Genomic DNA, 57,332 nt, shown 5'->3' with positions numbered 1-57,332 from the left:
CTTTTCGAGGAAGGGCAGAATGAAGTTGGATGAACCGGCGGTCGTGGCATCGGGAATCGCCAGGTGGGCCGTCAGGACATTCTCGGTCGCGAATCCCGGCTTTTCCGATTGCAGGATGAGCATGCCGCGAACCATGAGGCCGGCACCGGTCAGCAACATCATGGACAGCGCGACCTCCGAGACCACCAGCGCACGCCGAAGCCTGCTGTGGCCCGCACTGCTGCCACGCGCGCCCGCGCTGGTGATGCCCCCCTGCAGGCTCTTCCCGGTGGTCGTGAGAGCCGGCGCGAGCCCGAAGAGCACCGCACAGACGACCGCGACGCCCAGCAGGTAGAGGAACACCCACCCGTCCATCTGGAGGTCACTGGGCCGGGGGAGCATCCCCGACACGAGCGGCGCGAGGGTGCGGAGCGCCAGCCACGACATGCCGGCGCCGGCAACGGCACCGCCGAGCGCGAAGAGGAGGCTCTCGGTCAGCAGGTAGCGAATGAGGCGGGCCCGACTCGCGCCAAGGGCCAGGCGCACCGCCATCTCGTGGCGACGGGAGCCGGCGCGGGCCAACAGCAGGTTGGCGACGTTGGCGCAGGCGATGAGCAGGACGAGGGCGACCGCGCCCAGCAAGACCAGCAGCGTCGCGCGCACGTTGCCGACCGTATCCTCCTGCACCGACCGCAGTCGTGCACTGCGGCTCGGATCGACTTCAGGGTGCTCCCCACGAATCCGGGCGGCGACGGACTTCAGGTCAGCATCGGCGGCTTCCAGCGTGACCCCCGGCTTCAGCCGCCCGATGACTTGAAGGAAGTGGCTGTCTCGAGCTTCGGCCCGCTCCGGAGCAAGCACCAGGGGCGTCCAGAGCTGGGTGGAGGTGCTGGCCGATGCCGGGATGATTCCGATGACGGTGCGCTGTTGCCCATCGATTCGGAGCGACGCTCCGACCACGGCGGGGTCGCCACCGAACCGGCTGCGCCAGAATCGCTCGCTGAGCAACACCACGCCGGAGGCGCCGGCCAGCTCGTCCCCGGGCGCAAAATCGCGCCCGATGATCGGCGGCAGGCCCAGCGTCGCGAAGTAGTTGGCGGTCACCCGGTTCGCCACCAGTCGCTCGGTGGACTCGGTGCCCTGCAGGACGACACTGGCCCGGGACGAGGCAGCAAGCGACTGGAGTGTGCGGTTCTGCTCTACCCAGTCGCGATAATTGGGATACGAGACGCCGCCGTACCCGTCCCCGCCGTCGTAGTAGAACGTTTCGTAGGCATTGACCAGGCGATCGGGCTCGGGAAAGGGCAGCGGGCGGAGCAGGACGGAGTTGACGACGCTGAAGATGGCGCCGTTGGCGCCGATGCCGAGTCCGAGACAGAGCACCACCATGAGCGAGAAGCCGGGAGAACGTTGCAGCGCCCGCATCGCGTGCCGCAGGTCGCCCATCCAGTCAGTGAGACTCTGTCGCATGTCGAGGCCTTCGGTGGGAGTCACAAGGCGCGCCGCGTGGGCGTGGGGGCCCACGTGGGAAAGAACCGTGCCGACGAAGACCACGACCTGCAGCGCGCGAAAGCATTGCAGCAAAAGGGCATAGGCCCCCTCACCACGTCGTCAGAGGACCCCAAGTGTCCGATATTGGGAATTGACGTCCCGCTCGCGGGCACGGACGATCGATTGAACGCCGACATGTGGCTATAGACCGGCGGGTACGGGCAATGGTTGCATATGAACCACCCTTCACCTGCATGTCACGAGGGGTTCAGCGCCCCGGCCATAGCATAGGGGCAACGGTGCGGCTTCCCTGATGGCTGCACCATCGACCACCAGGAGGCCTGAGTGTCCACGCTGCTCCAGATCATTGCCACCCCCCATCAGAACGGAAATTCACAGACCCGGCACCTCGCGGACGCGTTTCTCCAGGGCTGGGAAACCGTGAACCCGACGGGCGTGGTCGAAACCATCGACCTCACCCAGATCGAACTCCCGCCCCTCGACGCACCGATGATATCGGTCCTCTTTGACCGTCCCTCATCGTTCTCAGGAGAACTCCTGGCCCAGCGCCGCCGCGCCCTTGACCGCCTGGTGACCCAGTTCATCGCGGCCGACGCGTACCTCTTCGTCACCCCGATGTGGAACTTTGGCCTCCCCTACCAGCTCAAGCACTACTTCGACCTCATCATCCGGCCCGGCTGGACGTTCTCCCTCGGCGAATCAGGTGCCACGGGCCTCCTCGGCGGGCGGCCGGCATATGCCGTCATTACCCGAGGGTTCGACTACAGCCCTGAGTCGGGGAAGGCGCAGTACAACCATCTCGAGCCCCACCTCCGCACCCTGCTCGGATTCATGGGGATCGAGGATCTATCGGTGGTAGCGGCGGAAGGGATGATGCTGCCGGGCGCAGACACCCGGATGGAAGCGAGCACGAAGGCCGCGACCGCGATGGGCTTGGGGCTGGTGACCGCCTGAAGGCAGCGGGGCAGCGGGGCAACGGAGCCGAAGGTGCGAGGCGCCTTCTCTACTCGTTCTGCATCACGAACGTCTCCCGCGCGATGAACTGGTGGAATTCAGACATGAACTTCGCGAGGAATTGTTCCGTCGACTCCCGTGTGACCTGACCGTCCTCCGTGATGAGGCCCGGGGTCATCTGGATGTACGCCTCGGGAGAGTTCATCTGCGGTGAGTTGAGGTGCGCGAGCACTCCGCGCAGGTGCTGCTGCGCAATGGCGGTGCCGATGGCCCCCGACGACGCGCCGATGGTCGCCGAAGGTTTGCGTGCAAAGGAGTTCTTGCCCCTCGGCCGGCTCGCCCAGTCGATGGCATTCTTCAGGCAGCCGGGGACCGACCGGTTGTATTCCGGGGTCACCAGCAGGACGGCGTCCGCCCTGTCGATGGATGCCTTCAGGGCGGTGCCCGCCGGGGGATAGTCCGCGTCGTAGTCGTAGCTGTAGAGCGGCAGGTCCCGAATGGGGATCTCAAACATCTCGAGCGCCGGTGGAGCGAGGCGTACCAGCGCCCTGGCGAGCACGCGGTTGATCGACTTGCCCGCCAGGCTGCCGATGATGTATCCCACCTTGAACGTCCGTACTTCCACGCTACTTGCCCGCCGACTTCAGGACGAATGAAATCTTCGCGTTCACCCGATAGTGGGTGATCTTGTCGCCCTCAATTTCGGCGCTGAAATTGTCGATCCAGATCGACTTCAGCCCGGTGACGGTCTTGGCCGCTTCGCGCACCGCGGTCTTGGCCGCATCGTCAAAGGACTTGTCGGACTGGGCAATCACTTCAATCACCTTTACGATGTCGCTCATGGTGCCTCCTGGAAGGGTACGTCGGGGGAAAGGCTACCCTCGGAACCTAACAGGAAGGACCGGGGGGGAAGCGGACGGTCCCCCTCTCCGCTTGCCGGGGAGGGGGTCAGGAGGTGCGGAGTCTCAGCGGCAGCCGCCGCAACCGCTGCCCCGTGAGTGCGAACACCGCATTGGCCACCGCCGGCGCGATCGGCGGCACGCCTGGCTCCCCGACACCGCCCGGCGGCTCCGTACTCGGCACGATGCGCACGTCCACCACCGGTGCCGCCGGCATCCGCACCATCTCGTAGTCGTAGAAATTGTTCTGCTGCACCCGCCCCTTGTCGATGGTGATCTCGCCGTGCAGCGCCGCGGTCAGACCGAACACGATTCCACCCTGCATCTGGGCCTTGATCAACCCGGGATTGACCGGCGTGCCACAATCCACCGCGCAGGTCACCCGATGCACCTGAATGACCCCGGCGGGCGTGATAGACACTTCCGCCACCTCCGCCACGATGCTCCCGAACGAACGGACGATGGCCACGCCGCGCGCGCGCCCCTCGGGCACGGGGGTCCCCCACCCCGCCTCCGTGGCCGCCAGCTCGAGCACCGCCCGCATCCGCGGCTCGTCCTTCAGCAGCGCCCGCCGGTAGGAGACCGGGTCCTGCCCCGCCGCCGCCGCGAGTTCGTCGATGAAGCTCTCGGTCACGAACGAGTTCTGCGAGTGCCCCACCGAGCGCCAGAAGCCGACCGGCACCGGGACCGTCAATTCCCGCCAGTCCACCAGCAGGTTCGGCACCGCATAGGGGAGGTCGGCCGACCCTTCGACCGCCGACGGATCGACGCCGTGCTCGAGGGCCCCGGCGAGGCTCATGGCAAAGTCCGGCATCCACCCCGGCAGCCAGTGTCGGATGATCGACTGGCAGGCGATCCGCTGACGCCAGGCCAGCGGCATCCCGTCTTCCCCGAGCACCGCCGAGAGGGCGTGCGCGGTCATCGGGCGGTAGTAGTCGTGCTGGGTGTCGTCCTCCCGACTCCAGATGACCTGGACCGGCCGGTCGAGCTCCTTCGCGACCCGCACCGCTTCGGTCACATAGTCCACTTCGAGCCGACGCCCGAATCCGCCGCCAAGAAAGGTCGTGTGGATGGTGACGTCGTCGGCAGACACCCCGGCGGCATCCGCCGCCACGCCACGTGCGCCGCCGTGGTTGAGGAACCCCGGACCCATCTGGAACTGGGTCGGCGCCCAGACCTCCACCGCACCGTCGTGCACCCACGCGGTGCAGTTCTGCGGCTCCATTGTCGCATGCGCCAGGTAGGGCGCGTCATAGGACGCCTCGATCGTCGGCGTGCTCGCGGCGAGGACGCCAACGGCGTCACCCACCTTGCGGGCCTCGCGTGCCTTGTCGGAGGCCAGCAGCGCCTGCAGCTGCTCCGCCAGGCCGGCAGACGAGAGCGCCGCGCCCGCCCCCTCGACCCAGGTGATATCGAGCGCCCGCCGCCCCTTCACCGCCTGCCAGTAGTGCTCGGCCACCACGGCAACCCGGTCCTCCAGCCGCACCACCTTGACCACACCGGGGACGGCCAATGCCTTCGCCTCCCCTGCCACGCTCCCCACCTGACCGCCAAAGACCGGACACCGCTCGACGCTCGCGTAGGCCATGCCGGGCAGCCGTACGTCAATGCCGAAGGTCGCCACCCCGCGCACCTTGCCGGCATTGTCGAGCCGGTCCCGCGAGGTACCGATAATCCGGAAGTCCATGGGGTCCTTGAGCGGCACGCCTTTCGGCACCGACAACGCGCTCGCGTCCGCGACCAGCGCGCCGTATGCCAGTTCCTCTCCCGTGACATCGTTGCGGACCCACCCCTCGGCGGTGCTGCACGACGCGGCCGGGACACCCCACCGCCCCGCCGCGGCCGCCACCAGCATCGCGCGCGCCGTGGCGCCTGCTTCCCGCATCGGGAGCCATCCCGTCCGGATGCTGGTGCTTCCACCGGTCACCTGCGCCTGCAGGGCCGGGTTGTAGTACGCCTTGGCTGCGGGGCCCTGCACAAACCCGACGCGACTCCAGTCGCAGTCGAGTTCTTCCGCGAGGATCATCGCCAGCCCGGTCGTGGGGCCCTGACCCATTTCCGAGCGGCCGATCACCACCGTCACCGAACCGTCGGGGGAGAGGCGGAGAAAGGCGTCAGGCGCGAACACCCCGTCGGGTACCGGAGGTGCGCCGTTGCCGCAGCCCTGGAAATACACGGCGAGGGTCAGTCCGGTCCCGGCGACCGCGGCCGCCTTCACGAAGTCGCGCCGGGAAACACCGCCCCGGGCGCTCACGCGACGTCTCCCGCGGCCCGGTGGATGGCCCGCCGGATCCGTTCGTAGGTGCCGCAGCGACAGATGTTGCCCGCCATCGCGGTGTCAATCTCGGTATCGGAGGGGTGTGGCGTGGCGGTCAGGAGCGCCGCGGCAGACATGATCTGCCCGACCTGGCAATAGCCGCACTGCGGGACCTGCTCCCGCATCCACGCCACCTGCACCGGGTGGCTCCCGTCGTCGGAGAGTCCCTCGATGGTCGTGATTTTCCTCGCGCCGACGTCACGGACGATCCACTGGCAGGACCGGGTGGCCTCGCCGTCGAGGTGCACGGTGCAGGCGCCGCACTGCCCCACCCCGCACCCGAACTTCGTGCCGGTCAGGTTGAGATGGTCCCGCAACACCCAGAGGAGGGGCGTGTCGGGATCGACGTCCACGTCGGTGGAGGTGCCGTTGATGAGGAGGGTGTATTGCACAGTGCCGACCCGGGATGGAGTGCCTGAACTAATGGCACTCCCCCGGGCGGCGTCAAGCGGGTGGGGCTACTTCTGAACCTGCAGGCTGTAGGCGCCGGTACGCTGCGCGTAGGTGCCCCGGGCGGCCACCTGCAGCAACTGGGTGGTGATCGACGACGCCTTGCCCACGTCCGCGACGTAGAGCGTCAGGAGGTTGCTTCCCGAGCCCAGGTCGCCGGTGACGATGGCGCGGATGACGTTGGGACCCGGCGCGCTCTGGAAGAGCGTCAGCCCGGCCGGTGCCACGACGGAGTCCACCACGCCGGTCACCTGGAACATCACGGCGCCGTCGTCGGTGTTGGGGCTGGTGAGGACCACCCGCAGGGGACCGGCCACCGGACCGGTCGGCGTGTTGTCGCTGCTGCCGCCGCAACCGGCGGTGGCGACGAGAACGGCCAGGAGGGCGGTTCCCCGGATCAGGGTCGAGTTCATGGGGTCACTCCCTTCGGCGTCTGCGCCGTGGTCGGGCCTGCCGCGGCAAGCAACTTGGCCAGCAGTGCGGGCGAGACGCCCTGGCCGGAAATGGTGACCCAGTGGAGGAAATCGCCGAGGTCGTAGACGCCGTTGTTGTTCCCGTCCTGGTCGAGGAGGGTGCGCTGCGCGACGGAGAGCGTCGGGGAACCAAGGAGGTCGTTGGCCGCCGCTTCCGTCGTGAAGACCGCCGTGTAGCTGAACTGTGCCTTCAGCGACCAGTTGCGGTCCATCGTGACGCTCAGCACCGAATCGGTGGTGGTCGTGTCGCCGGTCCAGCCCACGAACCGGTGATTCGGCGTGGGAACGGCGGTCAGCGTGACGACCGTGCCCGGGGCGACGCCCACTCCGTTGGCCAGGCTGCCGGGCTCGGTGGAGAGAATGTTCCCGGTGCCGGTGCCGAACTTGGTCACCTGCAGGAGCTTCTCATAGCGGAACCGGAAGAGCACGGCCTGCCCGCCACCGATGCGGATCGAGTCGATCCGCCCCGCCACCACCTTGCCGGCGTTGGTCCGGAGCCCCGGAAAGGTCGTCCCGTCGATGGCGGTCTTGCTGGTCGATCCGGGGTAGGCATCGCCGCGGTCGCCGCGGTTGACCCCGTTGAGGAGGTCGTTCAGCCCGTCGGCCTGCAGGAGCGCCACCCCCTGGATGGCTCCGGTGTTGATCGTGTTGTTAAACGCGCCGGCGTCGATCCGGCTCTGGTCGATGTGCCAGACGTAGAGTCCCGGCGACTTGGCCCGGGAGTAAGCCGGATTCATCTGCGCCGAATCGCTCTCGACGGCCGCCCGGTTTTCCAGGATGAAGTACTCGCCCACGGTCTGGGTCGGCAGGATACGGACGGTGTCCGAGGTGGCGACCGGATCCAGGGTGATGGTGCCGGAGGTGGACAGGGTGTCCGCCTTGACCCAGCCGAGCTCAAGCAGTGACCACCCCTCCATGCGCGAGGGGCTGTAGGCACGGGCATAGTTGCCGGAGCCCATCAGGCCGAATTCGCCGATGCCCTGGGTGCCGCCCTGCGTGTCGTAGAGGTCGGGCAGGCCGAAGGCATGGCCAGTCTCGTGCGCCACGGTGCCGATCGGCATGATCTCCCCGGGCGTGCAGGCGCCGTTGCCACCCTGGCCGCTCTGCATGGTGTAATCGGAGACCTTGATGAAACCGCCGCTCGCGCTGGGCGTCTTGGTCACGTAGGGCGACCCGCCGTTCCACCCTTCGATCACAAAGCGGTGCGCCCAGATGTGTACCGTGCCGCAGGCGCCGTCGATTTCCGGCTGCAGGAATGTGACGAAGTCCACGTATCCGTCGTCGTCGCCCGAGTTGGGGATGCCGTCGGGACCGTCGTTGTCGTAGTCGCTCCAGACGGTGAGCGAATCGGCGCCGCTGGACACCTTGGCAAGCGCGCCAAGCAGCATGGTGCCGAACCGGACGCCGCCGTCGGAACAGGGATTGTTCACCCCGACGCCGTTGCAGTTGTTCTCGTAGTACGCGGCGCTGGAGTCAGCTCGCGTCCATGGGAATACCCGCCCCGACATCGTGATGTTGCCGTTGGAGAGTTGCTCGTAGTAGGTCTTGACGCTATAGGGACGGCCGACCGGTGCCGGCGAGAAGAACAGGTCCTGGTACTCCGTCGTCGCAAAGAGCGTGGTGGTATCGGTATTGGAGAACCGGATCGGGACCACCGGAACCTTGAAGCTGCCGGTGACCACCGTGGCCGACCGGCCAGGCATCGCGGAGTTCAGGAGCGCCATGTTCCCAGCGGCGATCAGCTGCTGGCGCGCGGCCCGGATGCTGGCCGTCTGCTTGCGCCAGGCGCCGCCGGCGCGGAAATCGAGCCCACGGACCTCAAACTGCCCGGGACGGGCCCGGGGATACTGGGCCTCGGCCGGCGGGGCAGCCAGCAGCAACAGGCCGAGGGCTCCGAACATTGCCGGGGCCAGGTTGAAAGACTTCAAAGGAATTACTCCGGAATCAGGTCCGTTGGGGGGTGGCCGGCAAATGTAGCCGAGAGGGCTCCAGCATTCAATCGGGCCGGGTGCCTTGTCGCCATGTCACGCGAGGGGACGAACGAAGGGAGCCCGGGAGCACAGGATGGACGTGGGGGAGGGGTCCGCCCCCCTTGCGCTTGTGCCCTGCCCCCCAATTTTGTAGTTTAAACCGTTCTGTTACATAGCGATGGGGGGCATCCCTCCGGACCATTCAGCCCGCCCGAGGTTTCGTGGCCACTCAGACCCTTCCGCACGTTGCGCTGTTCGACAAGTGCCGTGATTTCACCAAGGTCGACGAGATCAAGGCGGCCGGGCTCTATCCGTACTTCAAGCCCATTTCGGAGTCGGAAGACACCGTGGTGGTCATCGAAGGCGAAAAGCGGATCATGCTCGGGTCGAACAACTATCTCGGCCTGACGCACCACCCGAAAGTGCTCGAGGCCGCCTCCCGGGCCCTGCACCGCTACGGGTCCGGGTGCACCGGCAGCCGCTTCCTGAACGGCACCCTCGACCTGCATCAGCAACTCGAGGCCGCCCTCGCCGAGTTTGTCGGCAAGGAGGACTGTCTCGTCTTCTCGACCGGCTATAACGCGAACCTCGGCCTGATTTCCGCCCTCGTCGGCAAGGACGACGTCGTCTACCTCGACAAGCTCGACCACGCCTCCATTGTCGACGGCGCCAAGATGTCCTACGGGACCACCAGCCGCTTCAACCACGGCAATCTGGCCCAGCTCGACCGCAAGATGGCCCCCGACGCCGCCGCCGGCCGCGGGATGATGATCATCGTCGACGGCGTCTACTCCATGGAAGGCGATATCGCCGACGTGGCCGGACTGTCCGCGCTGGCGCGGAAGCACGGCGCCGCGCTCGCCATCGACGACGCCCACTCCCTCGGTGTCCTCGGCCCCAACGGCAACGGCACCGCCGCCCACTTCGGCATGTCCGACGAAGTCGACATCATCGCCGGCACCTTCTCCAAGTCGCTGGCCTCCATCGGCGGGTTCGTCGCCGCCAAGAGCAACGTCATCGAGTACCTGCGCCACCACTGCCGGCCGCTCATCTTCACCGCCTCGCTCCCGCCCGCCAACACCGCCGGGGTGCTCGCCGCCCTCCAGGTGATGCAGCAGGAGCCGGAGCGGCGCGAAGCGCTCTGGGCCAACACCCGGCGCCTGCAGGACGGCTTCCGCCACCTCGGCTTCGACATCGGGCCGACGGAGACCCCGATCGTGCCGGTGCTCATCGGCCCGCTCGACACGACGTTTCTCTTCTGGCGGAAGCTCTTCGACGCCGGCGTCTTCACCAATCCGGTGGCCCCGCCGGCCGTTCCGCCGGCCCAGTGCCGGCTACGGACCAGCCTCATGGCCACCCATACCTTTGATCAGATCGACTTCGCGCTCGAGGCCTTCGCGAAGATCGGTCGCGAGCTCGGCGTCATCTGAACGGAGCCCTCCAGGTCACGCCCGTCCGCACCGGCGCCGACCTCAACGCCTTTGTTGCCCTGCCCTACCGGCTGCACGCGGCGGACCCAAACTGGGTTCCGCCGCTCCGCATGGATGTCCGCACCCTCCTCGACCGCACCAAGAACCCCTATTTTGAACACGGTGAAGCGGAATACTTCCTCGCCAGGCGGGCAGGGGCCGTGGTCGGACGCATCACCGCCCAGAGCAACACGCTCCACAACGAGATCCACCTCGACAAGGTCGGCTTCTTCGGCTTCTTCGAGTGCGAGAACGACCAGGCCATCGCCGACGCCCTCTTCGACGCCGCCGCCGCCTGGCTCCGGGCCCGCGGGTTCGACACGATGCGGGGGCCCGCCTCCTTCTCCGTCAACGAAGAGTGCGGCCTCAAGGTGGACGGCTTCGACACGCCGCCCACCATCATGATGCCGCACAATCCGCCCTATTACGTGCAACTGGTGGAGCACGCCGGGTTCGAGAAGGCCAAGGACCTGCTGATCTACCAGGGCGGCGACCTCACCTTCCGCGCCTACAAGCCGGTGCACGAGCGGCTGACCCGGGCGGTGAGCATCATGCAGAGCCGGATGGGCGTCACGCTGCGACCCATCAACATGAAGCGGTTCCATGAAGAGATCGAGCTGATCAAGGTGCTCTACAACCGGTCCTGGGAAAAGAACTGGGGCTTTGTCCCGATGACCGACCACGAAATCGATCACCTGGCCAAGCAGTTCAAGCCGGTCATCGTGCCCGATCTCATCACCTTTGCGGAGAAGGACGGGGTGCCCGTCGGATTTTCGCTGGCCATCCCCGACTTCAACGTCATCTTCCGCAGCAACCGGCAGGGTCGCCTCACGCCGATGGTCGTCCTCCGGCTGCTCTGGGCGCTCAAGACGGAAAAACTCCGGCGCTGCCGGATTCCGCTCCTCGGCGTCGTGCCGGAGTTCCGCGGGCGCGGGCTCGACTCGGTGCTCTATCACGCCGTCTGGACCAAGGCGGCGGAGCACGGCATCTACTGGGGCGAAGGCGGCTGGATTCTCGAAGACAATCCCGCCATGAACCTGGGGCTCTCCAAGATGGGTTTCACGGTGTACCAGACGCTCCGGATGTACGACCGACCGCTGTGAAGGCGCTCGTCACCGGCGGCACCGGCTTCGTCGGCAGTCATCTCATCGACTCACTCCTGAAACGCGGCGACGAGGTCACCGCGCTGGTCCGCACCCCGGCCAAGGCCGCCGGGCTGGCCGACCGCGGCGTCCGGCTCGTTCGTGGCGACCTCAACGCCCTCGACGCCCTGCGCGAGGCCGCCGCGGGAGTGGATGTCATCTATCACGTGGCGGGGGTCGTGGCGGCACGCAACGACGCCGAGTTCCTTCAAGCCAACCGCGACGGCACCGCCAACCTCCTCGCCGCCGCCCGGGAGTCCGGCTCCCCTCGCTTCGTCCTCGTCTCCAGCATGGCCGCCGCGGGCCCCGCCGCCCGCGGAGTCCCGCTCGTCGGCGGCGAACCGCCCCGGCCGGTCACCGCCTACGGCCGCAGCAAGCTGGCCGGTGAGGCGGTCGTGCGGTCCGGCCCCCTGCCCTGGGTCATCCTCCGGCCACCGATGGTGTATGGGCCGCGCGATGTCGAGGTGCTCAAGCTGTTCAAGATGGCCAAGTGGGGAATCGCGCCGGTGTTCGGGAAGGGCGACCAGGAACTGTCCGCCATTTTCGGCCCCGACCTCGCCGAGGCGCTGATCGCGGCGGGCACCAGCGCCAACACCATTGGCAAGACCTACCTGCCCTGCCATCCCGAGGTATTTACCTCCGGGGCCTTTGCACGACAGATCGGCACGGCCGTGGGTCGGGATGTCCTGGTGCTTTCGGTGCCCGAAGTGATCGGTCGTGGGCTGCTGGCCGCCATCGGCGGCGCCGCCAAGCTGACCGGCACGGCGAGCGTCCTCTCCTCCGAGAAGGCGGATGAGTTCTTCGAGGCGGCATGGACTGGAAGCCCGGCCGAGTTGATGGCCGACACCGGATGGCAGCCCGGCACCGATATCGCCAAGGGGCTCGCGGAGACCATGGCGTGGTATCGCACGGAGAAATGGATCTGATGCGCACACTGGACAAGGTGATTCTCGGGTACGTCGCGATCGTCTCCGCCCTGGCCCTGGCCCGGGCACCGGAGAGCCCCGGCTGCTGGTGGCTGCTGGGGGCCCACGCCCTGGTCGTGGTGCTGATCCTGCTGGTGACCCGCCCCGGGCTTGGACCGGTGGGCCGGGTGGTCCGGGAGGTCTACCCCGTCATCCTCCTGATTCTCTTCTACAGCGAAATCGACATCCTGAACGCCGGCGGCATCACCATCCACGACGCCACGGTGCAGGGGTGGGAGCTGGCCATCTTCGGCGAGCAGGTGAGCCAGACCCTCTGGCGGGACCACTTTCCGAGCACCATCGCCTCGACCATCCTGCACGCCTCCTATTGGAGCTACTATCTCCTTCTGCTCCTGCCCGTCGCCTATTTCGCGCTGCGACGGGACTGGTTCTCGCTTCGACGCTCGATGTACGTGGTCATCCTGACGCTGCTCGCCTGCTACCTCGTCTTCCTGACCTGGCCGGTGGTCGGTCCGTACTACGAGTTCCCGCGGCCCGACGCCTGGTTCCTGGACAACGGGCCGGCCCGATTGGTGTACGCGATGCTCGCCTCGGGGAGTTCCTACGGCGCGGCGTTCCCGTCGTCACATGTGGCTGCCACCATCGCGGCGACTTCCGGGGCGTGGCGCGGCGACCGGCGGCTCGGCCTCGCCATGCTCGTCCCGGCGCTCCTGCTCATTGTCTCGGTGGTGTATTGCCAGATGCATTACGGCGTTGATGCCCTGACGGGCATCGCGGTGGGCATGGTGGCGTGGTGGGCGGGGGGTAAGTACAAGGAATAGGCGGGGCAGCGGGGCCGAAGTTCAATTTCAGACTGCATACAACGAGGGGCAACCAGTCACTGGTTGCCCCTCGTGGTGACCGCCGTGAAGCCTTGGCGAAGACTCAGTCTTCGACGGTGATCATCCCCTTCATCCCCATCGCGAGGTGCGGCAGGCAGTAGAACTTGTAGTCGCCCTCGGGTGCGCCGGCGAACGAGATCGTGTAGACCGCGTCCGGCACGACAAGCATGGTGCCCGAGAGGGGCTGCATCTGGTCGGGCATGTTCGCGCCGAGCACCGCCGCCGCGCCGGCCGGGATGCTGTCAGCCCAGAAGGCGACGTTGTGCGGGCCACCGCTGACGTTATGGAAGTTCACGACGTCGCCGGGCTTGATGGTCAAGGTGCTCGGCACGAAGTGATAGGTCGTGCCATCGAATTCCATGTTGACGTCATAGGTGGTGCCAGTCGGGGCGGGAGCCGCCGCGGGCGCCGCTTCGGCCGCCGGGGTCGCCGCTGGCGCCTGCTCCGGGGCCTTGTTCTCGCCACCACACGCGGCCACCAAAATGGCCAAACCTGCAACCAAGCTGATCTTCTGCATCGCTGCCAAACCTCCGAAGAGCTGATGAATTGTCCCGCCCGCACATCTCCGCCCGGCCCACGTGCACAAGTGCGGATCCCCTTGTGAACGAAGGCGCAAAGATAACCGACGCCCCCCCCGCCACGCGAGTCTCCCCCGGTGCGGCTATCATTCTCGGCTGAACCATCGGCGATCACTCAATCCGGACCCCCATGCCCACACCGCCCCCCTGCAAGTCGCTCGGCCGTCAGTGCCGGTACCTCGATGTCACCCTCCGGATCGGCCAGCTGGAAGACGGACCCGAGTCGCTCGACCACGAGGCCACCTGGCTCCTGGGCCACACCGACCGGATGGACTTCGGCCGCCTGTATGTCCGGAAGGGGGAGTTGCTGGTCGACACCAGGTTGCACGTGCCCTGCAAGCACTTCAAGGAGGGCGACGGTCGGGCCAAGTGCCGGGCCCATGGGTTTGCCGGCCCAGCCCCTGCCCGCCCCCGGCGCCCCGACCAACCGAGACAGCTGGGCGGCAACCGGTTCCGGCTCGTGGACCAGCGGCGCCTCGTGGCCCGTCCGGCGGTGGACGTCAAGGCAGGGCTTCCTGTCCTGGGGACAAACCCATGCCTGGGCGCCCCGTGCAAGACCGCCGAGCACACGCGGGGCGCGGCCTGCTGCAGGGACCTGCAGGTCGAGATCATGTGCACCCGTGAGGAGACCCGCCTCGAGGCGCTGGTCAGGGCGAGACAGTCCCCGTACCTCTGCAAGACCGACCGCGACGAGGAGGACTCGATCGAATCCGAGATGATCTCAGCCTGCGGCTACCTCGGCGAGGACGGCGTGGCCTGCACCCTCCACGGGCGGCTCCGCGAAGACGGCCGCCCTGCCAAGCCCGACCTCTGCAGCACCTGGCCGGAGGGGGGCGACCTCTTCCATCCGGGCTGCGTGTTCAAGAAATAGACGGGGCGGTGTGCACCGGCGCCCCCCACAAGCGTCTCCTACCCAGATGGCATTTCGGCCCGAGAGTACCATATTTGAGATGGACGTGCAGCCGTACTTCCCAGTCCCAAAGGCCCTGCGTGCGCGACGAACTCGAAACCCTCTACCTGACGACCTACGCCGCGGTGGTGCGGTTCCTGTACCGCAAGGTGTGGGACGCCGACCGGGCGGAGGACCTGGCACAGGAGGTGTTCGTCCGGGCCATGCGGCATCGGCCGGAGAAGCCGCGGGCGTGGGTCTTTGCCGTGGCGGCCAACCTGGCGCGCGACGAGGCCCGGTCGGCCATCCGGCGGAGGAAGCACCTGACGCTGCTGACCAACGAGCCGACGCAGCGGCACCAGGTCGAGCCGGAGGGGGAAGAGAACGTCGAGCACGATGAGAAGATGGAAAAGGTCCGGGAGGCCCTGGCGGAACTTTCCCAGCGCGACCGGGACGTCCTCCTCCTCTGGGACGCCGGCCTCAGCTATCCGGAAATTGCCGAACAATCAGGACTTGCCGTCGGCGCCGTCGGGACCACGCTGGCCCGTGCCCGAAAGCGCCTCATCGAAGCCCATGACCGTATGGAAGTCGAACGGAAACGGAACCATGCCGCGCACTCCTGAACCCCTGCGCCACATTCCCGAAGACGAACTGCACGCATACCTGGACCAGGCGCTGAGCCGGTCGCAGTGCGTGGAGATCGAGCACCATCTTGCCGGTTGCCCAGGCTGCCGGGCCGAACGCGACGCGATTGCCGCCCTCCGCGACCGCACCACGGCCCTCCTGGTCACCGCGGCCCCCCGCCGGATCCGGCCACGGCCGTACGCCGAACTCTCCCCCACCTTCCACCAGGCGCCTTCGCTCCGGAGCCGGCGACTGCACAACGCCGCCTGGGCTGCCAGCGTGGTGGCCGCGCTCGGACTCGGCTGGGGGATGAACCATTGGTTCGAGTCGGGCGTCCCGGCCGACCCGATCGCCTCGAACATCGTCCCCCCGGCCCAGGGCAATCCCGTCACCACCGTGACACCGGCCGGCAACTCCATGGAAGTGGAGTCGCCCGCACCGGAGGCGCTCGCAACCCGCACCGAAGCCACCCCGCGTCGTCGAACCTCCCCGCCCTCGCCCCCCGCCGCATCACCGGCCCAGCCCGAAGCCCTCCCCGTGGCGCAGATCGACCCGCCACGGCCCCCGGGCACGTCGCTGTCGTCACTCGGCGGCACCTCGGCGGACAAGGAGCCGGTGCTGACGGGCGTCTGGCGGACGGTCTCCTTTGCCAACGACCAGTCCGAGCGCGACGATTGGGTCCCGAGGGTGGAGGGGGTCCCCGTCGTCCAGGTGAAGCAGCAGCAGGCCCCGCAGGGAGGCCGGCCGATCACGCTGGTCACGCAGCTCCTCGCCAACGGCGAGGTGATCAGCACCGTCGAGGGCCCCGCCCCCGAGGTGGCCGCGCTCCTGTCCCAGCAATCCGGTCAGAGCGCCAGCGCCGAGTTGCAGGACATGGAGATCGCCTCGCCGCCGCTGCCGCTGGACGGCTCCACGCCAGCAGCCCCCGCCAGGAGCGCCCCGCGAACCCTCGCCATCTTCGGCAGCGCCCCATCGGACTCCCTGAAGGCGTTCATGTTGAGGGTGAAGTAAGGCGTTCATGTTGAGGGTGAAGTAAGGCGGCAGGGCGGCAGGGCGGCAGGGCGGCAGGGCGAAGATAGAAACGGAGGGCTCCCGATTGGGAGCCCTCCGTTTTCTTTCGACTACTCCGCTGCCTTCCTGCCCTACTGCCCTGCCTCGGGCGAAGGCAGGAAGTCCTTCGCGGATTCGTCATGGTCGTAATGATCTTCGGTCGCGTGATGGCGTTCGGCCGAGACGGTGATTTCCGCCAGTCGCGGCGACACCATCGGGAAGCGGCGGGCAAAGAGACCATAGGTCAGGAAGAAGAGCCCCGCCATCAGCAGCGTCGGGCCAAGCTCCGGAAGGCCGAAGGTCGGGCCGTCGAGCTCGGTCACCGACGGCATCACCATCAGGTACCGCTCCAGCCAGAGCGCCACCAGGGAGACGGTGGCGAAAAGAGCCATCGTGCCGGGGAACTTCTTCGGCGCCACGCCGAGGAGGCCGATGAAGGGAATGATGAACATCCCAAGGAACACCGCGCGGCCGATCGGGAGCCAGGAGCCCCAGAGTCGCGCAAAGACGAAGCCGGTCTCCTCGGGGAGGTTGCCGTACCAGATGACGAGGAACTGGGCGAACATGAGGTAGGCCCAGAACACGGTCAACCCGAAGCAGAGCTTTCCGAGGTCGTGCCGCTGCTTCGGCGAAATCAGGCTCCAGACGCCGGTCTGGGTGCCGGCGTACATGACCATGATGGCCAGCAGCATGTGGGCGCCGAGGAACGAGCCCATGAAGTAGAAGCCGCCGAGCAGGTTGGAAAACCAGTGCGGCTGGAGCGCCATGATGCCGTCGAAGGCCACCAGGGTGAAGACCAGGGAGTAGGTGGCGGCGAAGAGCGGCGCCAGGCGCGCCAGGCGCGCCTCGTTGGCGGCGCGCCCCGCCTCGCTGTTGTCGAAGCCGGCCAGCATCCGATCGTAGCGGGCCCGGCGCGCGCCGTCGGCCTGGTCGAGCGTGTCGGCGACGTCGGGCAGGAGGTCGGCGCGGATCAGCTGCCACCCGAGATAATAGAGCGCGGAGAGTCCCACCAGGAGCCGGCCGAACATCCACGGCTTCGACAGCCAGAGCGCCTTCCCGTGGGCCATCGAGTGCAGCTGCTCCTGCATCGGCCCGTAGATGTGGTCATAGCCGACGGTGAAGATCAGCACCAACCCGAGAAGCGAGATCGGGAAGAAGGCCACCGCCGCCTCGGCAAACCGCAGCACGACGCCGGACCACCGGGCCTTGACGATCTTGTGCACCGCCGCGACGGCCACCGATCCGCCGGCGAGGCCGGTGAAGTAGAGCCAGTTCACATGGAAGAGCTGCCAGGCCCGATCCGCCTGGCCGCCGGTGAGCGACATGGCGAAGAGCGCGGCGCCGGCGAGCGCGAGGATCCCGCCGCCGAGGACGAGGAGCTGGAACCGGCCGCCGAGGGCGGACCCGGAAAGGTGAACGCGAAGCTTGGCGTCGCTCATCACTGACCTCCCGCCGGCTGGACCGCCGCGGCCTGCAGCTGACGCACGTAATTGACGACCTGCCAGCGATCATCCTGCTCGGTGATCTTGTCGCCGTACTTGCCCATGATGCCACGGCCATACCGGATGATGCTGTAGATGTAGCCATCGCTGTACCCGATGGCCCGCGGCGTCAGGAGGGATGGTGCGGCCACCTTGGGGCCGACTGGGCCATCCCCCGCGCCGGCCACACCGTGACAGACGGTGCAGAAGGTGTGGAAGAGGGTGTCGCCGCGGGCGGTGGGCACCCCGTCGGTCGGGTTCACGAGCTTGTCGGCGGTCGTGGTGTTGGCGACGGCCCATTCCGCCGACCAGTCCACCTCGCCCCCGGTGATCGGCACCGTGCCGGGGGGGGTGTTCCGCGGGATGCCGATACGGGAGTAGGGCCAGACGGCGCGTGACGCGATCATGTGGTCGAACCACGGCACCTGCGCCAGGAGATTGTCGGGCGAGGGCACGTCGTTGTACCAGCTGCTGCAGCCGGCGGTGACCGTGGCCAGGAGCACCAGCGCGAAGGCCGGATGCGCGCTACGACGCATGCGTCACCTCCACCGAACCGGCGCGCTTGAGCAGGGACTCGACCGCCGCGGCCTGCTCGGCGCGGCAGGGCACGAACACGCCGATCTGGTCATCGGAAAACTTCTCGCTGTAGGGAATCCGCTTGCGGGCGTTCACCGCCGACATGATGATGACGCCGGCCACGGTGCTGAGGGCGCCGAGGAGGATCATCAGCTCGAACCCGAGCACGACATACGGGGGCACCGTGGCGATTGGCTTGCCGCCGACCAGCAGGGGCCAGTTGTTGGACATCCAGAAGGTCATCGCGAAACCGGCCGCACAGCCCGTCGCGCCACCGATCAGCGTGAACAGGCGCACCGGGCTCACCGGGTGATCGAGCACTTCCTCGATCTCGTGGTTGGGGGCCGGCGTATACACGGTCAGGTCCTTGTGCCCCTGCGCCTGCAGGGCGCGGATCGCATCGGTCGCGGCGTCGACGTGGATGAAGCTGGCGAGGACGCCCGGCGTCATGGTCGCCATCAGTGGCCTCCCCGCTTCCGGGGGAACGGAATCGTTTCCTTGATTTCCTGGATCGCCACGATCGGGAAGGTGCGGGCGAAGAGCAGGAAGTACATCCCGAACCAGCCGAACGAGCCGGCCAGGATGCCCCAGTCGGCCCAGGTCGGGTTCAGCTGGCCCCACGCCCACGGCTCGTAGTCGTTGCTGAGCGACGAGACGATGATGACGTACCGCTCGAACCACATGCCGATGTTGATGAAGATCGAGATGACGAAGAGCGCCGTCAGGTTGGTCCGGATCTTCTTGAACCAGAGCAACTGCGACACGAAGGCGTTGCAGATGATCATGGTCCACCCACCCCACCACATCGGTCCGAACGCCCGGCGCCAGAAGGTGACCTGTTCGAACGGGCTGCCGCTGTACCACGCCACGAAATATTCCATCGCGTAGGCGTAGAACAGGATCGAGCCGACGAAGAGCGTGAGCTTGGCCAGGTTGTCGAAGTGGTAGTCGACGATCATGTGCTCCACGCGGAGCATCTTCCGGAGCGGAATCAGCAGGGTGAACACCATGCCGATGCCGGAGTAGATGGCGCCGGCCACGAAGTACGGCGCGAAGATCGTCCCGTGCCAGCCCGGGATGATCGACATGGCGAAGTCCCAGGACACCACGGAGTGCACCGAGAGCACCAGCGGCGTGGCCAGGGCGGCCAGGTAGAGGTACCCGCGGGTGTAGTGCCGCCACTGGTTGTCACTGCCGGTCCAGCCGAGCGAGCAGGCGCTGTACAGCTTCTTGCGCCAGCCGGACACCTGGTCGCGCACCGCCGCGATGTCGGGCACCAGCCCGACGATCAGGAAGGTCGTGGAGACCGTCAGGTAGGTGGAAATGGCGAAGACGTCCCAGAGCAGCGGCGACTTGAAGTTGGGCCAGAGGTAGCGCTGGTTCGGGTACGGGAGCAGCCAGTAGAAGATCCACTGCCGGCCGATGTGGATGATCGGGAAGAGGCCCGCCGTCATGACCGCGAACACCGTCATCGCTTCCGTGGCGCGGTACACCGCCGTCCGCCACTGCGAGCGGAAGAGGAAGAGGATGGCGGAAATCAGCGTGCCGGCGTGCCCGATGCCCACCCAGAACACGAAGGTGGTGATGTAGGTGGACCACATGACCGGGGGGCTATACCCCGCCAGCCCGAGCCCGTCCTTGAGGAGCATGACAAAGGTGAACAAACCGACGAGGAAGAGGCCCACCGCGCCGGCCAGCATCATGACGTAGCCGCGGCTCGGCGTGCCAAGCGTGGCCACCACGTCGCGCGTGACCTCGGCGTGGGTCTGGGTCGGCGTATACGTGTGCGACATCGTTACGCCTCCACCCCGTTGAGGACCTTGGCCAGATAGGTGATGGACGGCCGCACGTTGGTCTCCTCAAAGACGTGGTACCCGCGCGGGTCGGCCGCGCTCAGCGCCACCCGGCTGGCCGGATCCATCCGGTCGCCAAAGATGATGGCGTCCGACGGGCAGGCCTGTGCGCAGGCGCTGGTCACGTCGCCGTCGCGGAGGGCGCGCTTGTCCAGCGCGGCGGCGTTCTGGGCGCCGCGAATCCGCTGCACGCAGAAGGTGCACTTTTCCATCACGCCCCGGGCGCGAACTGTCACGTCGGGGTTGAGCTGCAGGTTGAGCGGCTCCGGGAACGCCTTCTTGTTGTAGGCAAACCAGTTGAAGTACCGCACCTTGAAGGGACAGTTGTTGCTGCAGTAGCGGGTGCCGACGCAGCGGTTGTAGACCTGGCCGTTGAGGCCGTCCGGCGTGTGGTAGGCCGCGTACACCGGGCAGACCGGCTCGCACGGCGCGTTGGCGCAGTGCTGGCAGAGCATCGGGACGAACCGCGTCTCGAGCGGCTCCCCCTCGGCGCCCCCCTGGTAGTACCGTTCGATGCGCATCCAGCTCATCTCGCGGCCGCGCAGCACCTCCGACTCACCCACGGTCGGGATGTTGTTCTCCGCGTAGCAGGCGGTGACGCACGCCGAACAGCCGGTGCACTTGGACAGGTCGATGGTCATCCCCCACTGCGGATGGTCACCGACATAATTGCCCTTGAGGGTGGCTGCCTTCTGGGCCGCCGCGAACCCGGCGATCGCATCGAGCTCGCGCGGCGTGTTGATCTCGTGGGCCCCGCCCCCCGCCGCCTCGTGATGCGCCTCTTCCGGAGTCAGCCCCTTCGCCGCCGCCGCCAGCGGCATCGCCTCGGCGATGCCGCGGCCAAGCTGCCGGTTGTTGCCTTCCGTCTTGGCCACCTTCTGGTAGCGATTGGTCTTTTCCAGCGCGACGCGGGCGGAGACGTAGGGCACGAAGGGCGCGTCGCCCGGCGCCGCCAGCAGGTCGAGCGCGTTGACGCCCCGGCCGGTGGCGTACTCGCCGAAATTGGTGTGTCCGTAGCCCAGCGGGGCCGAGACCACGTCACGACGCACACCGGGGTAGAGGTACGCCGGCGCCTCGATGCTGCCCGACGCCGACACCAGGCGGACGATCTCGCCTTCGCGAATGTCGAGCTCGGCAGCCGTCTCGGGATGGATTTCCACCCAGGACTGCCAGGTGATCTTGGTGACCGGGTCGGGGTTCTCCAGCAGCCACGGCTTGTCGGCGCCACGGCCGTCGTAGAGCATCGGGGAGGCGGACGGCGCAAAGAGGAAATCCCCTTCGCCGGTGAACGAGGGCGAGGCGCCCGCCACCTGCTGCGCCCCGGACGCCAGGCGCACCGCCGTCGGTGCCGGCGCGGTGTCGTAGAGCCCGCCCTGTGCCAGCGTGTTCACCCACCAGCCGGGGAAATCAACGACCCCGCGGCTCCGGGCCACCGCCTGCCACTGCCCCTTCAGGTATTCGTCCCAGGACGCGGCCTGGAAACCGGCGAGCGGCCCGCTCGCCGCCTTGGCCACGCGCAGGAGCACTTCGCCCGCCGGCAGCGTGTCGAACACCGGCTCCATGACGGGCTGCATCAGCGACTGGATCCCGGCGCGGGGGCGGAGGTCGTCCCAGCGCTCGAGTGCGTGCGACTGCGGCAGGATGAGGTCGCACATCGCGGCCGTTTCATCGAGCACCAGCGCGGTCGAGACCTTGTACGGCACCTTGGCCATGGCGGCCGCGAAACCGGAGCTCTTCGGCAGCGCGTAGACCGGGTTCGCGTCGTGGACCAGCAGCACCGCGATCTGCCCCGCCTCCATCTCCTTCTGCAGCGCGGCAAGGGCGGCGTAGCCGTCGCCCGACTCGAGATCGGCGCCGAACCGAACCGTCTGGCCGACATTGCCGGCCACGTAGTTGAGGATGTTGACCGCGGCGCAGACCTGCGCGGCGCCGGCGTGCTGGCTGCCGATGCCGCCAGCCACCGCCAGGCTCGGCTCGGCCGACACGAACTCGCGGGCCAGGAGTTGAATCTGCTCCGCCGTGAGGCCGGTCTGCTGGGCCACCTGCTCGGGAGCGTACGCGGCGAGCATCCCGCGCAATCCCATCGCGTCGGACGGCGCGCTGCTCCGCTCCGCCAGGATCACCTGCGCCATGGAGAGCGCGATCGTCGCCTCGGCGCCCGGCACGATGGCAAACCACTCGTCGGCGTTCATCCCGGTCAGGGACATCCGCGGGGCGAGCGCCACGTGGCGGGACATCGTGCCGTCGTGATAGCCGTGCGAGGCGGCGAAGCCGCGCTGGTTCTCGACCGGCGCCAGCCAGGTCTCCAGGAAGTCCGCCCCGAACGAGAGGATGAACCGCGCGCTGGCGAAGTCGTATGCCGGGAGCGTATCGACGCCGAACACCTGGCGGTTGGCCGCCCGCATCGGCTCATGGTCGAAGGGCTGGTAGCGCACCACCTTGCCGCCGAGCGCCGCGGTCCACTCGGCGAGGAGATCGGAAAACGTCCCCCGCCCCGCCCCGGAGATGACGGCCACCTTGCCGCCCGCCGCGCTCGCCTTGGCGGCGAACTCGGCCACCGCGTCGGTCCACGGGATGTCGGACGCGCCGCCGTCGGCTTGCCGCCTCTGGGGTCCCCGGACGCGGTTCGGATTGTAGAGTGACTGCAACCCCGCCTGGCCCCGGGCGCAGAGCTTCCCGGCGTTGACCGGGTGCGCGGGGTTGCCCTCCAGCTTGATCGCGCGGGCCTCGCGGGTCTTCACATGCAACCCGCACCCGGCGGCGCACTCGGTGCAGGTGCTGGCGTAGAAGGTGGGGATGCCGGGCACCTGGTCCTCGGACTGCACCAGGTACGGAATCAGTTTCTGCACCCGGTCCGTGGAGCACCCGGTCAACGCCGCCGTGCCCGCCCCGGTCACGCCGAGCACGGTCAGGAAGCGCCGTCGGTCCATCCCGGTGTCTTGCGTCTCGTCCATTGCTGCGCCTCGAGGCCTGGCAGTCGCTAGTAGTGGCAGACGGAACAGTCGCGCGACACGTTCCGCTCCAGGTGACAGTTGATGCAGAAGCCCATGTTGTTCACGTTGTTCACCTTGAACACCTGGGGCGTGCGCGTCACGTCGCCGTGGCACGTGGCGCAGGCGTTCGGACCCATCGCGTTGATGTGCCGCATGTGGGGAAAGTGGGCATGCCGGGCCAGGAAGTAGACCCGGTTCCACTCGACCGGCGTGCTGGTGTTGTAGGACTCCCGGACCTTGGCAATCTCCACCTTGGCCGTGGAATCGGTGCCGCCGATGACCAGGTGGCAGTTCATGCAGGTGCCCATGCTCGGGATGCCCGGCTCCGAGGACACCGAGACCGAGTAGTGGCAGTATTGGCAATTGATCTTGTACTGCCCGGCGTGAATGTCGTGCCGGAAGAAGATCGGCTGGCGCGGACCCTTCAGCGCAGCCGAGTCCGCGGGCGTCAGGTTCGGGGCAATGAGCGAGTCGTTGACGGCCGGCGCTGCCTGCCTCGTAGCCGCGGCATCTCGGGCGAGAAACGCCACAGCCAGCGTCAAGAGCAGCGTTCCGCCGAACACCGAGGCCAGCTTACGCATGAGCCGTCACCATGATCCTGGAGGGAGACCGGAACTGCCGTTTGTGAAACAATTCACGAGGTCGCAAGTCCAGCAAAGAGAATCGCCTTGCCCCGCGCAGGCCGTATTATATGCCCACTAGGGCGAATCACAACCCTATGCCGTGCAATAATGTCCGATAAATGTATTCGGGATTGTCAGGCTCACCCAGCCGCCCGGCGGAGCGAACCCGGCGGCGCCTCCGCGCGCATCCACTCCGCCTTCTTCTTGGCGAAGCTGAGAAAGGCTGTTGCCAGGCGCTGATCGGAGAACGCCAGCCAGCACCAGCGGACCGGCCCGGTGCGTTGGGCCTCGGTGATGGCCTGCGCCACGGCGGCCGGCAGGCGCGATTCGCTCGCTTTCCGCTCTTCCCCATCGGAAATGGTGAAGGTGGCGCTCACCCCGTCCTGCATCACATGCATCCAGCAGAGCTTTCGGTTCCCGAGGGTGTATTCCCACGCCCAGCGCCACTGGGGCCCGAGGAATTTCACGTGCTCGACCACACCGGGGATCGCCCGGAGGCCCTCGCGCACCAGCTTGAACCGCGCAGCGGCCGGGGCCGGCAGGTCCTTGATCGGCGCTTTCGGCTCCGGTTCCGCCGCAGAGTCAGGATACCGATTGCCCTTCCAATACGACGTCGATCGGCTCAAGGATGGCTCCGCACCAGGAAAAGGAAACGAGGATCCGGAAATCTACGGGGGAGCCCGTGACGGAGGGAAGCGCTGAGGTGTGCGTACCTCCCCCGGCGCCATCGTCTCCCCTACCAACTCGCCCCGGCGCGTCCGCGAGCATTGCGACTGTGGACGGCCGTGCCCGGTTCAGCGAGCCAGAACCGTGGTACGGCGGCCCCGTATCACGGTTCGCCGGCGTTGGCCTCGGGCGGCTCGCCGGCCGGTGCCACACCCGCACGTTCCAGAAAGCGGCGCACCTCGATGCCCATCGCCCGCAGCAGCGACGCCTCCCGCCCGTCGAGCCCCGCCCGGAAAATGATCTCCCGGAACGAGCGCATCACGTGGTCGTGGCGGCGGGTCTTGAAGAAGTCGATGGCCCAGAGGGCGCGCGTCCAGTCGGTGAAGAGCCACTCGATCTGGTCGGCCGCGGCGGGGGCCGCCCGTCGCCGGGGCGGTTTGGTCGTAATGTCGGCACCGATCCGGACCCGCCACGTCTCGTAACTCATCACCCCGATGGCCTGCGCCAGGTTCATCGAGGTGTACTCGGCGCTGGTGGGGATGGACACCAGGGCACGGCAGAAATCCAGTTCGTCGTTGCTGAGCCCCTTGTCTTCGCGGCCGAAGACCATCGCCACCGGCCCCGCCTCCGCGCTCGCCACCAGTTCGGTGGCCGCCTCGCGCGGTTCCAGCACGGTCCGCTTCGCCGCGCGCCCGCGCGCGGTCAGCGCCACGCTGTAGACGGTGTCGGCCAGGGCGTCGGAGAGCGAGGAAAAGGTCTCGATGCGGGCGACGAGATCAGCGGTGTTGTGGGCGATCCCCTCGATTCGCCACGGATCGAACACCTCCGGGTTCACCAGGCGGATGCCGGTGATGCCGAAGTTCTTGGCCAGCCGGACAGCGCTCGCGATGTTGACGATGTCCTGCGGCGCGACGAGCACCAGGATCGGCGCGCCCCCCGGGTTCTGTGCGGAAGGCTCGGTCACCCGCGCAACTCCACCCCTGCCTCTCGCTCGATCAGCTGGATCGGCGCCAGGTAGTCGGCCTCTTCGCCGAGGGCGGCCCGCGCCTGAGCGAGCAATTCCGACGTCAGGTGGAGCACCGGACCGGCGACCCCCTGCCCCTCAAGGAACTCGGCGCCGATGCGTGCGTCCTTGTCGAGCAACGCCAGCCGGAAGGTGACCGGAAAGAGGCGGGTCAGCACCCGCTCCGGGACCAGGTATTCACTTACAAAACTCCGCCCGCTCGAGGCGTTGAGGACCTCCACCGCCTTCTGGGCGGAGATGCCGCTCTTCACCAGGGCGGTCAGACCCTCGCCAACCGCAAAGAGGTTGACCGCCAGCAGTGCGTTGTTGACCGCCTTCATGGCGTCCCCCGCACCGAGCGGCCCCATGTGCTCGACCCGGCGACCAAAACACTCCAGGACCGGACGGGCGCGCTGGAAAATCGCGTCGCTCCCCCCCACCATGACCGTCAGTGTGCCCGCCTCGGCGCCGTTGGTGCCGCCGCTCACGGGAGCATCGGCAAACTCGACCCCGACCGATGCGAGCCGCGCCCCGATCTTTCGGGTGGTGTCAGGATCGCCGGAGGTGCAGTCGAGAAAGAGCGCCCCCTTCCCAATCCCCGCGAGCATCCCGTCGGGGCCGTCGAGCAGCCCCTCGACGTCGGCGGAGGTGGAGAGGCAGGTGATCACCACCTCGGCACCGGCCACCGCCTCGCGCGGGGTCGCGGCCACCGCACAGGAGTGGGCGCCGGCGAACGCGGTGGCCTTTGTGCCGGTCCGGTTCCAGACGGTGAGTTCGTGGGCTTTGGCGATGTGGACGGCCATCGGCGTGCCGATGGCGCCGAGTCCGAGAAAAGCGATGCGCATCGAGAGTGTCCGACGTTGGAGTGAATAGGGCCGCGACCAGGTCGCCGTTGACGCCAGCCCCGGGGAGGCGTACGCTACGCGCGAGCCATGACCCCTAAAGATAGCCTGCCCTCCGGGGCCCCGTCATCGATCCGGACACGCCTCTCATGGAGCCGGGTCGCGCTGTCCGCGCTGGGCGCCCTGCTCGTCCTCTTCATCGTGGGGCCGCTCCTCCGGCTGCTCTTCCTCGCCACGCCCGAGAGCCTCGGCCAGGCGCTGCACGACCACGAACTGCTCGCGTCCATCGGCCTGACCCTCGGCACGGCCACTGCGGCGACACTCATCGGCGCCTTGCTCGGCGTACCGCTCGCCTATCTCCTGGCTCGCCGCAGCTTTCGCGGACGCCGCTTCGTCGAGGCGATCGTGGAACTGCCGGTTGTCGTCCCCCATCCGGTGGCCGGCATCGCGCTCCTCCTGTTTCTGGGGCGGAATTCCGCGGTCGGCGGGATGTTCGCGAAGTTCGGCATCGAGTTCGTCAGCCATGTTCCGGGCATCGTGGCCGGAATGCTCTTTGTCTCGGTGCCGATTCTCGTCAGCGGCGCCCGCGAAGCGTTTCGCTCGGTGGACCCCCGGCTCGAGCGGGTGGCGCGCACCCTCGGTGATCCGCCGGCCGTAGTATTCCGGCGGGTGACGCTCCCACTCGCCGGCCGCGGCATCCTGGCCGCCTCCGTACTCGCCTGGGCGCGGGCCGTCAGCGAGTTCGGCGCCATCGTCCTGCTCACCTACAACCCGCAGGTGGCGAGCGTCCTGATCTACGATCGCTTCACCACTATCGGGCTCCCCGCGGCGATCCCCGCCGCCCTGCTCCTCCTGACCGTGGCGCTTGGCGTCTTCGCCCTGGTGCGGGTCCTGCAGCCGGCGGAACGGCGATGATCCGCCTCGACGGGCTCTCCGTCCGCGTCGGTGAGTTCCTGCTGCAGGACATCTCCTTCGAGGTGCCGAGCGGCGGGTACGGGTTGCTGATCGGACCGTCGGGATCCGGCAAGACGACGCTGCTGGAAACGGTGGCGGGCCATGTCCTGCCGGCGAGGGGCCGGGTGCACCTGCACGGCGAGGACGTGACGACCGTGACCCCCGAACGGCGCGGCGTCGGTTTCGTGTACCAGAACTACCACCTCTTTCCGCACCTCGATGTCCGCGAGAACATCCGATATGGCCTGGTCCGCGGAAACCTCCCCGGCGCCCAGCAGCTCGAACGGGTGCGGGAACTCGCCTCCCTGCTCGGCATCGAGCCGCTGCTGGATCGGTCGATCCACGGCCTGAGCGGCGGGGAGACGCAGCGCGTGGCGCTGGCCCGGGCGCTGGCCCCGCGGCCGAGCATTCTGCTCCTCGACGAGCCGTTCGCCGCCGTCGATCCCGCCACCCGCCATCTGCTGCGCCGCGAACTGCGCGCGATTCATACCCACGAACAGGTCACCACGCTCCAGGTGACCCACGACTTCGACGAGGCGCTCCGCCTCGGCGACGTGGTGGCCGTGCTGGCGGAAGGCCGCATTGCGCAGCTGGGCCGCCCCGAAGAGGTCTTCCGCTTCCCCAATTCGGCGTTCGTGGCAAGGTTCATCGGGACCGGCACGGTCCTGCGGGGGGAAGTCAGCCGCCAGGCAGCCGGCAGCGGCGAGGGCCCGTTCGCCGCCTGGTTCGAGAGCGAGCCACTCCGGTTTGAGGTGGTGGCGGAGCGGGAAGGCGCGGCCCACGCCGTCCTCCGTCCCGAGGATCTCATGCTCAGCCGCGAACCGATGACCGGCTCGGCGCGGAACCGATTCCCTGCCGTCGTGAGCCGCGTGGAACGGGTCGGGCCGGTGAGTTACGTCCATCTCGACGCCGGCCGCCCATTGACGGCCGCGGTGACCACCGCCTCCGCCGCGGAGCTCGGCCTCGAGAGCGGCATCGAAGTCGTCGTCACCGTCAAGGCGACCGCCATCCATCTCGTGTAGGGAGGAGTCGTGCAATGCGAACCATCGTTGCCCTTTCGTTGCTGGTGCTCACCCTGCCTGCCTGTGACAAGCCGAAGGCGGCCCCGCCTCCCCCGCGGCCCCAGGCGCCGGAGTTGTCCATTCTGACGTCGATCGGAGACACCGCTTCGACCATTGAGGGGATCGCCCAATTCGCCGGCCAGTTGTACGTCTGCGACTGGAAGGACGGCACCATCTACCGGATCGACCCGGCCAACCCGGTGCCGACGGCCGTCGGGACGTTGCCGACCACGCCGGGCACCGCGGTGCTCGGCATCACCGCCGACGCCGACGGCAACCTGTACTTCGCGGTCCCCGATCCCGGGGTCGTCTACCGGGTGGCCGCGAGCCGGCTTGGCGCCGGGGACTTCGATGCCAGGAAGGACGCGACACTGTTCGCCACGGGCGCCACCGGCGCCAATGCGATGGCCATCGACACTCCCGGCGGCCATCTCTGGATTACCGGCGGACCGACCGGCAACCTGTACTACGTTGGGATGCAGGGGGGCGCCGTCTCCACCGCCGCCACCGGCTATACAGCGATGTCCGCCGACACGACGATGCCGGTCCGTGGCTACCTGGTGAACGGAATCGCCATCAACAGCCAGGGCGTCATTTATACTGGCAACACGGGCACCGGTGAGATCAGCATGCTCGTCGTCGGCGCCGACATGACGCCGCAGAGCATCACAACCCTGGTGAAGGACGATCGGCTCATCGGCGCCGACGGACTCTCCGTGGACGGCGACGACAACATCTGGGTCACCGCCAACTTCCAGAACACCCTCGCGCGCGTCTCGCCGCGCGGCGAGGTCACGATCGTGGCCACCAGCACGCCGACCGACGGCGCGAACGTGCTTCGCTTTCCCGCGGAGTTCACGAGGGTCGGCAACACGATCTATCTCGCAAACCTGAACTTCCCGATCGGTGCCAACACCGGGCAGCCGGTGAAGGGCGGCAGCGTCGCGGCGGTGACGCTCCCTTGACCCGGTGACCATCCGCTTCCTGCACGTCGACCTGGACGCCTTCTTCGTGGAGGTCTGCCGCCAGCTCCGCCCGGAGCTCCGCGCGGTGGACCTCCTGGTCGTTGGGGGACAGCCCAAGGGACGTGGCGTGGTGCAGTCGGCCTCCTATGGCGCGCGGGCGTTCGGCGTGAGGGCGGGCATGGCATCGAGCGAAGCCGCGAGGCGGTGCCCCGGCGCCACCTTCGTGCAGACCTCCTTCGACGACTACCGCCGCGCCTCGCGAACCGTTCGGCGGGTGCTGCAGGAGTTCTCCCCCCTGGTGGTGATGGCCTCGCTCGACGAGGGCTACCTCGATTTTTCCGGGACGGACCGGCTCTACCCGGTGTCGCTGCTGCCCGTGGCAGAGCGAATCCGCGACACGATTCGGGCGGAGGCCGGCCTCGACTGCAGCATCGGCGTCGGCCCGAACCGGATGATCGCCAAGCTGGCCTCCGATGCCGCCAAGCCCCGCGGATTGATGGAGGTCCGGGAAGGCTGGGAGGAGGGGTTCGTGGCCGGCCTGCCGCTGAAGGCGCTGCCAGGGGTGGGGCCGCGAACGGCTGAACGGCTGGCGTCGCTGGGGCTGACCGAGGTCTGGCAGGTCCAGGCGCGTTCCGTGGCGGAGTTGGAAAAGCTGATCGGTGCCGAGGCGAAGCACCTGAAACGCCGCGCACATGGGCACGGCGGACGGGTGCTGCGCGCCCGGCAGGAGACGAAGTCAATCAGCCGGGAGACGACCCTCGACCGCGACACGGCCGACCCGCAACTGCTTGCGCGGATCCTCCTGCGCCTCTCGGCACACGTCGCGAGCCAGCTGCGGCGCGAGCGGATGGCGGCGCGCACGGTGACGCTCAAGCTCCGGCATGGCGACTTCGTCACGATCACGAGGAGCCACACCCTCCCGGCAGCCACCGACCTCGATGCGGACATCGTGGGGGCTGCACGCGCGTTGCTGGGGACGGCGTTCGAGGAAGTCCGCAAGCGCGGGCGAGGCGTGCGCCTGATAGGCGTTGCGGCCACGAACCTGTCCGAGCCCCCGATGGCCGACCTCTTCGAGGCGCCGAAACGGACGAAACTCCGGCAGCTGACTGCCGCGGTGGACCAGGTCAGGGAGCGGTTCGGGTTCGACGCGGCCAAATCGGGGAGCCTGGTGAAAAAGGCGGAGCCGAGGGGCCGCGGGGCAGCGGGGCAGTGAGGGCAGCGGGGGGATGAGGGTTGGGGTCCCGTCACCCCGGAGAACGCCGGGGTCCACAGGCAAGTGCAACGGGTGCAAGACGTTGTGCCGTTGCGCTCCCAGTCCCAGCGGCCGCTTGGCCGCTGGCTCCGAGCGGTACCTTCGCGCCGCTTCGCGTCTTCGCGTCAACAAGCTGGTACCGCAGGAGCTTGTCGTTGAGCAGCAGTTACCACGGGAGCTTGTATTTTGGGCCCCATTTCGCCAACTTGCTATACGTCAAGCAAGTGCCATTCTGGAGGCACCATGGCTTCTGTTGCCCCTCAACTGCTCGAGTCCGAAAAGCCCGGATCCCGCGCCACACGGGAGGCGGTGCTCGATGCCGCTGAGCGGCTCTTTGCCGAGCGGGGGTTCGAGGCCACGAGCCTCAACGATGTGGGCGCCGCCGCCGGGGTCTCCCGGGGGACGCCCGGGTACTGTTTCGGCTCGAAGGCCGACCTCTATCAGGCCGTGCTGGAGCGCTGTTTCGCGGAGGTGCGGAGCGCCGTTCGAAGTGGCCGTCAGCGGGCCCTCGCCAGCGGCGAGTCGGCCGACCGGGTCCTCGCCGGCATCGTCTCCGAGTATTTCGACTTCATCACCGCCAACCCCAACTTCGTGCGCCTGATCGAGTGGGAAGCGCTGACCGGGGGGCGCACGCTGGAAGCGGTCCCGCCGCACGTCGAGGCCGCGCAGGAAGCGCTCGCCGCCCTCCGCGACGAATTGGCGCTCGACCCCGAGCATTCGGGCGAGGCCGCCCAACTCCTGCTGAGTGTCATCGGGCTCTGCTGGTTCCCGCTGGTGCATTCGCATACGATGCTGCGCGCCCTGGGCATCAACGCGACGACTCCTGAATTTCTCCAGGCGCGCAAGCGCCACGTGATCGACCTCGTGCTTTCGGGCACGCTTGGTCGGTCCCCGTCCTGACTCCCTAGCTGAGCGTGAGACTCATATGACAACCGCCATCAAGCAGCCGACCCACAACGACCTCGCGCCGAAGACGACCGAGCAGGAAGCCCGTGACGTCGCCGAGGCCGCACGCGAGCAGGAATGGTCGTCACGGAGCTTCGTCCGTGAGCTCTTCGAGGGAGACTACGACCTCGACCTGATCCATCCCTTCCCCGAGCCCGACCCCGCGGACCTGGCCAAGGCCAAGCCGCTGATGGAGCGGCTCGAGAAGTTCATGCGCGAAAAGGTGGACAGCGACAAGATCGACCGCGAAGGCAAGATCCCGCCCGAGATCGTCGAGGAACTCCGCCAGATGGGCGCGTTCGGGCTCAAGATCGGCGAGGAGTACGGCGGGATGGGGCTGAGCCAGTACAGCTACACCAAGGCCATCAGCCTGGTGACGAGCAACGACGGCAGCATGACCGCGCTCCTCTCCGCCGCCCAGTCGATCGGCGTGCCGGTGCCGCTCAAGCTGTTCGGCACCGACGCGCAAAAGAAGAAGTACCTCCCCCGCCTCGCCAAGGGCGCCATCTCCGCGTTTGCGCTCACCGAGACCGGGGTCGGTTCCGATCCGGCCGGCGTGGCCACGACGGCGGTCCTGTCCGACGACGGCAGCCACTACATCCTCAATGGCGAGAAGCTCTGGTGCACCAACGGCACCATCGCCGAGTTGATGGTGGTCATGGCGCGAACCGGCAAGAAAATCAGCGCCTTCATCGTCGAGACCGACTGGCCAGGCGTCGAGGTGGTCGAGCGGCTGCACTTCATGGGGCTCAAGGCCATCGAGAACGGCCTGATCCGCTTCACCAACGTGAAGGTGCCGGCCGAGAACATCATCTGGGGTGAGGGCAAGGGTCTCAAGCTCGCGCTGATCACCCTCAACACCGGCCGCCTTACCCTGCCCGCCTCCTGCGCCGCCGGGGCCAAGCGCTCCCTCGAGATCGCCCGCACCTGGGCCGCGGAGCGCCAGCAGTGGGGCGCCCCCATCGGCAAGCACGACGCCGTCGCGCAGAAGCTCGGCAGGATGGCGGCCGATACCTTTGCCATGGACTCGGTCAGCGATCTCGCCTCACTGATGGCGGACAAGGGCACCGTGGATATCCGCCTCGAGGCCGCCATGGCCAAGATGTGGAACTCCGAGGTCGGGTGGCGGATCGTGGACGACCTGCTGCAGATCAAGGGCGGGCGTGGCTACGAGACGGCCGACAGCCTGCGGAGCCGCGGCGAGCGCCCCGACCCCGTCGAACGAATGATGCGTGACTATCGCATCAACCTGATCTTCGAGGGCTCCAGCGAGATCATGCGCCTCTTCATCGCCCGCGAGGCGGTGGACACGCACCTCAAGGTGGCCGGCGCGCTGATCGACCCGAAGTCGTCCACCGGGACCAAGGTGAAGGCGCTCTTCCGCGCCGGGGCCTTCTACGCCCTCTGGTACCCGAAGCTCTGGATCGGCCTCAAGGGCCGCTTCGGCTACGGCGAGTTCGGCCCGCTGGCCACGCACCTTCGCTACGCGGAACGGCGCTCGCGCAAGCTGGCCCGGTCGCTCTTCCACGCCATGATCCGGTTTGGACCGAAGCTGGAGAAGCGGCAGGCAGTCCTCGGCCGGCTGGTCGAGATCGGTGCGGAGCTCTTCGCCATTTCCGCCACGGTCAGCCGCGCGCAGGCGATGGTGAAGAAGAACCCGGCCGACCGCTCGCCCATCGAGCTGGCCGATGCCTTCGCGCGGAATTCGCGCCGCAAGATCGACGACCGCTTCGCCGCCCTCTTCGACAACGAGGACGTCATGAACTACGCTGTCGCGCAGAACACCACGGCCGGCAAGTATGCCTGGGTGGAATCCGGCATGGTCCGGGACAAGTAGCATGGCCACGCCGGAAGGCCGTTCCCTCCCGTTCACGGGTCCCGAGCACGTCGACGTCGCCGTGCTCGAGACCTTCCCGTACGACGGGCCCGCGCAGCACATCGTCACCACCACCGACGAATTCAGCGCCGTCTGTCCCTATAGCGGGCTCCCTGACTTTGCGACGCTGACGGTGTCCTACGTGCCGGGCAAGACCTGCATCGAGCTCAAGAGCCTGAAGTACTACGTGACGAGCTACCGCAACGTCGGCATCTACCAGGAGCACGCCACGGCGAAGATCGCCGAGGACCTCTTCAAGGTGCTCGCGCCCCAGACCATCACGGTGGAAACCGACTACAACGTCCGGGGCGGTTTCCTGACCACCTGCAGCGTGACGTTGCCGACGCCCGGCTGACGCGGCCGCAGGATCCAACGCAAAGAGCGGTGCGGGGAGACTCCCCGCACCGCTCTTTGATATCCCGCCCGGCCGGTGGCGACTACTTGGCCGCCAATCCAGGGCTGGGGGGCGTGATGGTCCGCGGCGTCACTTCCCGGGTCGGCCCGCGGGGCAGCAGCACCGGCAGGTTGGCCAGCTCGAACGCCGTCACCGCCATCACCGCCGACGCCTGGCGCAGGTCGCCCGGCACCGCGTGATCGTAGGTATCGATCTGCGAATGGTGGGTGTGGTTGTACCCGCGGGATTCCTGGTCGTAGTTCCAGCCGGGCACCCCGTAGGGGATGAACGAGAGGTGGTCGGTGCCCCCCTTGTTCCCCTCGCGCACCTTGTCCGCCCCGAGCGACGCGACAGGCGCGAGCAGGTCGGTCCAGAGCTGGGCATCCTGGTTGCGGCCCTGCAACGCCATGCCGGTGATCATGCCGGTCCCGTTGTCGAGCACCAGGACCGCCTGGATCTTGTCCGCCTCGGCGGCGTGCTGGGCCGCGTAGGCCGCCGAGCCGAGCAACCCCTCCTCTTCGCCACTGAAGAGGATGAAGCGCATGGTCCGCTTCGGCTTGAGCCCGCTCGCCATGATGACCCGGGCGGCCTCCATCACCACCATGGAGCCGGTGGCGTTGTCGGTCGTCCCGGTGCCAAGGTCCCAGCTGTCGAGGTGGGCGCCGAGAATCACGACCTGATCAGGCCATTCCGTGCCCTTGATCTCGCCGATGGTGTTCCACTGCATCACCGGCTTGGTGCCCAGCGTGTTGTCCACCCGGCCGGAGACCTTCGGCGTGACACCGTGCTCCAGGAGGCGGCTGAACCCGGCGTAGTCTTCGTGGGCAATGACCACGTTCGGAAGCGGCGACACGCTGTAGGGAGAACCCGACATGTTCATGAGGCCGTATTCCTTCCCGGCATCCGTCAGGACGCCGAGCGCACCGTACTGCTTCAGCAGGTAGTTGCGGTCCACCGCAAACTGGCGCCGCGCCTGGCGTCCAGCCTCGGTGGTGTCCCGGCCTCCGGCGCGGAACGCGGCCATCCGCGCCTCGCGCTCCGCCTGTGCGGCGGCGGAGTCGGCCGCGGTCATCGGGGGGCCGTCCGGATTCCAGATGTCGGCGGCGGGGCGGAGCATCAGCCAGGCGCCCTTGATCTTGTCCTTGTACACGGCGAGGCTCTCGGGAGTCGACGCATCCACCAGGACGACGGGGCCGGTCAGGGTCTTGCCGCCGGTCCCGGCGGTCCACGCCCAGCTGTGCGCGGTCAGGTTGCGGGGAAACGGCGCGTCGATCTTGAACGCGATCGGACCCCGCTCCCAGGTCACACCGTACTCATACGACTCCTGCGTGGCGGAGAGGCCGTAGAGCTTGAACTGCGCCTCGGTCCAGTCGTTGGCCTGCTTCATGGCCGCCGAACCAGTCAGCCGGGGGCCGATGACGTCGGTGAGGAACTCGAGGGTCGTCATCACCTGCGACTTGTTCATCGCCTCGCCGATCAGGGCGCCGGTGCCGGTGGTGTCCACCGTCTGGGCGGCGAGTGGAGTGGCGGCGAGGGTCAAGAGCATCAGGAATCGTCGTGTCATCGATCTGGGCCTTCCGATTCGGGGACGAGGTTCGGGGGTAGAAGGGAGATATATCGCACGGGGAGCCGAAACGCGAGAGGAGGCCGCTCACGCTTCCCCGACCAGCCCGGTCGCAATCGTCCGGAGCCGGTCCACCTCGGGAAGCGCCGCGATCCACCGTTCGGGAATCGCCGCCTCGCCGTCCCGGGCGCCGAGCAGTCCGCCCGCCACGGCGGCGTTGGTGTCGGTGTCGCCCCCGGCGTTGGCAAGCCAAATCAGGGCCGACTCGAGGTTCGGTTCATTCCACGCCGCCCAGAGCGCAATTTCCACGCAGCTGACGGCATCCCACGCCCGGTCGCCAAGGATCGGAAGCTCCTCCCGCCGCTCGAGCGGCACGCGGCGGATGGCGGCCATCAATTCTGCCGGGGCTTCGTTGACGCGCAGCACTTCGATCACGTCGGCGAGGAAATCCCGGCGGCCCGCCAGCAGCTCTGCCGCGGCGACGTTGACCGCCACGGCCCCCCAGGTGCACCGGTCGTCGGGATGGGTCAGCGCGGCGGTGTGCCAGGTGCCCGCCACGAGGTTCCGCGGTGAACCGCGGGTCGCGATGGCGACCGGGAGGGCGCGCATGACCGCGCCGTTGGGCGCGCGCCCCCCGGTGCCGGAGGGAGGGGAGCCGTGGGTCCGGATATGGTTCAGGGCGGTCCGGGTCCAGACGCCGGCCCCCCGGCCATCGGCGTCGAGCCAGGAGATCCAGCGCTGGGCGAGGCGCTCCAGGTCCACATCACCCGTCAGGAGCTCCTCGGCGAGGAGGAGCGCCATGGCGACGTCGTCGTCGAAAGGACTCTCGGGGGTGTCACGCCGGATGATGTCACGCACGCCACCCGGAAATGCCGCCAGGATGGCCTCGGGGCTGCCAAGGAACTCGGTGGGTACACCAAGCGCGTTCCCGGCGGCGTGTCCGAGGAGGGCGCCGCGGGCGCGCTCGGCGATGGTGAGAGGAGCGGAAGGCATCGGCCAACAAACGTAACCGGCTTTGCCCCGGCCTGCTTCCCGGCTATTTTCCAGCCGTCACCGCAACACCTTCTCACCATAAGGACCGCTCTGTGTCGAACGAATCTCTGAGCGTCATCGACAACCGAACAGGCAAGAGCTACGAGCTGCCAATCGCCGACGGGACCGTGCGGGCCATGGACCTGCGCCAGATCAAGACGTCGGACGAGGATTTCGGGTTGATGACCTACGACCCGGCCTTCACCAACACCGCCTCCTGCAAGAGCGCCATCACGTACATCGACGGCGATCGGGGCATCCTCCGCTACCGCGGCTACCCCATCGAGGAGCTCGCCGACAAGGCCAGCTTCCTTGAGGTGGCGTACCTGCTGTCCGAGGGGGAGCTTCCCACCGCACCGCAGCTGGCCAAGTGGCAGAACGACATCGTCTACCACACCTACGTCCACACCAACATCATCAAGTTCCTCGAGGGGTTCCGGTACGACGCCCACCCCATGGGGATGCTGCTCGGCGTGGTCGGGGCGCTCTCGACCTTCTACCCCGACGCCAAGAACATCCACGACCCGGAAAACCGCTACGTCCAGCGGGTCCGGCTCATGGCCAAGATCCCGACCCTGGCGGCGTTCGTCTTCCGGCAGACGCGCGGACTGCCGTACCAGTTCCCGCGGAACGATCTCGACTACATCGGCAACTACGTCAACATGACCTTCAGCATCGGCGGCCAGCACAAGCCGAACCCGGTGCTGCAGCGCGCGCTTGAGATCCTGCTGATCCTGCACGCCGACCACGAGCAGAACTGCTCGACGAGCGCCGTGCGCGGCGTCGGCTCGTCCGGCGTCGACCCCTTCTCGGCCATCTCCGCCGGCATCGCCGCCCTCTACGGCCCCCTCCACGGTGGCGCCAACGAGGCCGTGCTCCGCATGCTCGACGAAATTGGCGAGAAGAAGAACATCCCGGCGTTCATCGAGCGGGTAAAGGCGGGCGAGGGAAGGCTGATGGGCTTCGGCCACCGGGTCTACAAGTCGTACGACCCCCGGGCCAAGCTGATCAAGCGGGTGGCAGACGAGGTCTTTGCGGAGACGGGGCTGAATCCGAAGCTCGAAATCGCGGTGGAACTCGAGCGGATCGCGCTGTCCGACGAGTACTTCGTCAAGCGGAAGCTCTACCCGAACGTGGACTTCTACTCCGGGCTCATCTACCAGGCGATGGGCTACCCGACCGACTACTTCACGGTGCTCTTTGCCCTCGGGCGGATGCCGGGCTGGCTGGCGCAGTGGGAGGAGATGATCACCGACGGGGAGCAGAAAATTGCCCGCCCGCGGCAGATCTACACCGGGGCGGAATCCCGGCCGTTCCTGCCGATCGAGAAGCGGAAGTAGGCGCTACTCGCGCCGAGCCTCGCCCTCGAGGTAGGTGTATCCCTCGAGCCCGGCGACATAATCCGCAATGAAGGAATTGGCCTCGGCCCGGGAGAGATCCCGGGCCGCGGTCACTTTACGGCGCCAGGTGGCCAGCAGGTCGGAGGCGTGGAACTGGACATAGTTCAGGACCTCGGTCACCGTGTCCCCGTGCACCAGGTCGGTCACCTGGTATCCCTGCGGCGTCATGCGGACGTGCACGGCGTTGGTGTCACCGAAGAGATTGTGGAGGTCGCCCAGGATCTCCTGGTACGCACCGGTCAGGAAAAACCCGAGCACATAGGCGTCGCCGTCGGCGCAGGCGTGCAACTCCAGCGAGGGTTTGCCCTTGCGCCCCCCCGCGAAGCGGTCGATGACGCCGTCGGAGTCGCAGGTGATGTCCTGGACCGTGCCCCGGCGCGTCGGTCGCTCGTTGAGCCGGTGGATCGGCATGATCGGGAAGAGCTGGTCGATGGCCCAGTTGTCCGGCAGGGACTGGAACACCGAGAAGTTGGAGAAGTACCGGTCCACCAGGGTGGCGTCGATGTGGGCCGTGATTTCGGGATGGGAGGTGCGGTCGTCGCCGAGCAGCTGCTGCATGGCCGTCAGCGTGCAGAGATACAGCTGCTCGGCGTCGGCCTTGTCCCGGAGCGTGAACACGCCGCTCGCGAAGTATTCGTTGGTCCGTTCCTTGGCGAAGATGACGTCGTGGAACGCCTCGTCGAGCCGCTCCATGCTCAACCCTTCGAGGTTTTCCGACATCTCCCGGAGGAGCACGTGCGGCTCGTCGCCGAGGACGGGCGGCACCGGCTCCACCTGGCTCTCGACATCGATCACGTTTACCAGCAGCAGGGAGTGGTGCGCCGTGAGCGCCCGACCCGACTCCGAGATCAGGTGCGGCATCGGCAAGTCCCGCTCCTGGCAGGCGGTGCCGATGGTGTACACCACGTCGCTCGCGTATTCCCGCATGGTGTAGTTCACGCTGGCGGGCCGGGTCGAGCGCGACCCGTCGTAGTCCACGCCGAGGCCCCCTCCGACATCCACGTGGGTCAGCTGGAAGCCCATCGCGTGGATCTCGCCGTAGTACCGGGTGATCTCCTCCAGCCCGGCCTTCACGTGGCGGATGTCGGTGATCTGGCTGCCGAGGTGGAAGTGCACCAGCCGGAGCAGGTCCTTCCGGCCGAGTCGATCGAGCTTGGTCAGCAGCCGCATCAGTTCCACGGCGCTGAGGCCAAACTTGGACTTCTCCCCGCCGCTCTTGGCCCAGCGACCCGACCCTTCGGTGGCCAGCTTGATGCGCACGCCAAGGGTCGGCACGATCCCCATCTCGTCGGCCACCGACAACAACAGGTCCAGTTCGTGGAGCTGCTCCACCACGATGAACACCTGGTGGCCCAGGCGCTGTCCCATGAGGGCCAGCCGGATGAATTCCTCGTCCTTGTAGCCGTTGCAGACAATCAGGTGCTGCGTGCTTTCGTGCAGGCCGAGGACGGCCTGCAGCTCCGGCTTGCTGCCGCACTCCAGGCCGACGCCGTGGGCGGCGCCGAATTCGACGATTTCCTGCACGACGTGGCGCTGCTGGTTGACCTTGATCGGATACACCGTCGTGTACGACCCGGTGTACCCGAACTCCGTGATGGCCCGGCTGAACACCTCGGCCAGCTGGGAGATGCGGGCACGCAGGATGTCGGAGAAGCGGAGCAGCAGCGGCAGCCCGACACCCTGCGCCTGGAGGTCCATGGCCAGTTGATAGAGGTCGAGGCCGCGCGCGGGGTCGCCATCGGCATGCACCGTGACATGGCCCTCCGCATTGATCCGGAAGAAGCCCAGGCCCCAGCCCGGCATGTTGTAGAGCTTCTCGGCGTCCTTGGACGTCCAACTGGCGGGCGGGGCGTTCGGCGGCGTGACGGTCGTAATCGCGGTGCTCCTGCTGAGGAATCGGCCTCAATGTTAATGCCCACGGCCTCCCCCCGAAAGAACCGGCCCCCCGCGAGATTCCCGACGCCTCGCGCCGGGGGCCCGACCGGGCGAGATTTCGGGGTCACTTGTTACCAGGAGCAGGCATGCAGTGGTCGTTCCGAATCGGGCGGGTCAACGGCACCGACGTCAAGGTGCACATCACCTTCCTCGCGCTGGTCGCGTGGTGGGGCTACGCCGCCTACGCCGACGGCGGGCGGGCGGCGGCCGTCCAGGCGGTGATTTTCCTTTTGGGCCTCTTCACCTGCGTGCTGCTCCACGAATTCGGGCACATCCTGATGGCGCGACGCTTCGGCGTGCGGACCCCCGACGTCATTCTCCTCCCGATCGGCGGGCTGGCCCGCCTCGAGCGGATGCCCGAGGAGCCGCGGCAGGAACTGCTGATCGCCGCCGCCGGCCCTGCCGTCACCCTTGCCATCGCGCTGCTCATCTTCGCCGCACTGCGGCTGGCCGGCGCGCCCCTCGATTCGGGGCAGCTCGATCCCTCGCAGCCTGGCCTCGCCCAGCAGCTCCTCTGGATCAACGTGGCGCTGCTCCTCTTCAACCTCCTGCCGATCTTCCCAATGGATGGCGGCCGCATGCTGCGCGCGCTGCTCGCCATGCGCGTGGGCCTGCAGCGGGCCACCCGCATCGCGGCCCGCGTGGGCCAGGGCGGCGCCATCGTGCTGGGCGCCTGGGGCCTCGGGTTCTTTTCCAGGTGGGGACTCGGGCCGAACATCGTGCTGGTGCTCATCGCGATTTTCGTCTATCTGGCCGCGGGCGCGGAGGGCGCCGCGGTGGAGACCCGCACTGCGGGGCGCGGGCTGACGGTGCGGGAGTTGATGATCACCCAGTTCGTTGCCCTCCCGGTGCACGCCACGCTGCAGCAGGCGGTGGACGCGCTCCTGGCCGGCGAGCAGGGCGAGTTTCCCGTGGTCGACAACTGGGGAAAGATCGAAGGGCTGTTGACCCGCGACGGACTGATCCGCGGCCTCTCGCAGCTGGGAGCAGCGGCGAGCGTCGAGCGGGCCATGGATCCAGGAATTGTGCCGCTACCGCTGGACTTGCCGTTCGACGCTGCGCTGGAACGCCTGGTCCAGAGTGGACTCCCTGCGCTCCCGGTCGTTGACCGGGGCGGTACCCTGGTTGGCCTGTTGACCGGCGACAACGTGAAGGACGTCCTGCTGGTGCGCCAGGCGGGGATTCACTTCCCGCAGCGGAGCGTCTAGGCCGCCGGAAACTCCGCGAGGAAGGCCTCGGGACCGCGCAGCGGTTTGACGAAGTACCACCAGTTGTCCTCCGGGCTCCATCCTTCCTCGTCCGCCACGATGTTGCCCCAGAGGCACCGCTCCACCGGTGCCGTGACGGCGCGGATCCGCCGGTCGAGCTCGGCCAGTTTCTCCGAGAATTGCGCCGCCTGGTCTCTCGTCACCCGCTCGAGTGCCTGGGCCAGCAGCTGGCGGCCATCCAGGTCGCTGAGGTAGTCCTCGTAGTCCCCGCCATAGCCTTCCTCGACGGCCGCGACTGTCCGCTCCCACCCGGCGAGCAGCACCTCGAGCCCGCCTCGCACCACGGCATCCGGGGCCCCCTCCTCGCGCAGGAACGCTTCCAGGTTGCCCGCGTCCCGCCCGGTCACCGGGGAAACCGGTTGTTGGCGCGGTCCACGTCGGGCAGCGCATGCCGGGGGTCGAGTTCCGCACTCCTGACGGCGGGTTTCCCGCGCACGCGATAGGTGAAGCGTGGACCCAGGTTCCACATTTCGACCGGCAGCCGTACCACCTCCGAGGACCCGTCGGCAAAGGTGAGCTTCAGCTCCGCAGGCATGACCATGGTGCCGAGGCTGGCGAGCCTGACCGCCGTGACGCCCCCGCTCTCGGTCGCGACGCTGTCCACCGCCTGGTCGAGCTGCGTGGTCGTCAGCACCCACTCCCGCCAGAACCAGTCGAGGTCCATCCCGGAGGCGTCACGCATCAGGCGGAAGAAGTCCGCCGGCGACGGGTGGCGGAACGCCCACGCGGCCAGATACTGGCGGAACGCGGCGTCGAACCGTTGCGGGCCCAGCACCTCGTACCGCAGGAGCTGCAGCATCAGCGCCGGCTTCTGGTAGCCGGCCCAGAAGAGGTCCTGCACCTCCACCGGCCGGAGGCCGAGCGGCTGCTCCCCCGGCCCGGCATGGTCGGGATAGAGGTGCAGGGGGTGGACTTCGATCGAGTCGCCGTAGGCGGTGCCCTTGAAGTACCGCGCGGCGTTGGCCAGGTCGATGAAGGTGTTGAACCCTTCGTCCATCCAGGGATAGAGGCGTTCGTTGGAGCCGACCACCATCGGGACCCACTGGTGCCCAAGTTCGTGCGCCAGCACCCAATGCACATCTTCCCGGTTGGGGCCGGCGGGATCAAAGGTGATCATCGGGTACTCCATCCCCTCGATCGGCCCCTCGATGCTGGTGAACTGCGGGTACGGGTACCGCAACCACTGGGTACTGTAGTAGGCCAGCGCCTCGTTGGTCATCCTGTTGGCTTCAGCCCAGATCGTGGCCGAGGGCCGGTAGAGAGTGTGAATCGCAATCCCATCCCAGGCGCTCGCATCCCACTGGAAGTCGGGGCTCGCGGCGAACGCGAAGTCGCGCACACTGTCGGCGCTGAAGCGCCAGGTGAGGGTGCCGGTCGCCGTGGGGCGAGTGCGGCCAGGGTTCCCGGCCTCGGCCTTGGAAATGACCGCGATTGGCGTGGTCGAGGTCGCCGCCTTGGCGAGGCGCTTGCGCTGAGTGGCCGTCAGGACCTCGCCGGCGTTTTGCAGCGTGCCGGTGGCGGCCACGATATAGCCGGCGGGGACGGTCAACGAGACATCGAACCGCCCGTATTCGAGGTAGAACTCCCCTGCCCCGATATACGGATCGTGGTTCCAGCCGCGGAGGTCGTCGTACACCGCAAGGCGCGGATACCACTGCGCCACCTCGTAGAGCGTGCCGTCGCGACCCATCCGGCCGCCGCCAAAGGCAGGCACCTTGAACCGCCACCGGATGACAATGTCGAGCGCGGCGCCCGCGGCCATCGGCGCCGGCAGGTCGAGCCGCATCGTGGTGCCGTACACCACGGGCGTCACCGGGCGGCCGGCCACGAGCACGGTGTCGAGCACAAACCCACCCGCAAATCCCTGGCAGGAGAAGTCGAAGGTAGAGCCGAGGAAGACGAGCGGTGGCTGGTCGAGCTGGGAGGTGACGCTCCCGGGCGCGCACATGTTCTGCTCCAGGTGCATCCACAGGTAGGGCAGCGCGTCCGGGGAGCGGTTGTGGTACGAGATCACCTCCCGGCCACGCACCTCGTTGGCCGCCGGGTCCAGGGTTGCATCGATCCGGTAGTCCACCCGCTGCTGCCAGTAGGCGTGGCCCGGCCGACCGCTGGCGGCACGGTACTCGTTGAGGCCCGGCAGGTTGAGGGGGCGGAAGGGGGAGACTTGCCATCCCTGGGCGGCGAGCCCAGTGGCGGTCAGCAGCGAGGCGAGGGCGCCTCTGGCGAGAAGACGGATCACGTGGTATCTCCAGACGGAGTCTATTCGTGAAACATACGCGCCGGCTGGCCCGTCAGTAAGCCGCTCATGGTCCGGCCCTGTTGGCCCGTTGCCACCCACCCCCTTGGAGAATCCACTCGTATGCGTCTCGTTCCCCTGCTGCTCCTGGGTCTCAGTGCCGCGGCCTGCACCAAGGAACCCGCCCCGGCGACGACGACTCCCATCGCCGCCACGCCGCAGGAAGTCGCCATCACCGCCACTGACTTCGGCTATCAGCTGCCAGCCGCCCCTGTCCACGCGGGCTTGACCACATTCACACTGGTCAACCAGGGGGCCGAGATTCACCACGCGACCCTGATCCGCCTCGAGGACGGCAAGACCGTGAGCGACTACATGACCGCGCTCCAGTCCGCGGGACCTCCGCCGGCGTGGGGTGTGTCTGTTGGCGGCCCGAACGCCGCCCCCCCGGGCGGCGAGGCGAACACCACCCTCGTTCTCGAGCCCGGCACCTATGCCGTGGTCTGCTTCATCCCTTCTCCGGACGGCGTCCCGCACATGGCGAAGGGAATGGTCCTGGGCATGGAGGTCCAGCCCGCCACCGGCCCGGTGGCCGCGCTTCCCGCCGGCGACATCCAGCTCACCATGCTCGACTACAGTTTCGCCTTCTCCCAGCCCCCCGCGGCGGGCACCCACACCTTCACCGTGACGAACCAGGGCAAGGAGGTACACGAGGCGGTGCTGGTCAAGCTGGCTCCGGGCATGACGGCGGAACAGGTTGGAGCCTGGTATGCAGGAGGGGAACAGGGGCCGCCTCCCGGCGCTCCGGTTGGCGGCGTGGCCGGGATGGCCCCAGGTCAGGTGGAGAACTTTACCGCCACTCTCGAACCCGGCACCTACGGGCTGATCTGTTTTGTCCCTGCCGCTGACGGGGCGCCGCACTTCGTCCATGGGATGGCGGTCACCTTCACCGTCTCGTAACCGCTCACGGGACCTTTGTCCCGCATGTGACGTATAATAGAGATGATGACCAGAACCGTCGTTATCTCAGGTGCCTCCGGCCTGCTCGGATCCGCGCTGCTCCCAGCGCTGACCGCCGCGGGGTGGGGGCACCGTTCGTTGGTGCGCCGAGCCCCCGGCGCCGGCGAGGTCCGGTGGGCCCCCTCCAACGGCACCATCGACACCGATGCCCTCGCCGGCGTCACGGGGGCCGTCCACCTCGCCGGCGAGCCGATCGCCGAAGGCCGGTGGAGCGCCGACAAGAAGGCTCGCATCCGGAGCAGCCGGATCCTGGGCACCCGCCTGCTGTCGGAATCCCTCGCCAGCCTCCCCACCCGGCCCGAGGTGCTCGTGTCCGCCTCCGCCATCGGGATTTACGGCAACCGGGGCGACGAGGTCCTCAACGAGGACAGCTCGCTCGGCGCCGACTTCCTTTCCGAGGTCGGCAAGGAGTGGGAGGCAGCGACGGCACCGGCCCGCGACGCCGGCATCCGCGTCGTGAATCTCCGCTTCGGGATCATCCTGGCGGCAGATGGCGGCGCCCTGCCACGGATGGTGAAGCCCTTCCTGCTCGGGGCCGGTGGCCCCATCGGGAACGGGCGGCAGTGGATGAGCTGGGTCGCCATCGAAGATGCCGTCCGGATCGTCCTGCGGGCGCTCGAGGATGCGCGGATGACCGGCCCGGTCAATGCGGTCTCGCCCAACCCTGTCCGCAACACCGACTTCGCCGACCGCCTCGGCGAGGTGCTCCACCGGCCCGCCCTGGTGCCGGCGCCCGCCTTCGCCCTCCGGCTCCTCTTCGGCGAAATGGCCGATGCCGCCCTCCTCGCCAGCCAGCGGGTGGCCCCCGCACGACTGCTCGAGGGCGGCTTCGAATTCCGCTACCCTACCCTCCCCGAGGCGCTGCGCGCAGTCCTCGACCGCTGAATCCCGTGGTATCTTTGCGGGATGCCCTCTCCCCCGGCCGTCGTCCTCCTGAGCGGAGGTCTCGATTCCGCCACGACACTGGCTGTCGCCCGTGCGGAGGGATTTGCCTGCCATGCCCTGAGCTTCCGCTACGGTCAGCGTCACGCCGTCGAGCTGACAAGCGCCGCCGCGGTCGCTAGTCACCTCGGTGCCGCCTCGCACCGGATCATCGAGATCGACCTGCGCGCGTTCGGGGGGTCCGCACTCACCGACGACCTTCCGGTCCCCAAGGACCGCGACGCCGCGGCGCGCGCCGACGGCATTCCGATCACGTATGTCCCCGCTCGCAACACGATCTTCCTCTCCTACGCCCTCGGCTGCGCCGAGGTGCTGGGCGCCGCCGACATCTTTCTTGGAATCAACGCCGTGGATTACAGCGGCTACCCTGACTGCCGGCCGGCATTCGTGGAGGCGTTCGAGCGGATGGCCAACCTGGCCACGCGGGCAGGCGTCGAGGGCCGGCGGATGTCGATTCACGCCCCGCTGCTCGCGATGAGCAAGGCGGACATCATCGCCCGCGGACTCGAGCTGGGCGTCGACTTCGGGATGACACTGAGCTGCTACGATCCCGCGCCGGACGGCGTGTCGTGCGGCCGATGCGACGCCTGCCAGCTCCGACTCGAGGGCTTCCGGGCAGTCGGGCAGCCTGATCCCGCCCGGTACCTCCCGGCATGAGCTACGCCGTCAAGGAAATCTTCTACACGCTGCAGGGTGAGGGCGCTCACGCCGGGCGGCCGGCGGTGTTCTGCCGGTTTGCCGGCTGCAATCTCTGGAGCGGCCGCGAGGCGGACCGCGCCAGCGCCACCTGCAACTTCTGCGACACCGATTTTGTCGGAACGGACGGGCCCGGCGGCGGACGCTTCACGACGCCGACAGCACTCGCGGCGGCGGTCGCCGCCGCCTGGCCCGCCGCTCCGGGGGATGGCATTCCCTACGTCGTCTGCACCGGGGGTGAGCCGCTCTTGCAGCTCGATGCCGCGGCGGTGGACGCCCTGCATGCGGCGGGATTCGTGGTGGCGGTGGAAACCAACGGAACGCAGGCGGCTCCACCGGGGCTCGACTGGATTTGCGTCAGCCCCAAGGCCGGGGCGCCCGTACAGCTGCGGCGTGGCGACGAATTGAAGCTGGTCTTTCCCCAACCCGATGCGCCGCCCGACGCCTTCGAGGCCCTCGAATTCACGCATCGCTTCCTGCAGCCGATGGACGGGCCACGACGCCGGGAACACACCGCCCAGGCCGCTGCCTACTGCCTTGCGCATCCATCATGGCGCCTGAGCCTGCAGACGCACAAACTCATCGGACTTCCCTGACTCCCACCCACAGGGTCCCATGCACGGATACTCGGATCGCATCAACCACGCGCTGGCCTTCGCCGCCAAGCACTACGGCACCGTCCAGGGGCCGGACCGAACCATGGCCTACCTGGCGCATCCCGCCAACATCGCCATCATCCTCGCGCGTTACGGCTGCGAGGACCTGACCGTGGTTGCCGGCATCCTGCACCGCGTCCTCGAGGAAGCGGCCCCGCACGAGCGGGAGGAGCTCGAGGCGAAGGTGCTCGAGAAGTTCGGGCCGGTCGTGGTGGCCACCGCCTGCGACGTCCTCGAGCCCCGGCACGATGCCCTCGGCCGCCTGCGCGCGTGGCGTACCTGCAAGCGCGAGTTCCTGATCCAGATTGCGGACGCGGAACCGCGCGGGCTCGACATCTGCGCCGCCGACGAACTGCACAACTGCGGCGCGGCCATCCGCGTGGTGCGCCGGCTGGGGGCCGAATACCTGCACGCCGATCCCGACGCGTCCCCGAGCGACACGCTCTGGTGGTTCGGCGCCATCGCCGATCACCTCGACTCCCGCCGCGAGTGGCACAATCGAGGCATGCTCGATGAATTGAACGCCATGACCCGGGAACTCGCCGTCCTGCTGCAGATCGACCGCTGACGGTGGACGTGACCGCGGTCACGTCGCCTTGGCGGTCGGAGCGTCTTCCCGGTATAATTGGGGATGGATCAATCCGTCGCTGCATCTGCGCTTGGTACGCTCCCCAGCGCGTTCGCGGCAGCCTGCCGACTCTCCCGCAGCGACGCGGAGCTGTTTGAGCGCTGCCGTGATGCCCTGGTTGGTCGCTTCAACTCCACCGACATCTGGTTCGACATCTCCACGCCGCTCGGGCCCGTGCCGCGCATTGGGCCGCGGGATGCGCTCGACACGGCGGTGACCGTCGCCAAGATCCGGAGCGGCGACACCGAAGTGGTCATCAGCGCCGGACCGGACCTGGCTGCGCGGCTGCGTGCGGTGGCGCTGCCGCTGGCGCACGGGCTGTCGGTGGTCGTGGAGCTGCGCAGCGTGCTGCTGGAGCGTCAATCGGCGCTCGATGACGCCACCTTCCAGCTCCGCGCCCTCCGCCAGGTGGCCCGGCTGCTCAGCTCCGTCCATTCGTCGGCGGAAACCGAGCAGCTGATCCTCGATTTCATGGCGGAAGTGTTTTTCACGTGGTGGGCTTGCCTGCTGCGCCCGACGGGAGACGTGTACGAGCCCAGGATCTTCCGGTCGCTCGACGACCGGATTCGGCCCGCACCCATTTCCCGCGCGCTGCTCGACACGGTGTTGCCCACGGGGGCGGGAGCCATCGGCGGCCAGGAGATCGCGGTCGCCGCGCTGGCGCCTCCGACGACGGAACTCGTGGTGACCCTCGACGCCGGCACCGAACGGCTTGCCGTCCTGCTGCTGGGCCCCCGCCTCAATGACCGCGAGTACGGACCAGCCGAACTCGACCTCGCGGGAACCCTCTCCTTTGCCGCCGCGATCGCCCTGAAGAACGCCCACCTCGTCGAGCAGCTGCAGACCGCGGCCAACACCGACGAACTCACGGCGCTGATGAATCGGCGGGCCCTCGAGGAGCGACTCGGAGCCGAGCTCGCCCGCTCGACGCGCCACAAGCTCGACACCACGGTCATCCTGCTCGATCTCGACAACTTCAAGCTCGTCAACGACAACGGCGGGCACGCCGCCGGCGACGACCTGCTCCGGGCGGTCGGACTGCTCCTCAAGCAGCAGTGCCGTCAGCCCGACGTGGTCGGTCGGCTTGGCGGTGACGAATTCCTCGTCATGCTCCCGATGACCTCCCCACGAGAGGCGATGGTGCTGGTCGGGCGTGTGCAGGCTGGGCTTGCCGAGCTCGCGGCACTCGGGCTGGGGCGCCCGGTCACGGTCAGCATCGGGGTCGCCGCCGCGCCGGGCCACGGCACCACCGTGAGCAGCCTGATGGCCGCCGCCGACGCCGCGATGTACAAGGCCAAGCGCGCCGGCGGAAACCGTGCCGAGGTCGCCGGCGACTTCTGAGCCGACGGGAGGCAACCCTGTCCGATCCCGAATTCATCCTGCTTGGTGACGCGGTCTGGATCGACTTCATCAACACCGCGCGTGGCCGGGAGGCTGACCCACCCGACGGGCTCGGCGACGCCTCCGCATACCATCGCTGGACCAAGGCGGAAAAGCTCGGCTCCGACGCCGAGGACCTCCCGTTCGAGCAGGTCCTCGCCTTCCGCGCCCGCCTCCTGACGGTCGCCGCCGCGCTCTCGGTGGACCGCCAGCCCCCGGCCGCCGCCATCCATGAAATCAACCAGGTCCTCTCCCGGACGGCGGGGCGTCAGCAGCTGACACGCGTGGGTGGAGCCTGGCACCTGGGCTTCGCACCGCTTCGTACCGCCACCGCCCTCGAAGCCATTGCAGGAAGCGCCGCCCACACGCTTTCCGATCCGGCGGTCCGCGTGCACCGCTGCCGCGCGGAGCCATGCTCGCTCTATTTTGTCGACCGGTCGCCGGACCATGGCCGCACCTGGTGCAGCGCAGAACCCGGGGTGCATGCCGTCCGCGTCGATCGACGGCGGGCATTCCACTGACTCCCAGGCACTCGACCTCATGGCGCTGACCGACCCCGGTCTGTACACCGAACGCACCCGGGCGGCGCTGGGGCACCGCTACCGTCTCGATCACATGGTGGCCGCCTCCCGCGAGCGGGTGCTCTTCCAGGCGTATGACCTCACGCTCAAGCGGCGGGTGAGCCTGCGGGTCAACATGTATCCGGACAGCATCGTCCGCGCCTGGTTCCTGAGCGAGGCAGAGGCGCTCGCACAGCTGGACCACCCCGCCATCCGGCATGCCTACGACGCGGGGATCATCGGCGATCTTGCCTACCGCACCGGCAGCTGGATCGACGGAGAGAGCGCCCTCGACGCGCTGCAGCGCGGACCACGGCCGATTCCCACCGTGCACGCGCTGGCCAGGGACATCCTCGCGGCACTCGACCACGCGCACAGCCGTGGCATCATCGTCCGGCGCATCGTCCCGGCGTCGCTCCTCCTCGGCCCCACCGGCCGGGGCACCGTGACCGACCTCCGATACTGCAGCTATACCCTGTCGACGATCCCGGCGGGGCACCAGCCCACCGGGCTCGAGTTCATGGCGCCGGAACTGCGGGAGGGCGGGCGCGGCGATCCCGCCAGCGACGTCTTCACGGCCGGGGCGATCATCTACTACGCCATCACCGGCCGGGAGCCACCGCTCGACCCGCGGGCGGTGGAGCGCCCCTCCCTGCTGCGCCCGACGTCTCCGAAGGCGTTCGACCGCATCCTGCTGCGGGCGCTGCGCGCCGCGCCCGACGATCGCTACCTCACGCCCGCCGAAATGCTCGAGGACTTCGCCTCGGACGCCGGGACCTACGAGAGTCCTGCCGTCTCGCCCGGCGAGATCGCGCCGCTCCAGGACACCGAACACTGGGAAAAGCGCCTCCGTCGGGCACTCGGCGACGACTACGAGCTGTTCGAGGCACTGGGGGCGGGCGGGTTTGGCCGGGTCTATCGGGTGCGCGACCTCCACCTGGAGCGCGAGGTCGCGCTGAAGGTGCTCCACCCGTACCTGACCGCCGAGGCGCCGGTCGTCGAACGGTTCCGGCGCGAAGCGCAGCTCGCGGCGCGCCTTCATCACCCGAACATCGTGGACATCTACGACATCGGCGGCCGCGCGGGGCTGCTCTGGTACACCATGGAATACGTGCGAGGCCCGAACCTGGCGCAGTTGGTGGACCGGGAGGGCCCCTTGCCCCTCGACCTGGTCCTCCAGATGCTGCACCAGGCGCTGCTCGCCCTCGCGCACGCCCACGGCGCAGGGCTGGTGCACCGCGACATCAAGCCGGAGAACCTCCTCCTGGCCCCGGACGGGACGCTGCGCATCACCGACTTCGGCCTGGCCCTCGCCCTGCGCGGCGAGGGGAAGTTCGGCGGCGCCACCAGCCAGAGCGGCACGCCACAGTTCGCCAGCCCCGAACAGCTCCTGGGTGAGCGCGTGGACCAGCGGAGCGATTTCTACAGCCTGGCGGCCGTGGCCTATTTCGTCCTGATGGGAGAAACCCCGTTTCCCGGCGGGACGCCGGAGCAGGTCCTCGCGCGCCAGACCGCCGACCGGTTCCCCGACCTGCGCGCCAGGCGGCCGGACGTGCCGGAGGCGCTCGAACAGGTCCTCCAGCGCGCGATGCGCAACGAGGTCGAGGCGCGGTACCCCTCGGCTGCCGAGTTCCTGCAGGCCCTGCAGCGGGCCATGGGGCGCAAGGTCCGGGAGCGCAGCGGCGAATGGGCGAGGGCGGCGGCGCGCTGGTGGCGGGGCGGCGGCTCGGGCGGCTCCTCTTGACTTGACCGGGATTTTGCCGGAAATTGTCCGGGCCACACCGGCAAGCCGCCCGGGACATCCTGTCCGGGCGTTATGGACACACCACACTGGAGTTAGGACTCATGGCACGTACAACCGGCACCGTGAAGTGGTTCAACGACGCGAAGGGCTTCGGCTTCATCACCCCCGAGAGCGGCGAGAAGGACTGCTTCGTCCACCACACGGCAATTTCGGCCGAGGGCTTCCGCAGCCTGGCCGAAGGCGACAAGGTCGAGTTCGATATCGTGCAGGGTGCAAAGGGCCCCGCCGCCGAGAACGTCGTCAAGGTCTAGCTCCATCGGGCAGTGACCAAAACGTCAGCGGGCCGCTCCTCAGGAGCGGCCCGCGTCGTTGGTGGGGCTGTGGCGTGCGCCAGGCTACTTGTGGCGGTAGGTCACCCGGCCCCGGGTCAGGTCGTAGGGCGAGAGGACCACGCTGACCCGGTCTCCCTCGAGCACCCGGATCTTGAACTTGCTCATCTTGCCGGCGGCGTACGCCAGGATCGAGTGGCCGTTCTCCAGCAACACCCGGTAGTTACGATCGGGGAGGACTTCCGTCACCACCCCTTCCATCTCGATGCCTTCTTCTTTCGCCATCCAAGCCACTCCACTGTTGGGACACTCACGGCCCGACCTCCGGGCCGCTACGGGAACGCGGGGAATCTTGCCCCGCGGACGCCATTAAGCAACAGCCCTCACGACTCCCGGAGGACCGCCAGTTCTTCCTCCACCAGGGTCACCAGTTCGCGGATCAGCTGCCGATCCGCCCCAAATCGGGCCCCCGCCCTGGCATACATCTGCGGCAATCCGACGGTGCAGCCAAGCGCCAGCGCCTCCCGGTAGTCGCGGACCGCCCCCGCCTGATCGGTCCGGCTGCGGCGCCAGATCTGCAGCGCCCCGAGCTGGGCGAGCCCGTACTCGATGTAGTAGAAGGGGTAGAGGAAGATGTGCAGTTGGCGATACCAACGCGCCAGGCGCTCATCCTCCAGCCCCGACCAATCGACGCCGGTCTGGAACCGCTCCCGGAGCCGCTGCCACGCGTCGTCGCGCGCCGCGGCATTGTCACCCTGGCCGCTGGTGTAGATCCAGCGCTGAAACGCATCCACCGCCGCCACGTGCGCCAGGGTCATCAGCACCTCTTCCAGATGCTCGATGCGGGCCAGCCGCAGCTGGTCGGGCGAGGCCATCCCTCCCGGTTCCGCGAGGTAGGGCGCGGCGAGCAGCTCCATCGACATCGATGCCAATTCCGCGGATTCGGACCCGACATAGCGCTGCCAGAGCAGCGGCTGGCGATGCGAGGCGAACGCATGGAAGGAGTGACCCGCCTCGTGGAGGAGGGTGTTCACGTCGTCGAGCAGGCCGACCGCGTTCATGTGGATGAAGGGGCGTCCCCGGAAGTGCAGCGTCTCGCAGTAGCCGCCGGGGGCCTTGCCGGCGCGGCTCTCGAGATCCAGCAGCCGCTCGCCACGCATGAGGTCGAATTCGGCGCCGAGTTCGGGGGCCACGGCATGGAAGACCCGCGACGCCTTCTCGACGAGTTCGGCCGAGTCCTTGAACGGCCTGAGCGGCGGCCGCCCGGCCGGGTCCACATCCAGGTCCCAGGGCCGGAGCACATCGAGGCCGAGCGCCTCCTTCCGGCGTGCGAGGATGCGCGCCACTGCGGGCACGACCTCCGCCTCGACGGCGTCGTGAAAGCGGGTGACGTCGTCCGGGGTATAGTCGAAGCGACACTTCGCGGCATAGCTGTAGGCCTCGAAGTCGGAAAAGCCCGAGTTGCGGGCCACCCGTTGCCGGCGCTCGTACATCTCGGTGAAGAGGTCCGCCAGCTCCGTGCGCAGCGCGATGTACGGTGCGCCCATGGTGCGGAACGCACGCTCCCGGATGGCCCGGTCCGGGCTCTTCAGGAACGGGCCGATCTGCGGCAGTGTCCGCGTCTCGCCCTCCCACTCCACGGTGATGCCGCCCGTCAGGCGCTGGTACTTGGCGGACAACTCCTCCAGCTCGCTGAAGAGTGGAAGGTTGTCCTCGCGAAAGATGTCGATCTGGGCGCGGAACCGCTTCAGGACCACCTCGAGGTCGGGGCGGTTGAAGCCGGTGTCGAGGAGCCGTCGCGCCAGCCGGACACCCTGCTCTTCCAGTTGCGGGAATATCTCCGCCGAAAACCGAAGATGCGCGGCCTCCTTCGCGGCGTCGCGGGTGTCGCCGGTATAGGCGATCATCGCCTCGGCCGCCGCCTCGGTGACCAGCTCCTCCAGTCGCGACCACGCCGCCAGCCAGGGGCCGACGGAATCATCGTCGAGTGGGACGGTGGCCAGCGCCTCGTACCAGGGCAGGATGGCAGCCCAACTGGCGTCGGCGAAGGCCGCCGGCGAATCGGGGAGCACGGGCAGGGTAACGGAAGTCTCTGACATCAGGCGCCTGCTGGAGTGGGCTCGGCCACCGGACCAAGCCGGAAGGCCAAAATGCTGACAAGGGCCACCGTGACCGCTGCCATGTAGAAGGGCCAGTTGTGACCATAATCCTGGAACGCTCGCGTCGCCAGAATGGGCGCCACCACGCGCGCGATCCCGGCAAAGGTCTGTGCGGATCCCATGACCGTCCCAAGCTCAGATTTCTCGGCGGCCCGGGACATGAGGGCCGTGGTTGACGGAAATAATAGCGCGGTTCCGATGGGCACAAAGGGCATGATCAGGGCCAGCCCGATCAGGCTCGAGACCGCCGGGTAGAGCAACAGCCCGATGATCAGCGAGGCGGCCCCCAGCCGCATGGCCCACGCCTCCCCGATCCGGTCGACAATCGGGCCGAGGAAGATCGAACGCATGATCAGGGACAGCGCACCGACGTACAGGAAGAAGTACCCGATCGTCTTCTCGGTGACGCCGAACTCCGCCCCCAGGAAGAGCGGGAGGACAGAGGTCAGGCAAGTGAACCCGAGCATTCCGACGGCGTAGATCCAGACCAGGCGGGCGACCGTGGTGCCCGGCTGACGGAACACCTGCCACGCCGCGTGCCACACCGGCTTCCGGGCCGGGGCGTGGGCGCCGGGCCGACGACTCTCCGGCAGATACTTCCAGGCAAAGATCACGTTCGCGACACAGAGCCCCGCGGCCACGAATCCGGGGCAGCCCGACCCCAGTGCGCGGCCAGCGAGCCCACGACCGGACCGATCATCACCCCGAGCGACGTGGCGGCGGACAGCCAGCCGAGCGCACGGGCGCGCCCCGACGCCGGAATCGAGTCGGCCACGTAGGCCTGTGCCACGCCCGTCGTGCCGCCTCCCGCCCCCTGGATGATCCGGGAGAGAAAGAGCCAGGCCACGGTGTTCGCGAGCCCAAACGCCACGTAGGCAATGGCGGAGGCGGACAGGCCGATGAGGAGCGCGGGTCGCCGGCCGTAGCGGTCCGAGACCCGGCCCCAGAGCGGCGCGGAAATCAGCTGGGCAATCGAGAACGACGCGATGATCCAGCCGATCGTCGCGTAGCTGGCATTGAGATTCTCCGCGTAGAACGGCAGCAGCGGCAGGACGATCGCGAAGCCGATCATGTCCACCGCGCTCGCGGCGATCAGGACGAGGAGCTTCCGCAGGTCCGACCGGTCGAGCGGTGGGGAGGGGACCGCGCTCATGACCTGGCCTCCCCTCGCGCCCCAAGCGCGAACACCACGGCGCTCGCGATCATCAGCAGCACACCGTACGCCGCGGCGACGCCCAGGTCCCCCTGTCGGAGGCTTCCGAGAATTTCGAGGGAAATCGGCCGGGTGTCGTAGGTGTAAAGCATGATGGAGGTCACAAAGTCGCCGAGCGAGGTCACAAAGGCTAGGGTGGCGCCCGCCGCCAGCGCGGGAGCCAGGCCCGGCAGGACGACCCGGCGGAGGGTACGCATCCGTCCGGCGCCAAGCGAGGCGGCCGCTTCCTCGAGCGACGAGTCCAACTGCCGGAATCCTGCCAGCACCGCTCGACCGGCGATGGGCAGGTTCCTGATCAGGTAGGCGAGCGGCAGAATCCAGACGGTGCCCACCAGCACGGCGCGCAGCGTCAGGGGCGAATGGATGCTGAAGAGCGCCGCCAGCGCGATCGCGAAGACCGTCCCCGGCACCGCCCAGGGCATGCCGAGCAACCCCTCGATGAGCCGACCAGCGGACACCTTCCGGCGGACCACCAGGGAGCCCGAGAGGAGCGCAATCCCAACGGCAGCCAACGTCGCCGCGGTGGCCATCCAGAGACTGTTGAAGAGCGGGCGAAACCGCTCCGGTTCGGAGAAGAGTGCCGCATAGTTGCCGGGAGAGAACGCCGGAGGCCACGGCTCGGTCGTCCAGGTGCCGACGGGGACAAAGGACACCAGCAACAGCGTCAGGTGTGGCAGCAGGAGGAGGACGGCGAGCGCCCACGCCGCCACGGCGATGCCGGCGCGGGCACGGGCGCTGCCGGCCCGGGCCAGCGAAGGGGCAGTGCCCTTCCCCACCCCGGCGAGCGAACCTCCCGGGTCGGCGCGCCGGAAGAGCGCCAGGGCGCCGAGGGCCAGCAGCATGAGCGCCGCAGTCTCGACCATCGCCAGGCGATCGTCGCCGTTCAGCCTGGTGAAGACAATCTGCGTCGTCATGACCCGGTAGCCGCCCCCGAAGATGTAGGGGGCGCTGAACGAAGCGAGCGACGTCATTAATGTCAGGATCGCCGCGCCGGCGATCGCCGGCCGGAGGTGGGGAAGGATCACGCGGAAAAGCGTCCGCCCGCGGCCCGCACCCAGCGCAGACGCCGCTTCCAGCATGGCGCCGTCCAGTCGCGACAGCCCGGCGCGGCAAAAGAGATAGAAATACACATACATCGAGTAGGCGTGCACCAGCAGGATGGCGCCCGGCCCGGAGAGCCGCCAGGGCGGGTTCTCAAGCGCAAAGACGTACTGGACGAAGCGCCCGATGAATCCTGTTTCTCCGTAGAGAAACAGGAACGCCACGACGCCGACGAGCGGCGGAAGCACGGCCGGCAGCGCGACGAGCATCCCAAGCAGCTTGCGGCCGGGGAAGTCCACCCGTTCAAAGAGAAACGCGAGGGGCACCCCGATGGCGCCCGCCAGCACGACGCTGGCCAGGGAGAGCCAGAGGCTGGCCCAGAGCGCCTGCCACTCGGTCGATCGCCCGGCAAACCGCCGGATTTCGTCGAGAGTCCACCCGGTGGAGTTGCGCACACCCTCGATGAGCACCAGGGCGAGCGGATAGGCCACCAGCCAGACCAGCACGGCCACCAGCAGCCAGCCAAGCCACCCTGCGCGACGCGTGGAGGTCATCCCGCCGCCGGATAGAGGTGGAGGCCGGTCCCCGTCGGCTCGACGCCGACGGTCTCCCCCTCACGGGCGGCGGCGGGCGCCCCCGCGACTTCCAGCGTCAGGCCCGTGGAAGTCTCGACCAGGAAGTAGGCGACGGCGCCGGTGAAGCGCCGGTTCGTGACGACACCGGTCACCCGGCCGGCGTCCGGCGTGGTAATCCGCATCCCCTCCGGGCGGGCCAGCAACCGGGCCGCGGCGCCGGGCGTGGCATTCCCGGTCCCGGCCCAGCGGGCCGGCCAGGTGCGGTCCTCCACCCGAGCCTCCCGCTCGGAAACCACCGTCGCGGGCACCTCGCTCGCCCGGCCGATGAACGCCGCGACAAACGACGTGGCAGGCAGCGCATACAGTTCGTCGGCGGTGCCGATCTGCTCGAGGTGGCCGTTGCGGAGCAGCGCGATCCGGTCGCCAAGATCGAACGCGTCCTCCTGTTCGTGCGTGACCACGACCGCGGTGATGCCGAGCCGGTGCACCAGGGTGCGGAGTTCACGCCTGGTGCGCTCACGAAGCGCAGGATCGAGGTTCGAGAGCGGCTCGTCGAGCAGCAGCACGCTGGGCTCGGGAGCGAGGGCGCGCGCCAGCGCCACCCGCTGCTGCTGTCCGCCCGAGAGATTGGCCACCGGTCGCCGCTCGAACCCGGCCATGTCCACCAGCGCCAGCGCCTCCTCGACTCGGCGGGCGAGTTCGGCGCCGCGTACCCCGCGACTCTCCAGGCCAAACGCCACGTTGGCGCCGACATCGAGGTGCGGGAAGAGCGCGTAGTGCTGGAACACCATCCCGAACCGCCGCGCGACCGGCGTCAGCCCCGTGACGTCACGCCCCTCGAGCACCACTCGGCCGGCGTCAGGCGCCTCGAACCCGGCCAGCAGGCGCAGCGTCGTCGTCTTCCCGCTCCCACTCGGCCCCAACAGCGCCAGCACCTCGCCACGCTCCAGCGTGAGCGAGAGCCCATCCACCGCGTTGCGCCCCTCAAAGGCCTTCGTGAGCCCAGCCAGTTCCAGAAATCCCACTCCTACTCCTTTGCCCGGAATCGTCAGTCCGTCAGGTCTTTCCCCGTGCCCCGCACATGCTGATCCCAGTAGCTCATCCAGGCCGCCCCCTGCTGCGCCAGGAGCGGCCAGTCCATCGGTACCACCTTCATCGTCCGATCCACCTCGGCCACCCAGTCGGGAAGCGAATCCAGCGGCAGGTCCTGTCGCGCGGGGAGGCGGTACACCTGCCGCGCCGCCAACAACAGCGCCTCGGTTTCGCCCACGTAGTCGATGAACGCCTGCGCCGCCTCGGCGTGTTTCGAGCCCGCCACGAGGCCGATGGCATCGTCGATCACGACGGTGCCACTCCG

Annotated in this window: 55 protein-coding genes (2 of these 55 running past the window's edge); 26 read left to right on the top strand and 29 right to left on the bottom strand. The window is 68.2% G+C overall.

Annotated elements, in window-relative coordinates; translation table 11 throughout:
- Window positions 1-1,449: the 5' portion of an ABC transporter permease gene (locus R2910_10905; GenBank protein MEZ4413482.1), read on the bottom strand. Its footprint begins 828 nt before the window's first position; the window shows 1,449 of its 2,277 coding nt (coding positions 1-1,449); the start codon lies at window positions 1,447-1,449; its stop codon lies beyond the left edge, outside the window.
- A 366-nt stretch (window positions 1,450-1,815) separates the two neighbouring features.
- On the opposite strand from R2910_10905, the gene R2910_10900 reads away from it, so the two are divergent.
- Window positions 1,816-2,445 (top strand): NAD(P)H-dependent oxidoreductase, encoded by a 630-nt coding sequence (locus R2910_10900; GenBank protein ID MEZ4413481.1) that lies wholly within the window; start codon window positions 1,816-1,818, stop codon window positions 2,443-2,445.
- A gap of 49 nt (window positions 2,446-2,494) precedes the next feature.
- Here the strand turns inward: R2910_10900 and R2910_10895 are convergent, their stop codons facing one another.
- From R2910_10895 to R2910_10870, 6 genes are all read right to left on the bottom strand, one after another.
- Window positions 2,495-3,049 (bottom strand): NADPH-dependent FMN reductase, encoded by a 555-nt coding sequence (locus R2910_10895; GenBank protein ID MEZ4413480.1) that lies wholly within the window; start codon window positions 3,047-3,049, stop codon window positions 2,495-2,497.
- A 22-nt stretch (window positions 3,050-3,071) separates the two neighbouring features.
- Window positions 3,072-3,287 carry a dodecin family protein gene (locus R2910_10890; protein MEZ4413479.1) on the bottom strand — a complete coding sequence of 72 codons (216 nt, stop codon included), beginning with the start codon at window positions 3,285-3,287 and terminating at the stop codon, window positions 3,072-3,074.
- Window positions 3,288-3,393: 106 nt separating this feature from the next.
- Window positions 3,394-5,598 (bottom strand): xanthine dehydrogenase family protein molybdopterin-binding subunit, encoded by a 2,205-nt coding sequence (locus R2910_10885; GenBank protein MEZ4413478.1) that lies wholly within the window; start codon window positions 5,596-5,598, stop codon window positions 3,394-3,396.
- Window positions 5,595-6,053: a (2Fe-2S)-binding protein gene (locus R2910_10880; GenBank protein ID MEZ4413477.1), complete on the bottom strand. Its 459-nt coding sequence runs from the start codon at window positions 6,051-6,053 to the stop codon at window positions 5,595-5,597. Before R2910_10880 ends, R2910_10885 begins: the two co-directional genes overlap by 4 nt.
- Before the next feature lie 66 nt (window positions 6,054-6,119).
- A complete protein-coding gene (locus tag R2910_10875) occupies window positions 6,120-6,524 on the bottom strand; it encodes a hypothetical protein (GenBank protein ID MEZ4413476.1) in 405 nt (134 codons plus the stop codon).
- Window positions 6,521-8,512, bottom strand: coding sequence for a M6 family metalloprotease domain-containing protein (locus R2910_10870; protein ID MEZ4413475.1), 1,992 nt, complete (start codon window positions 8,510-8,512; stop codon window positions 6,521-6,523). Before R2910_10870 ends, R2910_10875 begins: the two co-directional genes overlap by 4 nt.
- A 263-nt stretch (window positions 8,513-8,775) precedes the next feature.
- Here R2910_10870 and R2910_10865 point away from each other — a divergent pair, with 263 nt between their 5' ends.
- From R2910_10865 to R2910_10850, 4 genes are all read left to right on the top strand, one after another.
- Window positions 8,776-9,984: a pyridoxal phosphate-dependent aminotransferase family protein gene (locus R2910_10865; protein MEZ4413474.1), complete on the top strand. Its 1,209-nt coding sequence runs from the start codon at window positions 8,776-8,778 to the stop codon at window positions 9,982-9,984.
- A gap of 110 nt (window positions 9,985-10,094) precedes the next feature.
- On the top strand, window positions 10,095-11,126 hold the full coding sequence (locus R2910_10860) for a hypothetical protein (GenBank protein MEZ4413473.1): 1,032 nt from the start codon (window positions 10,095-10,097) through the stop codon (window positions 11,124-11,126).
- Window positions 11,123-12,091 (top strand): NAD(P)-dependent oxidoreductase, encoded by a 969-nt coding sequence (locus tag R2910_10855; protein ID MEZ4413472.1) that lies wholly within the window; start codon window positions 11,123-11,125, stop codon window positions 12,089-12,091. The genes R2910_10860 and R2910_10855 overlap by 4 nt, the downstream gene beginning before the upstream one ends.
- Window positions 12,091-12,912: a phosphatase PAP2 family protein gene (locus R2910_10850; GenBank protein MEZ4413471.1), complete on the top strand. Its 822-nt coding sequence runs from the start codon at window positions 12,091-12,093 to the stop codon at window positions 12,910-12,912. The genes R2910_10855 and R2910_10850 overlap by 1 nt, the downstream gene beginning before the upstream one ends.
- 103 nt (window positions 12,913-13,015) lie before the next feature.
- Here the strand turns inward: R2910_10850 and R2910_10845 are convergent, their stop codons facing one another.
- Window positions 13,016-13,489 carry a plastocyanin/azurin family copper-binding protein gene (locus R2910_10845; protein MEZ4413470.1) on the bottom strand — a complete coding sequence of 158 codons (474 nt, stop codon included), beginning with the start codon at window positions 13,487-13,489 and terminating at the stop codon, window positions 13,016-13,018.
- A 191-nt stretch (window positions 13,490-13,680) separates the two neighbouring features.
- Between R2910_10845 and R2910_10840 the strand changes: the two genes are divergently transcribed.
- The 3 genes from R2910_10840 to R2910_10830 all read left to right on the top strand — a co-directional run bounded on the left by R2910_10840 (window position 13,681) and on the right by R2910_10830 (window position 16,074).
- Window positions 13,681-14,421 carry a hypothetical protein gene (locus tag R2910_10840; protein MEZ4413469.1) on the top strand — a complete coding sequence of 247 codons (741 nt, stop codon included), beginning with the start codon at window positions 13,681-13,683 and terminating at the stop codon, window positions 14,419-14,421.
- Window positions 14,422-14,540: 119 nt separating this feature from the next.
- On the top strand, window positions 14,541-15,062 hold the full coding sequence (locus R2910_10835) for a sigma-70 family RNA polymerase sigma factor (protein MEZ4413468.1): 522 nt from the start codon (window positions 14,541-14,543) through the stop codon (window positions 15,060-15,062).
- A complete protein-coding gene (locus R2910_10830) occupies window positions 15,046-16,074 on the top strand; it encodes an anti-sigma factor (GenBank protein MEZ4413467.1) in 1,029 nt (342 codons plus the stop codon). Before R2910_10835 ends, R2910_10830 begins: the two co-directional genes overlap by 17 nt.
- A gap of 131 nt (window positions 16,075-16,205) precedes the next feature.
- On the opposite strand, the gene R2910_10825 is transcribed toward R2910_10830, so the two are convergent.
- The 9 genes from R2910_10825 to R2910_10785 all read right to left on the bottom strand — a co-directional run bounded on the left by R2910_10825 (window position 16,206) and on the right by R2910_10785 (window position 26,153).
- A complete protein-coding gene (locus tag R2910_10825) occupies window positions 16,206-17,552 on the bottom strand; it encodes a hypothetical protein (protein MEZ4413466.1) in 1,347 nt (448 codons plus the stop codon).
- Window positions 17,552-18,130 (bottom strand): cytochrome c, encoded by a 579-nt coding sequence (locus R2910_10820; protein ID MEZ4413465.1) that lies wholly within the window; start codon window positions 18,128-18,130, stop codon window positions 17,552-17,554. The genes R2910_10825 and R2910_10820 overlap by 1 nt, the downstream gene beginning before the upstream one ends.
- On the bottom strand, window positions 18,120-18,629 hold the full coding sequence (locus R2910_10815; protein MEZ4413464.1) for a DUF3341 domain-containing protein: 510 nt from the start codon (window positions 18,627-18,629) through the stop codon (window positions 18,120-18,122). Before R2910_10815 ends, R2910_10820 begins: the two co-directional genes overlap by 11 nt.
- Window positions 18,629-19,963 (bottom strand): NrfD/PsrC family molybdoenzyme membrane anchor subunit, encoded by a 1,335-nt coding sequence (nrfD, locus tag R2910_10810; GenBank protein MEZ4413463.1) that lies wholly within the window; start codon window positions 19,961-19,963, stop codon window positions 18,629-18,631. The genes R2910_10815 and nrfD overlap by 1 nt, the downstream gene beginning before the upstream one ends.
- Window positions 19,964-19,965: 2 nt before the next feature.
- The gene (locus R2910_10805; protein MEZ4413462.1) at window positions 19,966-22,977 is read right to left on the bottom strand and encodes a 4Fe-4S dicluster domain-containing protein; all 3,012 of its coding nucleotides are present in this window, start codon (window positions 22,975-22,977) and stop codon (window positions 19,966-19,968) included.
- A 26-nt stretch (window positions 22,978-23,003) separates the two neighbouring features.
- Window positions 23,004-23,597, bottom strand: coding sequence for a cytochrome c3 family protein (locus tag R2910_10800; protein ID MEZ4413461.1), 594 nt, complete (start codon window positions 23,595-23,597; stop codon window positions 23,004-23,006).
- A 182-nt stretch (window positions 23,598-23,779) separates the two neighbouring features.
- Window positions 23,780-24,265, bottom strand: a complete 486-nt coding sequence (locus R2910_10795; protein MEZ4413460.1) for a DUF3788 family protein — start codon at window positions 24,263-24,265, stop codon at window positions 23,780-23,782.
- A 203-nt stretch (window positions 24,266-24,468) separates the two neighbouring features.
- Entirely contained in the window at window positions 24,469-25,269 is an 801-nt protein-coding gene (locus tag R2910_10790; protein ID MEZ4413459.1) for a TrmH family RNA methyltransferase, read from the bottom strand.
- Window positions 25,266-26,153, bottom strand: a complete 888-nt coding sequence (locus R2910_10785; protein ID MEZ4413458.1) for an NAD(P)-dependent oxidoreductase — start codon at window positions 26,151-26,153, stop codon at window positions 25,266-25,268. Before R2910_10785 ends, R2910_10790 begins: the two co-directional genes overlap by 4 nt.
- Window positions 26,154-26,240: 87 nt before the next feature.
- Here R2910_10785 and R2910_10780 point away from each other — a divergent pair, with 87 nt between their 5' ends.
- From R2910_10780 to queF, 7 genes are all read left to right on the top strand, one after another.
- Window positions 26,241-27,065, top strand: coding sequence for an ABC transporter permease (locus tag R2910_10780; GenBank protein MEZ4413457.1), 825 nt, complete (start codon window positions 26,241-26,243; stop codon window positions 27,063-27,065).
- A complete protein-coding gene (locus tag R2910_10775; protein MEZ4413456.1) occupies window positions 27,062-28,126 on the top strand; it encodes an ABC transporter ATP-binding protein in 1,065 nt (354 codons plus the stop codon). Before R2910_10780 ends, R2910_10775 begins: the two co-directional genes overlap by 4 nt.
- Window positions 28,127-28,140: 14 nt before the next feature.
- Window positions 28,141-29,130, top strand: a complete 990-nt coding sequence (locus R2910_10770) for an SMP-30/gluconolactonase/LRE family protein (protein MEZ4413455.1) — start codon at window positions 28,141-28,143, stop codon at window positions 29,128-29,130.
- A gap of 4 nt (window positions 29,131-29,134) precedes the next feature.
- On the top strand, window positions 29,135-30,343 hold the full coding sequence (gene dinB / locus R2910_10765) for a DNA polymerase IV (protein MEZ4413454.1): 1,209 nt from the start codon (window positions 29,135-29,137) through the stop codon (window positions 30,341-30,343).
- A gap of 282 nt (window positions 30,344-30,625) precedes the next feature.
- Window positions 30,626-31,282, top strand: coding sequence for a TetR/AcrR family transcriptional regulator (locus tag R2910_10760; protein ID MEZ4413453.1), 657 nt, complete (start codon window positions 30,626-30,628; stop codon window positions 31,280-31,282).
- Window positions 31,283-31,307: 25 nt separating this feature from the next.
- Complete coding sequence (locus R2910_10755; GenBank protein ID MEZ4413452.1) at window positions 31,308-33,164, top strand: acyl-CoA dehydrogenase family protein; 1,857 nt, start codon at window positions 31,308-31,310, stop codon at window positions 33,162-33,164.
- 1 nt (window position 33,165) lies between these two features.
- Window positions 33,166-33,558, top strand: a complete 393-nt coding sequence (queF, locus tag R2910_10750; protein MEZ4413451.1) for a preQ(1) synthase — start codon at window positions 33,166-33,168, stop codon at window positions 33,556-33,558.
- A gap of 82 nt (window positions 33,559-33,640) precedes the next feature.
- Here the strand turns inward: queF and R2910_10745 are convergent, their stop codons facing one another.
- Together R2910_10745 and R2910_10740 are read right to left on the bottom strand one after the other, a co-directional pair.
- Window positions 33,641-35,161 carry a M20/M25/M40 family metallo-hydrolase gene (locus tag R2910_10745; GenBank protein MEZ4413450.1) on the bottom strand — a complete coding sequence of 507 codons (1,521 nt, stop codon included), beginning with the start codon at window positions 35,159-35,161 and terminating at the stop codon, window positions 33,641-33,643.
- A gap of 87 nt (window positions 35,162-35,248) precedes the next feature.
- Window positions 35,249-36,154, bottom strand: a complete 906-nt coding sequence (locus tag R2910_10740; protein ID MEZ4413449.1) for an ADP-ribosylglycohydrolase family protein — start codon at window positions 36,152-36,154, stop codon at window positions 35,249-35,251.
- A gap of 92 nt (window positions 36,155-36,246) precedes the next feature.
- On the opposite strand from R2910_10740, the gene R2910_10735 reads away from it, so the two are divergent.
- Complete coding sequence (locus R2910_10735; GenBank protein ID MEZ4413448.1) at window positions 36,247-37,533, top strand: citrate synthase; 1,287 nt, start codon at window positions 36,247-36,249, stop codon at window positions 37,531-37,533.
- A gap of 3 nt (window positions 37,534-37,536) precedes the next feature.
- Here the strand turns inward: R2910_10735 and speA are convergent, their stop codons facing one another.
- On the bottom strand, window positions 37,537-39,468 hold the full coding sequence (gene speA, locus R2910_10730) for a biosynthetic arginine decarboxylase (protein MEZ4413447.1): 1,932 nt from the start codon (window positions 39,466-39,468) through the stop codon (window positions 37,537-37,539).
- Window positions 39,469-39,614: 146 nt separating this feature from the next.
- Between speA and R2910_10725 the strand changes: the two genes are divergently transcribed.
- The gene (locus R2910_10725) at window positions 39,615-40,736 is read left to right on the top strand and encodes a site-2 protease family protein (protein MEZ4413446.1); all 1,122 of its coding nucleotides are present in this window, start codon (window positions 39,615-39,617) and stop codon (window positions 40,734-40,736) included.
- Here R2910_10725 and R2910_10720 read toward each other — a convergent pair.
- Window positions 40,733-41,143, bottom strand: coding sequence for a hypothetical protein (locus tag R2910_10720; protein MEZ4413445.1), 411 nt, complete (start codon window positions 41,141-41,143; stop codon window positions 40,733-40,735). The genes R2910_10725 and R2910_10720 overlap by 4 nt on opposite strands.
- The gene (locus tag R2910_10715) at window positions 41,140-43,035 is read right to left on the bottom strand and encodes a M1 family metallopeptidase (GenBank protein MEZ4413444.1); all 1,896 of its coding nucleotides are present in this window, start codon (window positions 43,033-43,035) and stop codon (window positions 41,140-41,142) included. Before R2910_10715 ends, R2910_10720 begins: the two co-directional genes overlap by 4 nt.
- Before the next feature lie 120 nt (window positions 43,036-43,155).
- On the opposite strand from R2910_10715, the gene R2910_10710 reads away from it, so the two are divergent.
- From R2910_10710 to R2910_10670, 9 genes are all read left to right on the top strand, one after another.
- Entirely contained in the window at window positions 43,156-43,992 is an 837-nt protein-coding gene (locus R2910_10710) for a hypothetical protein (protein MEZ4413443.1), read from the top strand.
- Between the two features lie 42 nt (window positions 43,993-44,034).
- On the top strand, window positions 44,035-44,937 hold the full coding sequence (locus tag R2910_10705; protein MEZ4413442.1) for a TIGR01777 family oxidoreductase: 903 nt from the start codon (window positions 44,035-44,037) through the stop codon (window positions 44,935-44,937).
- A gap of 21 nt (window positions 44,938-44,958) precedes the next feature.
- Window positions 44,959-45,651 carry a 7-cyano-7-deazaguanine synthase QueC gene (queC, locus tag R2910_10700; protein ID MEZ4413441.1) on the top strand — a complete coding sequence of 231 codons (693 nt, stop codon included), beginning with the start codon at window positions 44,959-44,961 and terminating at the stop codon, window positions 45,649-45,651.
- Complete coding sequence (queE, locus tag R2910_10695; GenBank protein MEZ4413440.1) at window positions 45,648-46,286, top strand: 7-carboxy-7-deazaguanine synthase; 639 nt, start codon at window positions 45,648-45,650, stop codon at window positions 46,284-46,286. The genes queC and queE overlap by 4 nt, the downstream gene beginning before the upstream one ends.
- A gap of 19 nt (window positions 46,287-46,305) precedes the next feature.
- Window positions 46,306-46,914: an HD domain-containing protein gene (locus R2910_10690; protein ID MEZ4413439.1), complete on the top strand. Its 609-nt coding sequence runs from the start codon at window positions 46,306-46,308 to the stop codon at window positions 46,912-46,914.
- Between the two features lie 63 nt (window positions 46,915-46,977).
- Complete coding sequence (locus R2910_10685) at window positions 46,978-48,315, top strand: GGDEF domain-containing protein (GenBank protein MEZ4413438.1); 1,338 nt, start codon at window positions 46,978-46,980, stop codon at window positions 48,313-48,315.
- Window positions 48,312-48,875 (top strand): CGNR zinc finger domain-containing protein, encoded by a 564-nt coding sequence (locus R2910_10680; GenBank protein MEZ4413437.1) that lies wholly within the window; start codon window positions 48,312-48,314, stop codon window positions 48,873-48,875. The genes R2910_10685 and R2910_10680 overlap by 4 nt, the downstream gene beginning before the upstream one ends.
- Window positions 48,838-50,658 (top strand): serine/threonine-protein kinase, encoded by a 1,821-nt coding sequence (locus tag R2910_10675; protein MEZ4413436.1) that lies wholly within the window; start codon window positions 48,838-48,840, stop codon window positions 50,656-50,658. Before R2910_10680 ends, R2910_10675 begins: the two co-directional genes overlap by 38 nt.
- Window positions 50,659-50,759: 101 nt before the next feature.
- Entirely contained in the window at window positions 50,760-50,969 is a 210-nt protein-coding gene (locus R2910_10670) for a cold shock domain-containing protein (GenBank protein ID MEZ4413435.1), read from the top strand.
- A gap of 84 nt (window positions 50,970-51,053) precedes the next feature.
- On the opposite strand, the gene infA is transcribed toward R2910_10670, so the two are convergent.
- The 7 genes from infA to R2910_10635 all read right to left on the bottom strand — a co-directional run.
- Window positions 51,054-51,272, bottom strand: coding sequence for a translation initiation factor IF-1 (gene infA / locus R2910_10665; GenBank protein ID MEZ4413434.1), 219 nt, complete (start codon window positions 51,270-51,272; stop codon window positions 51,054-51,056).
- A gap of 98 nt (window positions 51,273-51,370) precedes the next feature.
- A complete protein-coding gene (locus tag R2910_10660; protein MEZ4413433.1) occupies window positions 51,371-53,086 on the bottom strand; it encodes a M3 family oligoendopeptidase in 1,716 nt (571 codons plus the stop codon).
- Window positions 53,086-53,760, bottom strand: coding sequence for an MFS transporter (locus R2910_10655; GenBank protein MEZ4413432.1), 675 nt, complete (start codon window positions 53,758-53,760; stop codon window positions 53,086-53,088). Before R2910_10655 ends, R2910_10660 begins: the two co-directional genes overlap by 1 nt.
- The gene (locus R2910_10650; protein ID MEZ4413431.1) at window positions 53,757-54,299 is read right to left on the bottom strand and encodes an MFS transporter; all 543 of its coding nucleotides are present in this window, start codon (window positions 54,297-54,299) and stop codon (window positions 53,757-53,759) included. Before R2910_10650 ends, R2910_10655 begins: the two co-directional genes overlap by 4 nt.
- On the bottom strand, window positions 54,296-55,954 hold the full coding sequence (locus tag R2910_10645; GenBank protein ID MEZ4413430.1) for an iron ABC transporter permease: 1,659 nt from the start codon (window positions 55,952-55,954) through the stop codon (window positions 54,296-54,298). Before R2910_10645 ends, R2910_10650 begins: the two co-directional genes overlap by 4 nt.
- Window positions 55,951-57,000 (bottom strand): ABC transporter ATP-binding protein, encoded by a 1,050-nt coding sequence (locus R2910_10640; GenBank protein MEZ4413429.1) that lies wholly within the window; start codon window positions 56,998-57,000, stop codon window positions 55,951-55,953. The genes R2910_10645 and R2910_10640 overlap by 4 nt, the downstream gene beginning before the upstream one ends.
- 23 nt (window positions 57,001-57,023) lie before the next feature.
- Window positions 57,024-57,332, bottom strand: partial view of an extracellular solute-binding protein gene (locus R2910_10635; GenBank protein ID MEZ4413428.1) — the end only. It continues 726 nt past the right edge of the window; the window shows 309 of its 1,035 coding nt (coding positions 727-1,035); its start codon lies off the right edge, out of view — the gene reads right to left on this strand; it ends in the stop codon at window positions 57,024-57,026.

The sequence above is a fragment of the Gemmatimonadales bacterium genome, from assembly GCA_041390145.1.
GTDB lineage: Bacteria > Gemmatimonadota > Gemmatimonadetes > Gemmatimonadales > GWC2-71-9 > SPDF01.
Note: the sequence above shows the minus strand (reverse complement) of the source record. Positions and strands in the feature narration are given on the sequence as shown.

Bases quoted from the DNA above. Each gene is read 5' to 3' on its own strand.
- queE (MEZ4413440.1), top strand. From the start codon at position 45,648: ATGAGCTACGCCGTCAAGGAAATCTTCTACACGCTGCAGGGTGAGGGC.
- R2910_10660 (MEZ4413433.1), bottom strand. From the start codon at position 53,086: ATGTCAGAGACTTCCGTTACCCTGCCCGTGCTCCCCGATTCGCCGGCG.
- R2910_10670 (MEZ4413435.1), top strand. From the start codon at position 50,760: ATGGCACGTACAACCGGCACCGTGAAGTGGTTCAACGACGCGAAGGGC.
- R2910_10705 (MEZ4413442.1), top strand. From the start codon at position 44,035: ATGATGACCAGAACCGTCGTTATCTCAGGTGCCTCCGGCCTGCTCGGA.
- R2910_10785 (MEZ4413458.1), bottom strand. From the start codon at position 26,153: ATGCGCATCGCTTTTCTCGGACTCGGCGCCATCGGCACGCCGATGGCC.
- R2910_10875 (MEZ4413476.1), bottom strand. From the start codon at position 6,524: ATGAACTCGACCCTGATCCGGGGAACCGCCCTCCTGGCCGTTCTCGTC.
- R2910_10745 (MEZ4413450.1), bottom strand. From the start codon at position 35,161: ATGACACGACGATTCCTGATGCTCTTGACCCTCGCCGCCACTCCACTC.
- R2910_10725 (MEZ4413446.1), top strand. From the start codon at position 39,615: ATGCAGTGGTCGTTCCGAATCGGGCGGGTCAACGGCACCGACGTCAAG.
- R2910_10755 (MEZ4413452.1), top strand. From the start codon at position 31,308: ATGACAACCGCCATCAAGCAGCCGACCCACAACGACCTCGCGCCGAAG.
- R2910_10840 (MEZ4413469.1), top strand. From the start codon at position 13,681: ATGCCCACACCGCCCCCCTGCAAGTCGCTCGGCCGTCAGTGCCGGTAC.
- R2910_10845 (MEZ4413470.1), bottom strand. From the start codon at position 13,489: ATGCAGAAGATCAGCTTGGTTGCAGGTTTGGCCATTTTGGTGGCCGCG.
- R2910_10800 (MEZ4413461.1), bottom strand. From the start codon at position 23,597: ATGCGTAAGCTGGCCTCGGTGTTCGGCGGAACGCTGCTCTTGACGCTG.
- queC (MEZ4413441.1), top strand. From the start codon at position 44,959: ATGCCCTCTCCCCCGGCCGTCGTCCTCCTGAGCGGAGGTCTCGATTCC.
- R2910_10770 (MEZ4413455.1), top strand. From the start codon at position 28,141: ATGCGAACCATCGTTGCCCTTTCGTTGCTGGTGCTCACCCTGCCTGCC.
- R2910_10760 (MEZ4413453.1), top strand. From the start codon at position 30,626: ATGGCTTCTGTTGCCCCTCAACTGCTCGAGTCCGAAAAGCCCGGATCC.
- R2910_10860 (MEZ4413473.1), top strand. From the start codon at position 10,095: ATGGATGTCCGCACCCTCCTCGACCGCACCAAGAACCCCTATTTTGAA.
- R2910_10890 (MEZ4413479.1), bottom strand. From the start codon at position 3,287: ATGAGCGACATCGTAAAGGTGATTGAAGTGATTGCCCAGTCCGACAAG.
- R2910_10650 (MEZ4413431.1), bottom strand. From the start codon at position 54,299: ATGAGCGCGGTCCCCTCCCCACCGCTCGACCGGTCGGACCTGCGGAAG.
- R2910_10685 (MEZ4413438.1), top strand. From the start codon at position 46,978: ATGGATCAATCCGTCGCTGCATCTGCGCTTGGTACGCTCCCCAGCGCG.
- R2910_10805 (MEZ4413462.1), bottom strand. From the start codon at position 22,977: ATGGACGAGACGCAAGACACCGGGATGGACCGACGGCGCTTCCTGACC.
- R2910_10675 (MEZ4413436.1), top strand. From the start codon at position 48,838: ATGCCGTCCGCGTCGATCGACGGCGGGCATTCCACTGACTCCCAGGCA.
- infA (MEZ4413434.1), bottom strand. From the start codon at position 51,272: ATGGCGAAAGAAGAAGGCATCGAGATGGAAGGGGTGGTGACGGAAGTC.
- R2910_10775 (MEZ4413456.1), top strand. From the start codon at position 27,062: ATGATCCGCCTCGACGGGCTCTCCGTCCGCGTCGGTGAGTTCCTGCTG.
- R2910_10825 (MEZ4413466.1), bottom strand. From the start codon at position 17,552: ATGAGCGACGCCAAGCTTCGCGTTCACCTTTCCGGGTCCGCCCTCGGC.
- nrfD (MEZ4413463.1), bottom strand. From the start codon at position 19,963: ATGTCGCACACGTATACGCCGACCCAGACCCACGCCGAGGTCACGCGC.
- R2910_10820 (MEZ4413465.1), bottom strand. From the start codon at position 18,130: ATGCGTCGTAGCGCGCATCCGGCCTTCGCGCTGGTGCTCCTGGCCACG.
- R2910_10780 (MEZ4413457.1), top strand. From the start codon at position 26,241: ATGACCCCTAAAGATAGCCTGCCCTCCGGGGCCCCGTCATCGATCCGG.
- R2910_10850 (MEZ4413471.1), top strand. From the start codon at position 12,091: ATGCGCACACTGGACAAGGTGATTCTCGGGTACGTCGCGATCGTCTCC.
- R2910_10830 (MEZ4413467.1), top strand. From the start codon at position 15,046: ATGCCGCGCACTCCTGAACCCCTGCGCCACATTCCCGAAGACGAACTG.
- R2910_10710 (MEZ4413443.1), top strand. From the start codon at position 43,156: ATGCGTCTCGTTCCCCTGCTGCTCCTGGGTCTCAGTGCCGCGGCCTGC.
- R2910_10690 (MEZ4413439.1), top strand. From the start codon at position 46,306: ATGCACGGATACTCGGATCGCATCAACCACGCGCTGGCCTTCGCCGCC.
- R2910_10645 (MEZ4413430.1), bottom strand. From the start codon at position 55,954: ATGACCTCCACGCGTCGCGCAGGGTGGCTTGGCTGGCTGCTGGTGGCC.
- R2910_10740 (MEZ4413449.1), bottom strand. From the start codon at position 36,154: ATGCCTTCCGCTCCTCTCACCATCGCCGAGCGCGCCCGCGGCGCCCTC.
- R2910_10815 (MEZ4413464.1), bottom strand. From the start codon at position 18,629: ATGGCGACCATGACGCCGGGCGTCCTCGCCAGCTTCATCCACGTCGAC.
- queF (MEZ4413451.1), top strand. From the start codon at position 33,166: ATGGCCACGCCGGAAGGCCGTTCCCTCCCGTTCACGGGTCCCGAGCAC.